Annotated in this window: 43 protein-coding genes and 1 tRNA gene (2 of these 44 only partly in view); 5 read left to right on the plus strand and 39 right to left on the minus strand. The window is 49.6% G+C overall.

Going from position 1 to position 57,671, the window contains the following annotated elements:
• A protein-coding gene (locus tag B3A20_RS14525; RefSeq protein WP_290766305.1) for a hypothetical protein crosses the window boundary here: on the plus strand, positions 1-142 show its 3' end. Its footprint begins 662 nt before the window's first position; 142 of the gene's 804 nt are visible here — the last part of the coding sequence; its start codon lies off the left edge, out of view; its stop codon occupies positions 140-142.
• A 143-nt stretch (positions 143-285) separates the two neighbouring features.
• Here the strand turns inward: B3A20_RS14525 and B3A20_RS14530 are convergent, their stop codons facing one another.
• The 28 genes from B3A20_RS14530 to B3A20_RS14665 all read right to left on the minus strand — a co-directional run bounded on the left by B3A20_RS14530 (position 286) and on the right by B3A20_RS14665 (position 34,979).
• Complete coding sequence (locus B3A20_RS14530) at positions 286-1,092, minus strand: hypothetical protein (RefSeq protein ID WP_290766308.1); 807 nt, start codon at positions 1,090-1,092, stop codon at positions 286-288.
• Between the two features lie 75 nt (positions 1,093-1,167).
• Complete coding sequence (gene pyrF, locus B3A20_RS14535; RefSeq protein WP_290766311.1) at positions 1,168-2,055, minus strand: orotidine-5'-phosphate decarboxylase; 888 nt, start codon at positions 2,053-2,055, stop codon at positions 1,168-1,170.
• Positions 2,055-3,299, minus strand: coding sequence for a TrmH family RNA methyltransferase (locus tag B3A20_RS14540; protein WP_085492045.1), 1,245 nt, complete (start codon positions 3,297-3,299; stop codon positions 2,055-2,057). Before B3A20_RS14540 ends, pyrF begins: the two co-directional genes overlap by 1 nt.
• Positions 3,296-5,164: a 1-deoxy-D-xylulose-5-phosphate synthase gene (dxs, locus tag B3A20_RS14545; protein WP_290766315.1), complete on the minus strand. Its 1,869-nt coding sequence runs from the start codon at positions 5,162-5,164 to the stop codon at positions 3,296-3,298. The genes B3A20_RS14540 and dxs overlap by 4 nt, the downstream gene beginning before the upstream one ends.
• On the minus strand, positions 5,165-6,052 hold the full coding sequence (locus B3A20_RS14550) for a polyprenyl synthetase family protein (protein ID WP_290766318.1): 888 nt from the start codon (positions 6,050-6,052) through the stop codon (positions 5,165-5,167).
• A gap of 46 nt (positions 6,053-6,098) precedes the next feature.
• A complete protein-coding gene (locus B3A20_RS14555) occupies positions 6,099-7,730 on the minus strand; it encodes a carboxypeptidase-like regulatory domain-containing protein (protein WP_290766321.1) in 1,632 nt (543 codons plus the stop codon).
• A complete protein-coding gene (locus B3A20_RS14560) occupies positions 7,727-8,563 on the minus strand; it encodes a TIGR02147 family protein (protein WP_073425402.1) in 837 nt (278 codons plus the stop codon). Before B3A20_RS14560 ends, B3A20_RS14555 begins: the two co-directional genes overlap by 4 nt.
• 98 nt (positions 8,564-8,661) lie before the next feature.
• Entirely contained in the window at positions 8,662-9,042 is a 381-nt protein-coding gene (locus B3A20_RS14565) for a hypothetical protein (RefSeq protein ID WP_290766324.1), read from the minus strand.
• Positions 9,043-9,051: 9 nt separating this feature from the next.
• Complete coding sequence (locus tag B3A20_RS14570; RefSeq protein WP_290766326.1) at positions 9,052-10,341, minus strand: GGDEF domain-containing protein; 1,290 nt, start codon at positions 10,339-10,341, stop codon at positions 9,052-9,054.
• Between the two features lie 110 nt (positions 10,342-10,451).
• Entirely contained in the window at positions 10,452-11,432 is a 981-nt protein-coding gene (locus B3A20_RS14575; protein WP_290766329.1) for an SGNH/GDSL hydrolase family protein, read from the minus strand.
• Between the two features lie 186 nt (positions 11,433-11,618).
• The gene (locus tag B3A20_RS14580; protein ID WP_290766331.1) at positions 11,619-12,434 is read right to left on the minus strand and encodes a PDZ domain-containing protein; all 816 of its coding nucleotides are present in this window, start codon (positions 12,432-12,434) and stop codon (positions 11,619-11,621) included.
• A gap of 66 nt (positions 12,435-12,500) precedes the next feature.
• Entirely contained in the window at positions 12,501-12,860 is a 360-nt protein-coding gene (locus tag B3A20_RS14585) for a hypothetical protein (protein ID WP_290766333.1), read from the minus strand.
• A gap of 13 nt (positions 12,861-12,873) precedes the next feature.
• Entirely contained in the window at positions 12,874-13,812 is a 939-nt protein-coding gene (locus tag B3A20_RS14590; RefSeq protein WP_290766336.1) for a hypothetical protein, read from the minus strand.
• Positions 13,813-13,834: 22 nt separating this feature from the next.
• Positions 13,835-14,752: a DUF6345 domain-containing protein gene (locus tag B3A20_RS14595; RefSeq protein ID WP_290766338.1), complete on the minus strand. Its 918-nt coding sequence runs from the start codon at positions 14,750-14,752 to the stop codon at positions 13,835-13,837.
• A gap of 199 nt (positions 14,753-14,951) precedes the next feature.
• The gene (locus B3A20_RS14600) at positions 14,952-16,847 is read right to left on the minus strand and encodes a hypothetical protein (RefSeq protein ID WP_290766341.1); all 1,896 of its coding nucleotides are present in this window, start codon (positions 16,845-16,847) and stop codon (positions 14,952-14,954) included.
• A 200-nt stretch (positions 16,848-17,047) separates the two neighbouring features.
• Positions 17,048-17,668 carry a hypothetical protein gene (locus tag B3A20_RS14605; protein WP_290766343.1) on the minus strand — a complete coding sequence of 207 codons (621 nt, stop codon included), beginning with the start codon at positions 17,666-17,668 and terminating at the stop codon, positions 17,048-17,050.
• Between the two features lie 179 nt (positions 17,669-17,847).
• Positions 17,848-20,565, minus strand: coding sequence for a helicase C-terminal domain-containing protein (locus B3A20_RS14610; protein ID WP_290766346.1), 2,718 nt, complete (start codon positions 20,563-20,565; stop codon positions 17,848-17,850).
• 13 nt (positions 20,566-20,578) lie between these two features.
• A complete protein-coding gene (locus B3A20_RS14615; protein ID WP_290766349.1) occupies positions 20,579-22,348 on the minus strand; it encodes an Ig-like domain-containing domain in 1,770 nt (589 codons plus the stop codon).
• Positions 22,349-23,698, minus strand: coding sequence for a signal peptidase I (lepB, locus tag B3A20_RS14620; protein WP_290766352.1), 1,350 nt, complete (start codon positions 23,696-23,698; stop codon positions 22,349-22,351).
• A gap of 12 nt (positions 23,699-23,710) precedes the next feature.
• A complete protein-coding gene (locus B3A20_RS14625; protein ID WP_290766355.1) occupies positions 23,711-24,475 on the minus strand; it encodes a LytR/AlgR family response regulator transcription factor in 765 nt (254 codons plus the stop codon).
• 12 nt (positions 24,476-24,487) lie between these two features.
• Positions 24,488-24,916, minus strand: coding sequence for a copper resistance protein NlpE N-terminal domain-containing protein (locus tag B3A20_RS14630; RefSeq protein ID WP_290766358.1), 429 nt, complete (start codon positions 24,914-24,916; stop codon positions 24,488-24,490).
• Positions 24,917-24,962: 46 nt separating this feature from the next.
• Positions 24,963-25,856 (minus strand): formylglycine-generating enzyme family protein, encoded by an 894-nt coding sequence (locus tag B3A20_RS14635; RefSeq protein ID WP_290766361.1) that lies wholly within the window; start codon positions 25,854-25,856, stop codon positions 24,963-24,965.
• Positions 25,857-25,889: 33 nt separating this feature from the next.
• Positions 25,890-29,321 carry a hypothetical protein gene (locus B3A20_RS14640; protein WP_290766364.1) on the minus strand — a complete coding sequence of 1,144 codons (3,432 nt, stop codon included), beginning with the start codon at positions 29,319-29,321 and terminating at the stop codon, positions 25,890-25,892.
• A 121-nt stretch (positions 29,322-29,442) separates the two neighbouring features.
• Positions 29,443-30,246 (minus strand): hypothetical protein, encoded by an 804-nt coding sequence (locus tag B3A20_RS14645; protein WP_290766367.1) that lies wholly within the window; start codon positions 30,244-30,246, stop codon positions 29,443-29,445.
• A gap of 6 nt (positions 30,247-30,252) precedes the next feature.
• On the minus strand, positions 30,253-32,166 hold the full coding sequence (locus tag B3A20_RS14650) for a hypothetical protein (RefSeq protein ID WP_290766370.1): 1,914 nt from the start codon (positions 32,164-32,166) through the stop codon (positions 30,253-30,255).
• 20 nt (positions 32,167-32,186) lie between these two features.
• Positions 32,187-32,948 (minus strand): PASTA domain-containing protein, encoded by a 762-nt coding sequence (locus B3A20_RS14655; RefSeq protein ID WP_290766373.1) that lies wholly within the window; start codon positions 32,946-32,948, stop codon positions 32,187-32,189.
• Positions 32,949-32,963: 15 nt separating this feature from the next.
• Complete coding sequence (locus tag B3A20_RS14660) at positions 32,964-33,674, minus strand: Crp/Fnr family transcriptional regulator (protein WP_290766376.1); 711 nt, start codon at positions 33,672-33,674, stop codon at positions 32,964-32,966.
• Between the two features lie 21 nt (positions 33,675-33,695).
• Positions 33,696-34,979, minus strand: coding sequence for an adenylosuccinate synthase (locus B3A20_RS14665; RefSeq protein ID WP_290766380.1), 1,284 nt, complete (start codon positions 34,977-34,979; stop codon positions 33,696-33,698).
• Positions 34,980-35,191: 212 nt separating this feature from the next.
• On the opposite strand from B3A20_RS14665, the gene B3A20_RS14670 reads away from it, so the two are divergent.
• On the plus strand, positions 35,192-35,626 hold the full coding sequence (locus B3A20_RS14670) for a hypothetical protein (RefSeq protein ID WP_290766382.1): 435 nt from the start codon (positions 35,192-35,194) through the stop codon (positions 35,624-35,626).
• A 143-nt stretch (positions 35,627-35,769) separates the two neighbouring features.
• Here the strand turns inward: B3A20_RS14670 and B3A20_RS14675 are convergent, their stop codons facing one another.
• From B3A20_RS14675 to aroA, 5 genes are all read right to left on the minus strand, one after another.
• A complete protein-coding gene (locus B3A20_RS14675) occupies positions 35,770-36,435 on the minus strand; it encodes a hypothetical protein (protein WP_290766385.1) in 666 nt (221 codons plus the stop codon).
• Positions 36,436-36,472: 37 nt separating this feature from the next.
• Positions 36,473-37,429 (minus strand): hypothetical protein, encoded by a 957-nt coding sequence (locus B3A20_RS14680; protein WP_290766388.1) that lies wholly within the window; start codon positions 37,427-37,429, stop codon positions 36,473-36,475.
• A 383-nt stretch (positions 37,430-37,812) separates the two neighbouring features.
• On the minus strand, positions 37,813-39,954 hold the full coding sequence (gene dacB / locus B3A20_RS14685; protein ID WP_290766390.1) for a D-alanyl-D-alanine carboxypeptidase/D-alanyl-D-alanine endopeptidase: 2,142 nt from the start codon (positions 39,952-39,954) through the stop codon (positions 37,813-37,815).
• Positions 39,955-39,963: 9 nt separating this feature from the next.
• The gene (locus tag B3A20_RS14690; protein WP_290766392.1) at positions 39,964-41,556 is read right to left on the minus strand and encodes an extracellular solute-binding protein; all 1,593 of its coding nucleotides are present in this window, start codon (positions 41,554-41,556) and stop codon (positions 39,964-39,966) included.
• Positions 41,553-42,881, minus strand: coding sequence for a 3-phosphoshikimate 1-carboxyvinyltransferase (gene aroA, locus B3A20_RS14695; protein ID WP_290766394.1), 1,329 nt, complete (start codon positions 42,879-42,881; stop codon positions 41,553-41,555). The genes B3A20_RS14690 and aroA overlap by 4 nt, the downstream gene beginning before the upstream one ends.
• An 89-nt stretch (positions 42,882-42,970) precedes the next feature.
• On the opposite strand from aroA, the gene B3A20_RS14700 reads away from it, so the two are divergent.
• Positions 42,971-43,717, plus strand: coding sequence for an acyl-[acyl-carrier-protein] thioesterase (locus B3A20_RS14700; RefSeq protein ID WP_290766396.1), 747 nt, complete (start codon positions 42,971-42,973; stop codon positions 43,715-43,717).
• 59 nt (positions 43,718-43,776) lie between these two features.
• On the opposite strand, the gene B3A20_RS14705 is transcribed toward B3A20_RS14700, so the two are convergent.
• Positions 43,777-45,618 (minus strand): hypothetical protein, encoded by a 1,842-nt coding sequence (locus B3A20_RS14705; RefSeq protein WP_290766399.1) that lies wholly within the window; start codon positions 45,616-45,618, stop codon positions 43,777-43,779.
• 195 nt (positions 45,619-45,813) lie between these two features.
• Positions 45,814-46,677, minus strand: a complete 864-nt coding sequence (locus tag B3A20_RS14710; protein WP_290766402.1) for a ComEC/Rec2 family competence protein — start codon at positions 46,675-46,677, stop codon at positions 45,814-45,816.
• Between the two features lie 147 nt (positions 46,678-46,824).
• On the opposite strand from B3A20_RS14710, the gene B3A20_RS14715 reads away from it, so the two are divergent.
• Both B3A20_RS14715 and B3A20_RS14720 read left to right on the plus strand, forming a co-directional pair.
• Entirely contained in the window at positions 46,825-47,181 is a 357-nt protein-coding gene (locus tag B3A20_RS14715; RefSeq protein ID WP_072829633.1) for a hypothetical protein, read from the plus strand.
• A 92-nt stretch (positions 47,182-47,273) separates the two neighbouring features.
• Positions 47,274-47,347 (plus strand) — tRNA-His (locus B3A20_RS14720).
• Positions 47,348-47,513: 166 nt separating this feature from the next.
• Here B3A20_RS14720 and B3A20_RS14725 read toward each other — a convergent pair.
• The 4 genes from B3A20_RS14725 to B3A20_RS14740 all read right to left on the minus strand — a co-directional run.
• Complete coding sequence (locus B3A20_RS14725) at positions 47,514-49,418, minus strand: SpoIIE family protein phosphatase (protein WP_290766407.1); 1,905 nt, start codon at positions 49,416-49,418, stop codon at positions 47,514-47,516.
• Positions 49,419-49,557: 139 nt separating this feature from the next.
• Positions 49,558-55,341 carry a hypothetical protein gene (locus B3A20_RS14730; protein WP_290766410.1) on the minus strand — a complete coding sequence of 1,928 codons (5,784 nt, stop codon included), beginning with the start codon at positions 55,339-55,341 and terminating at the stop codon, positions 49,558-49,560.
• Positions 55,342-55,359: 18 nt separating this feature from the next.
• Complete coding sequence (locus tag B3A20_RS14735; protein WP_290766413.1) at positions 55,360-56,844, minus strand: fibrobacter succinogenes major paralogous domain-containing protein; 1,485 nt, start codon at positions 56,842-56,844, stop codon at positions 55,360-55,362.
• Positions 56,828-57,671 carry the 3' portion of a TIGR02147 family protein gene (locus B3A20_RS14740; protein WP_290766416.1) on the minus strand. Its footprint extends 26 nt past the window's final position, so 844 of the gene's 870 nt are visible here — the last part of the coding sequence; its start codon lies beyond the right edge, outside the window; its stop codon occupies positions 56,828-56,830. Before B3A20_RS14740 ends, B3A20_RS14735 begins: the two co-directional genes overlap by 17 nt.

The following is a 57,671-nucleotide window of genomic DNA, read 5'->3' on the forward strand; positions in this document are numbered from 1 at the left end:
TTTTCATTGCTTGAAGCTATATAGAATTGATCCTGACAAAAGTGAAATTACATATAAAGTTTCAGAAAAAACAGCCGTAGATATTGAAAGAAGTTCACTTCAAGGTCCAAAGTCTGTATATCTAGATGGTTATAATTTTTAAAATGGCCTTAGCGCATTTTCAACCGCAGCATTAGAATCCGCAGCGTTTCTAACGCTGCGTTTTTCACATCAAGACTTAACTGGGCCCTTCGCCTTGCTCAGGGCGACGAAGTAGGAAGCGTCAGAATGACGAAGAAGCGTGCGTCAGTGTGACGCGGTTGCCGTTGTATCTACGGCAGGTTCTTCGACTTTTTTCATGGCAAGGAGGCGGTTGTAAGCAACAACCGGCGGGATGCGGCCTTCGGCCATGCCATCGACAAGATACTTGACTTTCTGGTAGTTTTCGTCCTTGTCGTAGTCGGCAATCAAGCCCTTGTAACCGAGGAGCTTGAGAATTTTCACATAAAAGCTTGCACGGAACTTCTTGAAACGCGGTTGCATCACGTCGTTCAAGATAGTTTCAAGCGCAGTCTCGGTCTGCATGGAGTCGAGTTCAAAGCTGCGGTAAATCGTGCGGATGTGATCGGGAATCGTTGTATCCGGGCTATCGAAATATTTGCGCATCACGTTGGCGGCTTCGGTCCTGTTGGGGTACGGGCCACGAGCGAGGCGGAGTGCAAAGTAAAGCGAAAGGCGCCAGTTTTCAGGATAGACGCGAGTCGCACGGCGCAATACAGAAAAATCGGAAGTATCGGGAGCATCGACGGGAGTCACGCCACCGACAAAGTAATACGGCGTGTAGAATAGCGAATCCAGGCTCGTCGAAAGTTCAGCGACATGGCCGAGATACGCATATTCCCTGCCGGTGAGGTAGCTTTCGCCAAGTTCGGTGAGGCCCTTGATCCAGAAGAGCCCTGCTACCGACGCGTCGTGCCCTGCAGCTACATAGCGAACAGACGAAGCCTTCGGCAAGAAGGATTCGTCAAAGTTCGTGCCAGGAAGCGGCTTTGCGTAATGGAACGCAAGCGCGATGATGGCAATAGCGGTTATAATAGCAGCAAGGAAACGCATTGTTAGTTGGCAGTTGGCAGAACTTAGAACTTAGAAAACTAAGTTCTAAGAGCGAAGCGAGCTAAGTTCTAAGTTCTAAATTAAACAAGCCTCCGCTAAGCGTTCGAGTGCATCGACGCAATCGTTCGCGTAGTTTGCCGGCGTATCGTTACGCTGCCAGGCGAAGTTCAGGCCACTGCTCGAGTTGAGCACGTGGAACTTGCGCTTGCCGCCACCGTTTGCAATAGCGTTGAGCACGGTCTTTGCATCGCCGCCCTGACCGCCCGGCACGCCCGGAATGGACACGCCCGGAATGAGGAACGGAATTTCGTGCTTGTGAGCAACAGTATAGGCCGTAATCTTCTCAAGTTCTTCCGGATGGGTTGCACCAACAACGGCACCAAGGTAGCCCTTGTCAGCATCCCATTCCATAATCTTGTCTGCTACGGAATAGAACGCTTCGGCAACGTCGCGCGGATCGTCACTGCGAGTAACAGGCAAATCCTGGAAGTCGTGAGCGCCCTTGTTGCTTGTGCGGAGGAGCACATAGGCACCGTTTTCGCTATCTTCGCGAATGAACGGACCGACGGAATCGGCACCCATCCACGGAGAGACGGTCACGGCGTCTGCACGGTAAACATCGTAAGCAGCATTGGCGTAGGCGGCACTGGACTTGCCAATGTCACCGCGCTTTGCATCCAAGATAACCGGGATGCCAGCACTTCTGTAATCGGCAATGAGCTGCTGCAAAACGAGCATCGACTGCACGCTCACGCATTCGTAATAAGCGCTGTTCGGCTTTACGACAGCCGGTTGCACGTTACGCTTGAGGCAGCATTCCAAAATGTCGGAATAGAAGCGCTTGATGCGGTCTTCGGGAGTGCCTTCGAGCGGAATGAGCTTGAGCACAGGGTCCATGCCCATGCACACCGGGTTACCGCACTTTGCAATACGCTGTTCAAGGCGATCGTAAAAGCACGTCATTACTTCAATTCCTCCTGAATCTGGGCGGCTTCGTAAGAGAGAATGCCGTGTGCGACAGCCACATTCAGAGATTCAAGTTCACTGCTCATCGGGATCTTCACCGTTTCGTCGGCAAGTTCGATGAAATACGGGTTCGTGCCGGCACCTTCGTTACCCACGAGGAATGCCATCTTGCGGAGCTTGTGAGCCGGGATTTCGCGGAGGGACTGCTTAGCATGCAAATCCGTAGCGATGATGGTATAGCCCTTGCTGCGAAGGAAGTTGATCTGGTCCACGAGATCCACATCGAATTCAAACGGAACGCGGAGGAACGTACCCGAGGAACCACGAACGACCTTCGGGTTGAACGGGCTCACGGTACCACGACCGAGAATCATGCCCGAAGAATTGAAACCGAGGCTCGTGCGGAAGAGCGTGCCGAGGTTACCCGGATCCTGCACGGCATCCACAAGTGTAAGCACGCTGCGGCTTGTTTCGTAGACCGGCTTCTTGCTTGCGATGTTGCAGTAAGCGATGATGCCCTGCGTCGTCATCGTCGAAGAGAGGCGCTTCATCTGGTCTTCGGTAAGAGTGTGGAGCGTAATTTCGGCTTCGTTAATAGCTTCGATGAGTTCTTCGTTTTCAAAACCTTCAACAACGTAAACAGAAATCACGAGTTCGCGGTGGTGCTTCACGAGTTCTTCGACAACGTGAACGCCTTCGCCAAGGAACTTGCCTTCGCGTTCGCGACCCTTTTCGGTCGTGCAAGCGATGAGGCGCTTGAACCACGGCGGTGTAGAGCCTGCATCTTCAACGGCTTCAATCTGGGCGGCGCGTGCTTCGAGTGCGGCTTCGTCCAAGTTCTCGTCAACGGCTTCCTTCTGTTCGGGGCGCTGGCGGTAAACCGGGGCGTTCATAGCGCCGCGCGGTCCGCGGTTAAACGGCTTGTCGCCAAAGCGGCGCGGACGACGGTCACGGTCAAAGCGGCCACCACCACGGCGTTCTTCACGGTTGAACGGACGGCCTTCGCGGTTTTCATCGCGGTTGTCGCGATCAAAACGGCGTTCACCACGATCAAAGCGGCGGTCACCGCGGTCGCGGTCAAAACGACGGTCGCCACGATCCCCACGGAACGAGGGCTTGTCGCCAAAGGAACCGCGGTCATCATCACGACGAGGGCGGCGTTCAGGAGCTTCGCTGACTCCAAATTTACGGTCAAGCGTGATTCTTACGGTACGCTTCGGTTTGTTTTCTTCTTCACTCATAGTTTTTCCATCAACTGTTTGGCGACGGATTCCCCGTCAATTTCTAAGATCTTGTAGAGAGCCTTGATTTCTCCCTGTTCAACGAACCTGTCCGGAAGACCAAACCGGTACAGTTTCTTGTCCGTATAGCCGAGATCGGACAAAAGTTCCGCAATGGCTGAACCATAGCCACCCACCTTCGTATTGTCTTCGAGCGTCACAATGACATTGTGGCTGTCAAACAGCGAACGGTAGCATTCCTGGTCGAGCGGCTTAATAAAACGGGCATCCACAAGCGTCGGGTTGTATCCGTTTTCACAAAGCACGGCGGCTGTTTTCTTGAGTTCATTTGTCATGAATCCGGCGCCCAGAAGGAGTATGCCGGAGCCCTTCTCAAGAATCTTGGGGCTTTTATAGTCGAACGGTCCTTCCGAGGGGACGAGTTCTGCAGCAAGTGCAGTGCCTCTCGGGTAGCGGATAGCCACGACACCTTCCATATCGATTGCGGCAGTCAACATGTCGCGTAGTTCATTTTCGTTGGAGGGTGCCAAAATGGTCATTCCGGGAACAGTCCGCAAGAACGACAAGTCAAAGGCGCCATGATGCGTCGGACCGTCTGCACCGACAAGGCCGGCACGGTCAAGCACAAGCACCACATGCAAGTTCTGGAGTGCAATGTCGTGGATAATCTGGTCGTAAGCGCGCTGCATGAACGACGAGTAAATCGCGACCACAGGCACAACGCCATCGCATGCCATGCCCGCCGCAAACGTCACGGCATGCTCTTCGGCAATGCCCACGTCAATCACGCGGTCCGGGAGTTCCTTTGCGACGATATCCATGCCGCAGCCCGTAGGCATTGCAGCCGTGATACCCATGATGCGCTTATCCTTGCGGGCAAGCTGCAAAAGCGTATTGCCAAACACGCTCGTGAGAGACGGGTTCGGATTACCCGGAGCAAGCGGGAGTCCGCTTTCAGGGTCAAACGCACCGCAACCGTGATACTTAGTCGGATTTTTTTCGGCAGCGTCAAAACCGCGGCCCTTCTCGGTCAGCACATGAACAAGGCACGGGCCCTGCTGCTGCTTGACGCGTTCAAGAATCATCACGAGTTCATCAATGTCGTGACCATCAATCGGACCAAAGTAGCGGATGCCGAGGTCTTCAAAGAAGCGACCAGGCTTCACGGCGTTCTTCGCCGCATTCTCGACCTGCAAGAAGAGGTCACGGAAACGAGAACCCAGAATGCCCGGCAAACGGTTCATCAGGCGATCCAGGTCGGTACGCATCTTGTTGTAAACCGGGTCCGAAATCACGCGGTTCAGGTACTTGCTAAAACCGCCGATGTTCGGTGCGATACTCATCTTGTTATCGTTCAAGATGATGGTCATGTTCTGCTTGGAGGCGCCAACGTTATTGATAGCCTCGTAAGCCATACCGCCCGTCATGGAGCCATCTCCAATGACAGCGACCACGTTGTTGTTGCGGTTGAAATGGTCACGCGCAACGGCAAAACCAAGAGCCGCAGAAATAGACGTCGTGGCGTGGCCCGCCCCGAAGCAGTCGTAAACGCTTTCGTTCCTCTTGAGGAAGCCGGAAATGCCTCCCTGCTGGCGCAAGGTATCGAACCGGTCATAGCGGCCGGTCAATAACTTATGCACGTACGCCTGGTGCCCCACGTCCCAAACGATCTTATCGTCGGGTGCGTTGAACACGTAGTGCAGCGCAAGAGTCAGTTCAACAACGCCAAGGCTCGACGCCAAATGACCACCGTGCTTAGCCACTTGACCAATGATGGTCTCGCGGATCTGCGCGGCGAGATGGTTCAGTTCCTCGACGGAACAGTGCTTCAAGTCCTGAGGCGACTTAACGTCTTTCAGTTCCATTTATTTCACTCGCGTGATGATGTATGCCGCTATAGAACGGAGGATGGAGGTATCGCATGTAAGGCCATCCAAAGCCTTGATGGATTCCTCGTAGAGTTCCCTAGCGCGTTCCCTAGACTTTTCCAGTCCAACGATGGACGGGTAAGTTGCCTTGCCCTTTTCGATGTCAGACCCGGCGTCCTTGCCAAGTTCTTCGGTCGTAGAGACAATGTCCAGAATGTCATCCACAATCTGGAAGGCAAGCCCGATGGAGCGGCCATAGTTGCGGATGATTTCCATATCCTTTTCGCTTGCATCGGCAAGCATTGCACCCACGAGGAGAGCAGCTTCGATGAGGGCTGCCGTCTTGTGGTAGTGAATGTAATCAACAATTTCGAGGTCGACAGTCTTGCCTTCGCATTCGATGTCGGTCATTTCGCCACCGATCATGCCGTACGTGCCGAGCAAGTGTGCAAGGACTTCGATAGCCTTTGCGTTACCGGTCTTGCCCATCATCTCGAAGGCGTGGATGCAGAGGGCGTCGCCTGCCATCACGGCAGTAGCTTCGCCAAACTTCTTGTGGCTTGTGAGCTTTCCACGGCGGTAGTCGTCGTTATCGACGCACGGAAGGTCATCGTGGATAAGGCTGAACGTGTGGAGCATTTCGAGAGCGCTCGTTGCAAGCCAAATCTTGTCTCCCTTGCCGCCAAACATGTCAAACGCGGCCTTGGCAAGTCCCGGGCGGAGTCGCTTGCCGCCTGCGAACATGGAATAGCGCATAGCCTCGTGCAAACGGCACGGACGGTCCTTTACTGGGGGGAGATGTTCATCAAACTTCGCCTCGGCATCTTTGGCGATGCGGGCGAGATATTCCTGAGCAATTTTTGCTTCTGATTCAATAGACTGCATGTGCACAAAGATACTTAATTCGAGGCGCACTTAAAAGGTCTAATTTTTAGAAAAGAGCGCCATAAAGCACTATATCGTCCAGATAGAATTCTGTTCCATTTCTTACGAAGAAATGCAGCTGGCGGACATCGTCCTTGAGCGTATTCCAGGCGATAAAGCAATTTTCATTATCCTGGGCGGTATAGCACAGGTCATCGTATTTCACGACGTAACGCGTCCATTTCTGCGAATTCAGGTCCTTCCATTCCGAGGCAGCCTTGAGCGAGAGCCCTGCGACTTCGGATTCACGGGTCCAGTTTTCAAGAGACACGCGAATCTGGCCCGAGCCCTTGGCATAGAACGAAATAGAATCGAGCGTGGAGAGGTTCCAGCCTTCGTCGCGGAGGAACATACCCGTCAGGACCCAAGCGTAAGTATTGTTCGTACCGATCAGATTATACTTGCCATGGAACACTTTAGACTTGCGTTCCTTATCATCTTCAAAGGCCTTGGAAACAACCTTGGAGCCGATGGAATCCACGCTAAAGTACCAGCTCGTCGTATCCTTTTCGATATCCTCGAAGTCCTGCATCACGACATACGGGTAATCGAAATCAGCAGAGCCCTTGGAAGGCGCAATGCGCTTTGTTACATACAAGCTATCTTTAGTAGTGACAACATAGATATCAAGCGAATCGTTCGTCGGGAGCATCGGGAGTGTAAACGTTCCTTCTTCGTTCGTCTTCGTCAAGACGTCAAGGCCATAGACACCCACCCAGGCATACTTTTCGCCGGCATGGAGCGTCACGCGGCTCATGTAGTTTGCCGTCTCCTGGAGCTTAATCGTATCAATCGCAGCAATCTCTTTTGCCGAAAGCACCTTGGAATAGGCGGCGCCCGACTGCATCACCGTGAGGCGGTAATCGCCAGACTTCAAGGAATCAATGACAAAGAGGCCATCCTTGTCGGCATAGGCGTCCGCCTCGGCAATGACGTTACTCACGTGCAGAGAATCGACGCGCGCGTCAGCCTTGCGGATTGCAAGCGATGCATACGGAACAACCTTGCCATCTGCCACCACCACAAACTTAACCTTCCCGGCGTACGGGTCCGGCTTTTCGGGCTGGAGGTCAATCATTTCCGTTTCGTTCGGCGAGAGCTTTACAGCCAAGTCATCATAGACCGTGTTGTCGTCACCGCGCAAGAAGTACACCTGCAACGAGTCGTTCGACGGCAACTGCGAGAGCATAAAGCGGCCGGTCGAATCGGAGCGCACGAGCACGTCCATGCCGCGCACGCCCACCCAGACAAAGTCGCAATCTTCAGGCATGTCGGCCAAGCCGCCAAGAGCGGCCGTCGGTTCAAGACTTACATCGCCCAAGGTCGTATCGCCCGAGTAAAGTCCAGTGTAGGCAGAACCGCCATACACGATCGTCAAGCGGTACTTGCCTTCCGGAGCCTCGAACGAGAAGTTACCGAGGGAATCCGCGTAGAAGTCCGCGTTCACAATTTCATTAGTAGCGCTATCGGCCGTCGAAGTGTGATCGACACTCCTGACCGCCACACGTGCATAAGACGCCACTGCGCCATTGCCCAAGTAGGCAATGCCGTTCGTCGTTTCGCTGCCGGGGCCTCCTGCGACCTTATCCGAGCAGCTCCAGAGCATAAGAGCTGAAAGTATGCAGGCTAGCCTTTTCATTTTGACTTCTCCTGCAATTTCTTAGTAAATGCAAGCGGGAACAGCTGAACGTTCAGCTGGAACACCGTATCGTCACCCGTGCCATCCTGAGAAAGACGCAGCAAGTCCGAGCGGAACTCCTTGATCTTTTCGCGAATGAGCTGGATATCGTTCATGTTGAACGTCATCGTCACCGTGCTGATATCGCGCAGAGGAGGCGCATGCCGTTCAAGCGATTCACCCGCAAGGCGAATCGTCTCCTTCTGGAATGTCCGAACCGCTTCGGATCTCCAGTTACCACCTGTACTCACAAATGTATCATTCACTTTCCAGTACCCGTCCTTACCCTCAGAAATCATGTTCAGGTCGTGCAGGAGCTTGATGGCATCCTTCGCCTGTTCCACCGTGATAGCCGGCGTGCAGCATTCGGCAAGACCTTCATAATCATCTTTAAAATTACAAATACCGATTACAGAACGGATAGCGTTGTAGTACCAATGGCGGTAAAATTCAAGTTCTTTTTTGGCAAGGCGCTTTAAAGGGATGCCCTTCAGTGCCTGCATCTTCTCATAATGGTTCAGTGCTTCCTGGTCGCTTTTCGCGCGACCGAAGTACACGAGTTCCGACCAGTAGGCAGTTTCCTTTTCGTCAAGCTCGAAGAACTCTGCCATCGGCTTGATGAAGTTTACCGCGAGGTGGATCTTGCCCTGCGAAATGCGGAGGAGGTTGCCGGGATCTGCGCCGAGCTTCATAGCCATGTATCGCCAGGATATGACGGTCTTACGCTTCTTGAAATCTTCAAAAGCATCCCTAATCCATTCGCGATAATCGGTATATTCAAAAATCGGTTTCACAGAAATTCCTCACGGCGAGCTGCCGACACTAGACAATGCGGGCGGTTTGAACCTCTATAAAGATATCTATATACAGCTCAATCGGTTAGGGCTAACCGCTATCGTTCGTTGTCGAATTTTACAACGGGCGCCGAACCACCAGAGCAAGTCGCCTGCCATGTACATTCCGGCAAATCGCTAAAGCGCGAGTCGCTACAGCGGCCAACAAAGGCAATAGCACCATTTTCCTCCAGGCTATAAACGACTTCGTAAGAGATTTCGACAAGCTTGGACTTGAGCACCATCGGGTCGCGCATCACAAGCGACGTGATTTCTATCACACATCTATCCTTGTGTTCCGATGATTCGGCAGCATCGTCCGCCGCATTCCAGTGCAGCTGGACCTGTTTGAAGTTGTCCACTTCGGGGTGCTTGGTACACGAAACGAGCAGCAAGGCAAACGCGACAACAGTGACAGCAAAGAGCCAACCGCGAACCATGGGGACCTCTTAATGGTTACGCCTGAACGTCGCGACCGTCACGCGGTTACGCCCATTCTCCTTCGAAGAGTAGAGCGCCTTGTCCGCACGGGCTATAAGAGACTTCGGGTCTTCGCCCGGCACCATTTCGGTCACACCGAAGGAGCATGTCACCTGCTGCTGCGTAATAAGCGTCGAGGATTCAACCGCCTTGCGCAACTTCTCGGCGAGGAACGCGGCATTCTGGATGCTCGTATCATCGCTCAAGATGACAAATTCTTCACCGCCCCAACGCACGAGCGAGTCCGTATTGCGGATCATGCCCTGCACAAGCTTTGCGAGATTCACGAGAACTTCGTCACCGACGAGATGTCCGTAAGTGTCGTTCACATTCTTGAAATGGTCAATGTCGAAAATCATGAACGAGACCGGCGAACCCGTGCGGTTCAGCTTTTCCTGTTCGCGGAGGAGCACGCCACTAAAGCCAGCACGGTTGAGGCAGCCCGTAAGCGGGTCTTCCTTGCTCGACTTTTCATATTCGCTCTTTTCTATTTCGAGAGCAATGAGGTTCTTCTTGAGTTCCTCTTGCTTTTTCCTGTTGAGAGCGCGTTCGCGGCTGTAGTCAAAGAACCTGATAATCAAGATGATAAGGAAGGTGACAAACCAGAGAGCGACAAGCGTCGTCACGAGGTCCACCTGCGAAATCTTCTTGCCCTTGAAGCGAAGCCCCTTGATTTCCCAGCCGCCATAGCCGAGCGGAGCGTTCGTACCGGTCTGGATTTCAATGAGCGGAATGTTCGAGAGGTCTACACGCGCCTTGTGGACGTTGATTTCGTTCTGGGAGACCCACCAGCCTGCCACGCGGAATTCCTGCGGGACAAACACGGCCGGGTACGGTTCCTTGGTCGGAATAAATTCGATTTCGTTGAACTTGAGGGATGTCTCGTCGTTCTTGCGGTAGAGAGCGCTATCGTAACCGCGCATGTAAAGACGGACGGAGCCCTCGTTACGCGGCTTGAGCCACACGAATATGCTATCGTAGTTGGAGAGGTCGCGGCCCATGGTCTTGCCATCGCCGAGGTAAACCTTGATGCCCACGTACGGGTAAGCATAGCCTTCGCGGAGTTCGTATTCGATAAGCACGGAGCTATCGGTACGCGTCATGGAAATGGCAGAGGTACCCCCATCAACCGAGTCGGCACTTGCGACCACGTAGGGGTATTCGCCAAGATTGATGTCCAGGACGTCATCTAAGAAATGCCTATACGCAAACATGGCTACGGCAGTAACCACAAGGAGCACAATAATCAGGAAATTCATCCTGAAAAGGGCATAAGCTTTTCGCATAACTTTTGAAGACATAATCACATATCCATTTTTGGCATCAGTGCTTTCTAAATATATAAAAAAGGTTTTTTCCCGTGCCTAAATTATCTTGAAAGCCACCGTCCAAGCCGTGCTATTATGGGTCTCAGCGTGTTCGCGAGCTCTTCCTGGGAATGGACATCGGGGTGACCATGCAGACCGACATTCGATGTAAACACGTGTTTGTATTCCAAGTCCTTGTGACCAGCAGCAACTTGTTCATCGTAAATCGACTTAATTGTCGGTCCAAGGTCATCGTTCGGCCAAACTTTCGTGGAAACGAGCAAGAATTTCACGCCGGGATGCGCCTTGCGAAGTCTATCGAGCAATTTGGCGTACGCTTTTTTGAATTTTCCTTTATCTGCATACGGCGGAGTCCCCTGAAAATCGTTAATTCCTTCAAAAATCACGACAACCTGCGGGTGGAACTTTTCCAAATCCCAGCGTTCCGGTTTCGGATACGAGGTCACGGAGCCCATGACCGTGTAATCATAGAGGCGTTCGTACGTCCATTCGGGCACCATGTTGTCGTAGTTGCGCACAAGGCCGCGTCCGCTGTAGGCATTGATCTGGTAGTCGGCGTTGAAACCGCTCGCAAGGAGGTAGGCATAGCTCTTGGAGGCGTTCGTCTTGTCGAATTCGGGAGCGTCTTCGGCGGAGGAGCCTTCGCAGCCATAGCCTGCGGTAAAGGAATCGCCGATGAACTCGATGCGGCGACTGGAGGGCTTGGGGGCTTCGCCAAATTCGCCATCGACGGAAATGCCGTAGAACTTGATTTCGGGAACGCCGCTTTCGCTAATCTTGATGAAGCGGTACTTATGGAAGGAGCCGTCGTCCTCAACCTTGATGGAACGTTCTTCCTTGGCATCGACTTCGAACTGGTCGATTTGCCTGCCGTCGCGGTCAAGGCGCCAGCGGGAATGGCCTTCGACCGTAAACGTAATCTTTGAGGCCTTGGCGTTGAACGTGATGGATACGGCGGGCGCACTCGCGCGGCTTACGCCGCCTGCATGGGACCAGCGGCCATTGAACAGAAGGTTTTCCATAGAAGAGGATGCTCCGAAAGAGTACGCGGCTAGCGCACCCAGCAAAAGGAATATGCGGACGAAATTCATTGGAGGAATGATAGTAATTTAGACGAAAAACGAAATACGACAAAGCCTCCAATTCATAAAAAAGGCCCCGACTTTAACAAATCGGAGCATTCACAATCTAAATAGATTGCAACTTAATTATTTCAGCATAACATTTTTTCCACTAACAGAGCCGTTGTGCTCGATAGTTACCATATAACGGCCACTGAGAACATTCTCCAAATTCCATTTCAGAGAATTATATCCAGATCGAGCGTTTTCATAAACAAACGTTGCAACCACAGAACCATCAGCATTCATAATGGTAATTACAGCATTACCGGCAGATTTCAGTTCAAAACCAACCGACGTTCGACTCAGTTCTTTCAATATCGCCGATACGTTTTTATTTAAATTGGGCCGTTTCACTTTGTGGGCAAACTCGTTCTTTTTTTCGACATAAACCCCATTTAGCCCTCTAGCAAAAACCGGCGATTTCGACTTTACCAACGTTCCGTTTTGCAACACAGCCACCAGTCGCTTGTCACCTTCAGTCGCACCAGCATAAGTTTCAATCTCCTGAGCATTTAACTCAAACTTATTGCCATACCAAGATTCAATTTGTTCACTATCCAAATCCTTTACCGTAATCTGAGTACGGCGAAGCGTTGTCGAAAGTGTATCACCATTGCTGACGAAAATGATTTCAAGTGGTCTATTTTCCTGTCCACGAAGTTTCGACTTCGACACTTCAATAGACATACCTTTAAGCGATTCTCCATCAACCGCAATGATAATATCTTTTGCTTGTAGCTTGGCCTCTGCAGCGGGTGTGCCGGGGATAACCTCCGCAACTTCAACACCATCTTTTGTTTGACAAATCGAAACACCAATACCACTGAAAGATTCAGAAGCAAAGAGGGATGTCACCGACATCAAGAAACACAAAGGAATTGAATAAAAACAATTTTTCATAAAACCTTCAAAAAAAATGTATAAACACCACTTTTAATGAAACTGTACCTTTTCTTAAGCAATAATCTACTCTCTAAAAATAACAGTCTTAACAAAAAAACGCTTTCTTTGTAGCACGAGATATTTTGCAAACAGCATATCGTTCGGAATATCCACTTCAACCTCTGCCATGCAACTGCATGACGTACTAACACCACCTTTCGTTTTCGCATCCACAAATAACGTATCACCATTCATATCAGAATAAAGTGAAAATTCAATATCTCCACAAGAAACCGGAATTTCAATATTCGCATATACCTGACCATTGGCCCTTTTCTCAAAATACACTGTATCATTCGTCGCGGTCTCTTGAATTTCACTATCACTTTTAGACAACGTTTGTACAGAACGATCCTTACAGCGATTCTTTATGCTAAAATTCAAATTGCCAACGTCTTCACTTGCGGAGCACGAACACAGAACCGCTAACGCCGCCATTAGCATAATGAATATGTTTCTTCTTACCATTTTTATAATTCCTCCATGATTTAAGTGAATGCGGAGCATCTATAATTGTAAATACAGATTCCCCATTATCAAGTTCCATAGTTGCAGTATAGGATATACACGGATGCAATTTTATTTTGCCACCATCTTCAACTTCACAATACGCCTCTGCAGCACTATTGGCAACTACAGATTTAACATTTCTTCTTTCATGAGTCTGTCTATTTTCCAAAGAATCAATGGTTGTAGAAACAACCTCACCTAACGCATTTTCATTTTCATCTACGCTTTCTTCTGTTTCAACGTATTCCAACGTTGTTTTCAAATCACTCATCATAATTTCAGCCCATTTGAGCTTACCATCTGAATCTAAAGCAATCGTAAGGTAATCATACGCACTACGAACAATTCTGTTATTATACACTCTTTGATAATTAAAAATGTAGCCTATTTCTTCAGCTTTATCAGAATAAAGATCAAACTGTTGTTCTACATCAAGAGATATAAAATCAAATTGTTTAGCAATAAAATCGGGTAATAGTTTTTTTAGAACTAACTCACTAAACTTCGATTCATTTTTTTTCATCTTATCCATAGCAATACGGAACTTATCATTTTTTATCCGTAACGAATTATCATCATTTTTCAAGACGCTACATTTTCCTTTTAAAGAAAGCATAATCAAAGACTGCATCTTCGACGTTGTATCCACATCTACCACAAACGACTTTCTAGAATTTTTTCGTACTGTTGTAGAAAAACTCATACGGTGACCAGATATCAAATGTCGTTCTTTCAAAAACTTTTTTGCTGATTGATCAAACCTCAAATTTGGTTTTGAATAGGATACGCAAAACATCAACAAAATAGTAACTAAAATTTTCATCATAAGAAATAACTTTCCTCTTACCTTAATTATATTTAGGATAACCAATAGAAACAGCCTTGAATCTTATCGAATACACACTAACGCTGCCATCACTTACAGGAGCATCATAAGAAAGCGCGTACGATTCTAAGGACATATCCAACGCATTTCCATTTGTCCCCTGTTTATAGAAATAAGCAATAGCAGGTTTATACCCCGTTATACCAGCACTATAACCTAACGCGCTATCATAGTTAAAGTTTTTATAAACTTTTTTCACAGCAGATACATAAGAGTCCCATATTCCATTTCCATCTTTAATAAAGTATTGTGCAAAATAATTAAAGCGATCTTCAGTTCGCCAACGAGCACTACTATACCAATGTTTTTTAATCGTTCCTTGCCACCCAACTGCATAATTACCCAAAATAGCATGAACCCCATTAAACATACTTCCAATTACAGCCATTTTATTATAATCAATATTTTCATTATCACTCAAGCTACCACTCAACCGATCACTCTTATTCACATTCAAAAACAAACACGCCTCAAGGAAAACCCAACGAGTTTTCCCACCAAATCTTTTTGTATTGATTCCAAAATCTTGTTGTTTATCATGGAAAAACAGCGTTTGAGGTTCCCCATGCCCAGAAAAGAAAACGATTTCTGAATCATCAGTATAATCCGTCAAAAAGCTATTCGCAGTCGCATTAGCATTTTCCCGATCACGTAAATGTCGAACCGTCGTATTAGGGTATTTCGCTTTTATCTGACTAGTCATTTGTTCAACAAATCTATTCTTATCAGCAATTGACCGCGACAAATCATTGCATCGTTCCACCCTTGAATAATCATTAATCGCATACGTAGACACATTCACCTCCGTAGGAGCTCGTAATAAAACACCAGCATATACAGAGTAAGCCGTAAAAAGCATCATTAAAGATAATTTCTTCATTTATTCATTCCTTCATTGTCATCCACAATATATACAAAATAAAAATTTAAAACAAGAAAAAAAAAACTTTACTCAAAATTTATTTATTCACAAACTAAAAAAAACAACTCACCTAGTCGATAGTATTCTTTTATATAAAAAGACCCCGCAACGGTGTGCGGGGTGACATTGCAAAAGAGCGGAACGGCAAAACAAGCGCTTACCCTTGCGGGGCGGTAGCCTTCTTGCTCAGGACCTTGATTTCTTGGATAAACGAAAGGTCGAGAGAGAACTTTTCTTCCTTGCCGCTTTCCTGGATTTCGACAATCGACGGGGATTTCGCGAGGTGGAGCGCATGCACGTAGAACATCTTTTCCTCGAGCTTTGCGTTTCGCTTGGTCTTGTCCATGATCTTTGCGGCGAGCGGGGTGCCCACGGTCTTTGCGTAACGGAGGACCTTCACGAGATCGAACGTGCTCAGTTTCTGATAAACGCTACCGTACTTGGTAGAATCCATCGTCGCCTGGGCAGAGGCTTCATCGGCTTCATCGCGCAGCTCGTAGTCAATCTTCTTTGCCTCGGGCCATGCAATCGAGAATTCGGCCTTCCATTCTTCTTGGGCGGCTGGCGTGCGGTTTTCGCTCGATTCGCCTGCACACGGGAAAAATCCGTAGTTTTCGAGAATCTCGAGTGCGCGCGGTTCCTTCTCGGAATTCAGAATAAAGCCGTAGCCCGGAATATATTCTTCGGTGCATTCCATGAACTGCGGGAAGCGTGAAAGTTCGCTAAGCACTTCGGCGCTTTCAACCTTCAAAAGGCGGGCCGTGCGCACTTTGGCGCCGTAGAAAGAGGCATTCCATTCGGCAAGCGTCGAAGACACGTTCTCAGGAGGCTTAAGCCAGTTGCGGAGATTTTCGACTTCGGATTCTGGGAAGCCCGACTTGAGGCCTGCAACATACGTTTCTTTTTCGAGCGTAAAGCAGAGGAACGTTTCGTCGTTCTTGACTTTTGCAAGGCATGCGAGGGAGTAGAGCACACGCGGAGCCATGCCAGTCGAGACGACCAAGTCAAAGTTCGGGAGCGCGGTGAGATTCGCTTCGGGAATCGAGGCGATGGAAGTTTCGAGCCAGTCCTTGCCGGACTTGCTTACGACAACCGCAGTCACCTTGCCTTGAGCCATGCGGAAATCGACAAGGCCCAAAATCCAGAGTTCACAAAGCGGACGCGGCAGGAATTCCCACGGCAAGACCCTGTTCTTTTCTTGCAGGCGGTAAGACGGGTCCATCACCCAGAAGAGCTGTGCGGCGTCAGCAGCGGAGAGGCCTTCGCCAATGCTGTTAAGCAGACGGGCGCAAAGGTCGCGGTCGCCGTGGAAGCGTTCCTTGATCCACCAGGAAATCACGTCCTGATGGAGGCGGAAACCGTTCTTGTGAATAAAGTCAATAGCAGATGCGGACGGGAGCAAGAATGTATTCTCGCGTTCGAGCCAGCCGTTCTGCACAAGGAAGCTGAAGATGAGCGAGATTTCCTGTTCGCAAGCCTTTTCAGAAACGTGGCGGGATGCGGTAAACACTTCGGCACAGATCTGGCGGCCACGGCGGTGAAGCGTTCCGTTCGCGTTGATGCGGAGCTGCTTCTTTTTGGCATTTGCGAGCACGACGCAAATATGCCAATCCAAGAGGTTCTGGAAAGAAATCAGCGGAGATACCGTGTCGATTTCGCCTTCGGGCTTTATGTCAAAGCAGCCGACAAAATCGCTAAAGCCCATGTAAATCGGCGTGCCACCCACAAAGGAACGGTAAATCAAGTACTCGCGGCACATCGAAAGGAGGAACGTCTGGAGTTCGCGGTTCTTGCTCACAGGAACGGTGAGGCGAAGTTCATTAAACGCAAGGCCCCTGGAGCCACTATTGTAAATCAAGTTCAGGCAGCGGCGCTGCCACATTTCCATCTTGGAAAAAAGTCCCGCAACGCGTTCCTTATCGGAATAGTAAGAAAGCGTTTCGGACTGGATGAGAGCATTGTTTAAAAGGCCCTTTTTGCCGAACGCCTTCGCGTGGGCGTTACGAAGCAAGGGCTTGGACATTCCATCAAAAAAAGCACTTAAATCAAACATTATGCACCTGAGAACGGGAAGCCAAATATAGTAAAAAATAGGCCGTTAGTTAAGGGGCTACACACGTGAACAGGTGCCGAGCAGTAGGAAGTAGACAGTAGGCGGTAGGAAGGAAATGCTAGGTATGAGGTCGGGCTTCGCCCTTTCGGGTCGCTACGCTTTGGGGTATGGAGAAATGTAATCCAGAAAGAAACACAGAATCATCGACGTTCTTCATAGTAGCTTGATTCGCCACTACCGCTGGCTCTAATATCTATATACCCCTTTACAGGAGGCTTTTGTGGTTCAGATTGAGCTTTAGGAACAAAAATACTATTCTGATTCGGCTTATCATGAATTCTTTTAAGATTATCGCCTAATTCAAAAATAAACTTACCATTTTCCTTCCTAAAAGACAATCCCGTCCTTGGATTCCAAACAGACGAAGAAAACATCTGAGAATCTCGCCAACGGCTCCATTCGCCCCCAATAGGTCTCGTGCGATATGAATTTCCTTCAATCCAAGCTAAACCTTTCAATTCAATTCCATTTAATCTATCTGCCTGACTATAAATATTTATCTGAGTATAATTCAACATACAATGGTCTATTTCATATTCAACATCATTAGCTCTATATTCAGGTTGGAAAAAATAGCATCTCCCCTTTTTCGCATCAACACGAATTTTTCCATAATAAACACGGCTCAAAGCTTCAGCCATTGTTTGACCATTAGAATCTTTTATCTGCAAGAAAAATGGTTTGAATTGAAATTCATAAGCCATAGTTTCTGCAACTAGACACAAAATCAAAATTGTAATAAATTTTAAAAGCCTATTCATAAACATCTCCATTCCCATAATACTTTAATATATCATTTTTATTTAGAAAAGGAGATGCCGCAACAAGTGCGGCATGACAAAGCAACAGGAATATGTAAGACAAAGCCAGCGCGGTGGCGGGCATGACAAGTCACTGGATCCTTCGACTTCGCTCAGGATGACACATTGCAAAGCAAGATTTACTTCACGAAGCGTTCGATGTCGGAGACGGAGCCTGCGATGCGCTGCTTGAAGTTCCAGATGCGGGAGAAGGTCTTGCCGTAGCGTTCGAGGACAACGCGGTTGTCCAGGATGAGGACCTTGCCAGAATCGGAATCGGAGCGTAAGAGGCGACCCATGCCCTGACGGAGTTCGATGTAGGCTTCCGGGATAAAGTAATCCTTGAAGAAGTTCTTGTTAGCAGCCTTCATCTCGTTCGTGAGGCCTGCGACAAGCGGATCGCTCGGGTTCGGGAACGGGAGCTTCGTGATGACGAGCAACTTGAGCGCATCACCCGGGAAGTCCACGCCTTCCCAGAGGCTTTGGCAACCGAGCAGGCAAGCGCCACGTTCCTTGCGGAACATTGCCACAAGGCCATCGAGCGAGCCATCGACATGCTGGCAAAGCAAAAGTTTGTTGCGTTCGGCAAATGCCGGGGCAAGCACGGCCTGCGCCTTCATCATCGTTGCGACACTCGTAAAGAGCACCATCGTATTTTCTTCGACATTCGGGAGCACATTCAAGAGCGTCTCGTTCAAGGCATCGCCAAATTCTGGAGTCGAAGGCTTCGGGAGGAACTTTGCAACCATCACGGAACGGCGTTCGTTCACATCGGACTGTTCCGTATAAACGCGCACGAACGGCTGTTTGCCAAGACGCAAGTTGTCCATGCCCATCTTCTGCAAGAAGTACGTGAGGTCGGCCTGCACAGAAAGCGTTGCGGACGTAAACGTTGCGGACTTGATCCACGGATAGAATTTTTCTCTCCAAACGTTACCGGAATGGAGCGGGAGCGCATGCAGCTTGATGGTATGCGGGTTGAACGGTTCTTCCATGTAGAATACCCAGTCATTGCGACCCGCCTTTGTGACAAATTCAAAGTCTGACATGAAATGGCCGATTTCTGTCATGCGGCTATCGAGATCGCTCACGACTCCCTTGAGGCTATCCATGTTCGCTGTTGCCGCAATGAGTTTTTCGGCAAAGCCACGTGCATTATTGTACTGTTCAAGGAACGTTGCCGGGTCTGCTTCGTATTCAGCGAGGATGCTGTTCGTGTAAGTAAAGCCGCTGCGGCCATTTTTCTGCTTGGCAAGCTTCTTGCCGATTTTCATGAAGAAGCGGTGCAGAGCCTTTTCGGCTTCGCCCAAAGCTTCGGAAAGCTTGTCGCAGAGTTCATGAAGTTCCGGCTGTTCTGCCGGGATACGACTTGCAATTTCTGCAATGAGACCATCGCCACCCGCCTTGGAAGGCTCAAGCGTCTTCGCGATGTTTCTGAATCCGAAAAACGAGATGGAGCGGCCAAATACCTGGTTGCTGATTTCGGGCAGGCGGTGCGCTTCGTCAAAGACGATGTGTTCGTAAGATGGGAGCAAAGCAAAGTCAAGCTGCAAGTCCGAAAGGAAGAGTGAATGGTTCACAAGCACCATGTTTGCATTCATGGCCTTGCGCTTTGCAATGAGCGCCGGGCAGTTTTCGTGATGCGAGTGGTTTTCGCCGTTGCAGCAAGAGGCGCTGCACGAGAGCTTGGACCAAAGCACACGATTGCGGCTCTGGCTAAAGGAATTGCATTCGTTGATGTCGCCCGTTTCGGTCGTCAAAACCCACGGGATAAGCGCCATGAAGGAATCGCGTTCTTCGGCGGAGAGGAGCGTCTGCGGGTGCATCAGCAGCTCTTCGAACTTGCGAAGGCAAAGGTAGTTGTCGCGGCCTTTCAAAATTGCCGGGCGGAGTTCGCCATTGTAAATCTTTGCAATCTGCGGGATAGCTTCGGTCCAGAGCTGCTCCTGCAAGGTGCGCGTTGCGGTACTGATGAGCACGCGTTCACCCGTGATAGCCTTGTTTGCGGCGGTAATGAGGTAAGACAGAGTCTTTCCGGAACCGGTCGGAGCTTCGAGCACGCAGAGGCCGCCCTTGTACATGTTGCGTTCCATGACCGAGGCAAAATCCTGCTGATTGTGGCGTGGCTTATAATCATCGACAACAAACGAGATGAATCCACCTTCCTTGAAAAACTCGCTCACGCGCGGAGCCTTGGACTTGGGCAAAGCTTCCACAGCAGGGGCGGCAGGCAACTTGTACTTCGGAGGAGAAAGTTTTTCGACGTTCGAAGTAAAGAGCGTCTCGTAGCCGGAACCCTTAGCCACTTGAGAAAGGGCATCGTAAATCCACGGGTCCATCGTAGAAATTTTTTCAAGAGCCTTCACGAACAAGCGTCCGCAAGCATCGGCGTCGGGCAAGGCGCGGTGGGCACGGCTACGTTCAATGCCCAGTTCCTGCACGAGCGTATCAAGGCGATGGTTCGGCACATCCTGGAACGCAATGCGCGAAAGCGTGAGCGAATCCCAGAACACATGGGAATCGTAAGAAATACCGACCTTCGTAAACGTCTGCTTCAAGAACTTGGAATCGAAAACGGCGTTGTGCGCCACAATCGGGAGGTCACCGACAAAGGAGCAAATCTGGCCTGCAATCGTTGCAAAGTCCGATGCACTTTCCAAGTCGGTCTTGTTAATTCCAGTAAGCGTTTCGATAAACGGGCGAAGCTCTGCGGAAGTGGGCTTCACCAGGAAATCGAGATTTTCCTTCGGTTCGCCATTTTCAAAGCGAACAAGCGCGACCTCGATTATTTCGTCTTTTTCGAAATCGAGACCTGTCGTTTCCAAGTCAAGCGCTACAAATGCTGGAATCTTTACCATCTTAATCCATCCTTTAAGGCAATGCCGGAAGGTTCGGCATCAGTTGTTCTAAATCGTTTGCTCCACTCTTAATCTTTAGCGTATCAAGCGGCGCGCGCCATGCAGAACCGTATTTGAAAGGTTGCAAGGATCCGCCATTGGGCAAATCCGAACCTTCCGCTGCATAATAATAATCAATAATGTAACCGCCCTCAACGAGGTCGTTAAAAGCGAAAGCCCCATAACGGGAACACTTTGCATATTCAAATTTTCCAGTTTCGACAGACTTGAGGCGTACAATGGCACCGCTTTTGGCGCCAGGGATTCGCCCCACCATCGAAGCCAGTTTCAACTTAGAGATTGTCTCGAAAGTTAGCTTACCTTGATATTTTGTCTCAATTACTGTATCGCGGACGCCATTACTGTCAGCCTTTGCCAAAGTCGTATCCTGGTATCCACGCAATAGGGAGAACTTACTATCGGTCGGCCAGGGCTCGCCACGTTTGACAACAAAACGGATAGGGTCGAGCTTACGGACGGAAACCTGAGTTGTATCTTTATTCTCGACGATAAAGAACATGTCCTTCAGGGAATCAAGCACTGGCTTGTTATAAATCACGACAAGGGAATCATCCGGGAACGCACTTTTCGCCTTTCCCATGACCTTGACCGTCTGGATAGAAGGTTCAAGCGTATCGGCTTCCATCTCTTTCCATTCGATTTCGGCATAGTTGCGGACCGTATCCAAAGCGCGGTTCAGAGAATCGTGGCCAGCCATGCATGTAAATTTGTACAAAACTTCGTCTTTCGGTTTCGGGTCAAAGTAGAACCGCGGAGCGCTCGACGTACCGAGATACACAAGTCGCGGATAAAGCGTATCGCCCGTGGACGAAGAAAGAAAGCAGTTGGATGTATCGGCAAAGGCAGAATCGAAATAAACACGTCGCGTAAAGTTCGCTTCGAGAATATTTGCAAACGGCTGATTTACGTTGTCCATTTCCAGAAGCGAAGTATCCTGGTCGGCAAGGGCTATCCAAAGCGTATCTTGCGTTGATTCATCCAGATGCAAATCCGAGATCCAGACGCCCGCAAGTTCCGACGAAGGCTCAATCTTGTGGTTGCCATTGCCATCGACAAAAGCGACAACACGGTAGCGCCCCGCCTTGAGGCCCGTAAACGCGAAGCTACCGATGCTATCCGCTGCCGTGAGGTAAAGCGGCTCTTCCTTCGTGAGCATCGGAAGCGAATCAAGCACCTTCGTGGTCGTATCGCGGTACTTCTCGAGATAGCGTTTGGACTCACGTTCAGGCCCCATCAGATAAAGACCTACGCTCGGATAAGCTTTTTTGCGAACAAGAGAATCCGGAACCATCACGCGGCCGCTAAGCGAAAGCGAGTCAATCGTTGCACCCGTCGAGAACACCACCTGAAAAGGCTTTGCAAGAGCGTTTCCGCGCAAGTCCTTGATGCCACCCGCGAATGTCACAGTGTAAGTTGTACCGGTATCGAGTTCCGCACGCGAATAGACTTCGAGCGTCTTGCCGTGAACTTCGTAACGCAACTTCTTTTCAATCGGAGGCGAAATGGTTATGGCCCCACGCGGAATCGAAGCGTTAATCCATTCATCAAATTCCAGTTTCACATAAAGTTCATTCGGGTGGTTCGCCGTCTTTGGCGCAGGCAAGACTCCAGCCACACGCGGCGGGAGCTTATCTTCGGGACCGCCTGTCGGCGCCACTTGCGTTGCACAAGCGGCAATCATCAGGCACGACGCCAAGAAGTATGCCACACTCGAAAACTTCATTTACTTAATCAGGTCGATAATCTTGCCAATGCGGGTGAAACGAATGCGGAACGGAATGCGCCACCAGGTGAACGGGTTCCCGAGAGCAAACTTTCCATCATCATTTTCAAACGAGAAGTAGATGACAAAAGCTTTTGCACGGATGTTGCGGAGCGAGACCACTCCCCAGTAGCGGCTATCGGCAGAGTTGTCGCGGTTATCGCCCATCATGAAGAACTGCGGATACTTCACGACATAGCGGTCTATCTTTTCGGAACCCAGATAAAGGCTGCGCTGGATTTCAAAATGATTCTTTTCGACAACTTCAGCGGTGTCCGTAGAATCCAGGGCAGGCGTTGCCACATTCAAACGTTTCACGTTGCCTTCGAGATCCTGGAGAATGGAACCTTCAAACGATACATAGCTCACCGGGCGCGTAAACCCGCTATTCAGTTGCGGATCGTGCGGATCGATCAAAGGCAAAAAGCCAATCTTCGCGATTTCCCTAAAATAGTTGAACGGCATGGCGCCAGATAAAGTGTCGCCCTGCATAAAGCGTTGCTGACGAACAGTCCTATTCCGGTCGTACATCGACTGCAGCAGGAGACCGCGGTCATTTTCAACCGGGAACCTGAAATCCGTAAACACGTAATTGTTGTTTTCGCGGCCATTACGCAAAAGCGAAAGTTCCAGGCGCACGGAGGAATCCGGATTTTCCTGGGCCACGAGCGAACGTAGCCACCAGAGCTTCACCATCGAAAGCGAATCGACAAACAGCGTATCGCCAACGGACGGCACCACAAATTCTTCGACTTCATCTCGCGGCGAGAGCGTGCGCACACTGGCAGTCCACTTACCAAATGCTGGGAGAGAATCCTGGCGTTTGCCATTCAAGAAGAGCTTGCCTCCATGCACAGCAACAGTATCGCCACTCACGGCGACGCAGCGCTTGATGTAATCCTTCGGGCCATCACCGTAATGCACAATATGCGGCTGGCCATTTTCAGGAGAGTGGTCCCAGTAGTAATTCCCAAGCATGAGCGCATTGAACAAGTGCGTGTAGCGTTTGGGATTGTTATCAGGATATTCCGGTTCACCCGGATAACGGAAGATAACCACGTCGCCATGTTTCGGTTCGGTATAGCCAGGGAACTTCTGGTTCGAGAACGGAATCGGGGAACCGTAAGTGAACTTGAGGCCAAGCAAGAAGTCTCCCGTCTTGAGGGAATCTTCCATGGAACCGCTCGGAATCTGGAACGCCTGGATGACGTACTGGATGACGATTAGCGCAAGGACGACAGGGACAATAATTTCACGCGTAAAAGTTTTCAAAAATTTCTTGGCTGATTTTTTTTCAGGTGTCTGTTCCATCAGGACTCCAAATTACAGGCTCTTAACGGTCTTAACAAAATTGCGGCTCACCGTAATCTGCGTGCGATTTTTGTCACGGAGCACCACGCACAGGCGCCCACTATCGTTCTTGCGGATTTCGGCGATGTAGTCAATGGCAACTAGGTGCGCTCGGTGTACGCGCACAAACTGTCGCGGGTCCAAGCGCTTTTCCAGTTCAATAAGCGTCTGGTCAATCACGTACTGCGCAGTAGTCGTGTAAGCGGTCGTGTACTTTTCCTCGCTCTGGAAACGGATGACCTCGTCCATGTTCACAAGCAGAATACGGTCGGACTGCTTGACCTGCAAACGCTGCATGTAAAGCCCGCTTATGCTCATCATCTCCTTGAACTTTTCCCACGAGAAATCAGCAGGCACACCTTGGCCGCTTTCGTGCGGCATGCGCTTGCGGAGTTTGCTCATCGTCGCCTGCAAGCGCTCGGGGTCAATCGGTTTCAGGAGGTAATCGACAACGTTCTCTTCGTAAGCGCGGAGAGCGAAATTATCATACGCCGTCGTGAACACGATAAGCGGGATATCGTCTTCGTTGAGCGACTTCAGGACCTCGAACGCATCCATGTCAGGCATCTGGATATCGAGGAAAACGACATCCGGGTCGAGGTCGTGAATTTTTTCAATGGTCTGTGTTCCCGAAGACGCTTCACCCAAAATTTCGATTTCACTCGAATAAGCTTCGAGCAGGGAGCGCATTCGTACACGAGCTAGAGGTTCATCATCGGCTATTAACGCAGTAAACATATTCTCCCGCTCTTACTTTTTAAACTTTTTATAATAACGGACCATGACCGCTTTTAAGCCATCGGCATCGCGGTACACGTTTCCAAACTTCAACAGGGCCAGGTTCCCGACTTTGTCGCGTTTGAACGCCCAGTGGGCATTACTCTGCGAAATGTCCAGTTTTACAACGCTATCAGCGTACACAAACGTTCCGTGAAGCGTATCGACATGCAGGGAATCCTTCAAGACCGTTTCGATGACCAGGGCAGATCCATCTTTTTGCAAGTCCATTTCTAGGACTCGCTCATTGCAGTCATCGCAAGGCATTTTGCCCGAATAGTAGCCAAAGACATCCGCAGGGATTTCTACAGGAGGCAAATCAGGAAGCGGTTCCTTCTTTTCTTCGGAACAACCCACAAAAAATCCGCAAAGGAGAGCGGTTACAGCAATGGCATATTTCATGCGCAATAATCTAAAAAATTTCAAACAAGGCAAAAGGAGAACGACTTTAAAAACCGGTAGAATAGACCAGTCTAAAGCCAAGAGTAGCCTTGGACTGAGCCGGGCTCAGCTTTTCGCGTTCTTTCGGGGCTAGCGCGGTTACCTTGTCCGACCAGCCGCCCCCGCGAACAATGCGGTATTCGCCGGACTTGGGGCCGACATAGTTATCGCTTTTATTTTTTGGATAAGCGTCATACCAGTCGTTCATCCATTCGGCAACGTTACCGGCCATGTCATAAAGACCATATTCATTCGGCAATTTTTGAGCCACCACATCCGGACCAGCAGTTTGTCCATAATAGGCATACTTAGACGCCTCATCGGTATCCCAGTAATATGTCGTCGTGGCGCCGCCACGAGCCGCAATTTCCCATTCATTTTCTGTCGGGAGCCTTACTGCCGCTACCGAATAGTTAATCGTCAAGCCAACCAAGACAGATTCCCTAGAAATGTACTCGTAAACGTAAGCCGTATCGAGCCCGGCTAACTTTGAAAACGCATTGCAGAACAGAACCGCATGGTACCAGTCCACGTTTGAGACGGCCCTACTTTCGCCTTCCTTAGACTGTTTCGGCAAGTCATTCATGACAAACTCATAGACCTTCTGGGTCACTTCGGTCGATGCGATGGCAAAGGAGTTTACTCCAAAGGAATTCACGCCACGAGTAATTGAAGTCTTGGGAATCTGCACCCAGTCGAACAAGTTAAAAATCGAGGGATCTATTTTTGACGGGTCGTTACTCGAAGAGGATTTGGGACCGGAGGAAGACTTGTCACCATTGTCTATCGGGAAAGCGGCCTCGCTTTCGACAGCATCGCCACTTGCCGTGCACGCAGCAAATAGAACTGGCGCGCACAACGCAAGCACAAGGCCTCTCAACAGATAAAGTCTACAATTCATGGTTTCGCCCCCTTTTCGCCCCAAATATATCCGCTAGCGGACTACGCCCACGCGGTAAAGTTTCTGCTTGGTCTTGCCACTTTCGAACTTCACCTTCAGGCGTGCCGTATAAACGTCACTGCCGAGATTACGCAAGTCGAAATTGGCTTGATTCTTGCCAGCCACGCCATCTGCGATGTCCGTCTTGAAAACGCAGAGTCCCGTGATATCGTAGAGTTCCAGCTTGATGGACCGCGGCTTTGCACCAAGTTCCATACGCACCTTCGCATCGCCACCGCGCACCGGGTTCGGATAAATAAAGAATTCCGTAATCTCGTCCTTCGACTTTACGGCGTTGACATCGCCAAGCTTAGACGCATCGAAGAATCCTGTACGTTCATTGCCTCCCGCCGGGAGCGCCCATGCACCAGCAAACCTTTCAGCACCGTTAGCCGCCTTGTCCAAGCGGAATGCGGTCACAGAATTTCTGTGGAATGCGTAAAGTTCCGGTCCCTTGGAATCCTTGACCGCATCGGTCACGTAAATGCTCATCGGAACAATTTGCGAAAGCGAATCGTTCATTTCGTAACTGCCCGCGGCAATCGGGAAGCGTTCAGAAACGCGCTTGCCCTTGCCCGTGTAAGCATACACAAGGCCATCGCTTGAAGGCACGAGAATTTCAGGAATCTTGTCGCCCGTGACATCCACAAGAATCGGGTCACTATGGAATCCGACGATAGGCGTACCGCGATTAATCATTACAGGGAAGCCTTCTACCGGCACACCGAAGCGGTCGAGCGCGTAAACGAGGTTATCGCCAAGGAACACGATTTCAGGGTATCCGTCGCCATTGATATCGCCAAGAGCAAAACCAGACATTTCGTCCTTGAGACCGCTCGTGCCACGAGAACCGCGCTTGTATTCCTGGTTCCATTCCGACAAGAGCTTACCCCCTTCACCAAGCTTAAAACTTGCAATTGTTCCGCGAGAACCAAGCATCACCGCCTCAACGGTTCCGTCACGGTCTAAATCTGTACAAGCCACGCGGAACTTTTCGCCACTGGCGGCAGACACCTGCGAATAGCCAGCCCTTTGCTTGCTAAAGCTCGGGCGTTCATCGGCCTTGTCTTCGAGCGTAAACTTGCGCATGAAGATTTTTCCTTCATCGCCCACAACAACGCCAAAGTAATCTTTCTTGTCCGTCTTGCAAAGGGCCATGTCCTGCGGGCGAACGCCTTCCGTCGAAGTAAACGTACGAGTCATTTCGTCGGTCAAGTTCACCGTCCAGAATCCCGAATCAGAGGCAAAGAACAAGTGCGAGTTCGCAACAATCGGGCCGACCAGAGCCGACTTGATTGTAGGTGCTCCCGAGACAGATTTCTGCAAGTCCATTACATCTTGCATCGGGACGCCGGCATTAAACGATGTACGCACTAGATACTTTTTATGCAACGAATAGACACGTTCTCCATCGCCTGCAATCCCGACAAGTGCACCGTAATTCGGACCCACGCGATACAACGGCTGATCCACCTTAGCCTTGTTTTTCGAGACCTGCCCAATCACGACAGACGTATCCGAAGCAAAAAGGGAATCGCCAAGAGCGTTCATCGCCTGGAGCGTTCCGTCTTCGGAGGCAAACACAATCGCCTTGCCCGTCTCGTCATCTTCGTAATTGACGAACACCGCACCGCGCACCGCATTTGCAAGCCCAACATTCTTCGGGAACTTCGAATTCTCGATGCTGCCGTCATCGACGCTAATCGTCACGCGAATCACCGGAGCGGCAAAGTTATACACGCTATCGCCTCTGAACGAGTTTGCGTTCCTTTCGATACGGGCATCCTTCGGGATCTCAACAGAAATCTTGATTCCCGTATGACCGCCCTGCGTCGTAGCCGTATTGGCATAGCCCGTCGGGAGAATAGCCATGACAGTATCCCTGGGCTTCTTGTCCTTTGAATAGCGAGCATGCGGGAGCAGGTCGGCACCGCTTCCGAAATCATAGGCGTCTTCTCCAATGGCATTCTTGAAGGTTTTGCCAATGCTCAGCACGCCATCAGATTCCACAAGCGAAAGCCCGAACTGGTGGTCGCGATAATCATTACCGCCCCAAAGGTTTGCAGCCCCGTACTGTACGGTTTCGCGCAAGTACCAGTCGTTGACTTTCCACACGGCAATGCCGCTTGCCGGGAGAGCGGCATCAAAGCTGCTCACGCCCAGAACGAGACCCTTTGCCATGTTCGTATTACGCTTGCACTTGCCATCCGTGCAAAGGCTGTCTTCAAAAACTGTATTCAGGCTATCCGCAATGACCGAGCGTTTTTCGACATCGTTATTTTGCTTAGCCTCGCCAAGATAAACCGTCACCATGCCGTCTTTGTCCCAAGAACGCTGACGATTCTCGATCAAGATGTACTCGTTTGCGCTTAAGGCGACCTTCACGATTTCGGTGCCAAGGCCACTACCCGCCGCCGCAATATCAACCGTCACCGGATGCCCTGCCGTCGGGTGCACTTCCTTGACATTCGACCAGCCCATGTAGGCACGTTCCCATGCAGCCGGCAAAACCGGGAAGAATCCGTTACCCGTATTGTAGCCTGCAAAATCCATCACATCGAAATAGCCCAGGCGAGAAATTCCTTGGACACGGTCGTAGGTATCGGGCATGCCAAGTTCACGGCCAATCTGGTTCACCACAATACCGTTAATGCCCCAGTTCAGGCCATCCTGCGACGCCGTTTCGCTCACCACCATGATGCTCTTGAGCGTATCAATAGCAGAACCCTTCAGCACAAGGCCATTGTACAGGGAATCATCAGAAACAACAAGCTCCGGAAGCGAATCACTCTGCAGGTAAATCCAGTCCGGCCTTCCAATGTAAATATCCAGGAAATCCCCCGGAGTATTTGCGCCCTTAGTCCCCATGCTGCCGCCATCGAGCAAGCGGTTAGCACCCGCATGCGCAATCATGAACGAACGTCTGGTATTCGGATTTTCGGAAAGCGGAATCTTGAACGGAGATCCATCTTCGGACTTGTGCGCGGCCATCACCGCGTCATAGACAAAACGCAAGTAGTCATGGCTACGGGCTTCGTCATACGCAGCCGTCTTTTCGCCCTTCAGTTTCTGGGTTCGGTTATAGTCGATTATCGGCTTGTTGATTTCGTAAGCCGTCCCATTTTCAGGGAATATCGTCGCCTTGATGACGAGTTTGCCACCGCTCGCCGCCTGGTAATAGGAATTCGCAAACTGCAAATGCTTTTCCCAGTAATACTTGTTCCCGCGACTTTCGGAGGGGTCCAGGTTATACGTTGCCGTATCGGAGCCAAATCGCCCGGTACCTGTAGTGAGCGAGTTATCCGGAGACTCCTTTTTAAACTGCACACGCAACACAAAAACTTCGAGCGTGTCCGCCGCATGCGTGAAAGACGCAAAAGAGAGGACACCCAAAAACAATGCGAAAATCTTGGCATTTAACTTCATGTTTATAATTTACTAAAATAGAACTTAGAACTTAGAACCTAGAACTTAGTTTTTTAGGTTTTATAGTCAACTTAGTAATAGGAAGTAGGACAACTGCGTAAGGCGAGCAAAATCTACGAAATTACCCACCGATACGCTGATAGCTCCGCGGGATGTTGAGGCGCCAAGTGCCCAAGCCAAATTTCTTTCCATGATCAATTTTACGCACGCGAATTTCAAGGAAAACCATATCATCACGAACAAATGATATTCTTGAAGGCGTTTTCACACCGGAGAATTCCTTATATTCCTCAATTACAAGCGTTTCGTCTTTGCCATCGCGGCCAAGCATCTTGAGCCAAAGCACCTCGCCATTTTTTTCGGCATAAGTAAAGTGGCGGGTCAGCGCATCGCGAGCTTCGTGAATCTTGACTATGCATCCGCCTGTGGCAACAGCGCCGGAATCGCTGACGCAGGCGGAATCCCGCACCGAGACTTCTTCAAGATTTTCGGGCACGACACGCCCCTCGAACAGCCCAGCAACTTGATGGATGTGCACCAGCGGAAGCGAAGGATCGTTCAAAAGCCCGACCATATAGCCCGCCCCCTGCATATAAAGCTTTTCAGTCGGGAAAACCATCTGCCAGCCTTCAGGGAGCCACAAGAGCGAGGCCACACCAATGCCTAGCGAGCCAGTCAGCTCCATGCGGTAGCGCTTGCCGGGCACAGAGAAAAGCACCGCATCCAGTTCCTGCGATTTTCCGTCCACCGAATGTATGGTGAGTAAAAACTTTGCACGCAGGCTATCTGCAGGGGCTTCGGCTGGTTCCGCAGCGTTTGACGCCGCCTGATGTCCGCCAGTACAGCCCATCAAGAAAAGCGAAAGCAGGAGGAGCGCACAAAATCCCCGCAAAAAGGCGCCGTTTTTCGCTACCGCCATAGCCATAAGCCCCTACTTCTTTTTGCCAAAGAACTTCAGTACGGCAGGGTGCTTGGGATTGAGCTTCTTCAACTTGTTGTAAGACTTACGAGCTTCTTTCTTAAGGCCGAGAGCTTCCTGAATGGCGCCCATGTGTTCCCAGAACACATCGTCGCGGCTCATCTTCTTGCTATCGATCAGCTGCATGGCCTCATAAGCTTCATCAAAACGGCCCAAGCGGTACAAGCCCCATGCCTTGGAATCCAAATAAGCGTCCTTGCCATCGCCATCCTTTTCGAGAGCAAGCGCTTCGAGCACGAGCTTGTAGCCCTTCTCGACTTCGGCAGGCGTGCGGTTCAATTCGATGAGCGAATAGCCGTAATAGTTCAAAGTCGAGGCTCTTTCACGCGGCGAGAATTCCGAAAGTTTCAAGAGGTATTCAAAATGCCGGAACGATTCGTCATAGCGCTTGAGGCGTTCCAGGTTCATCGCCATCGAGAGGCGCACGCGATTGTACGAGGAATCCTTCGCAAAGAACTTTTCGAGCATGGCCTCGGCACGTGTGCGATTGTTAACAGCATGAGCCTTCTTGAGCGAATCAGCACGTGTATCCTTTTCCAATTCCAGAGCTTCACCGATGAGCGCTCTCGAATAAATGTCCAAGACCTGCAAGTACCTAACTTGCGCCTCGTTTTTCAGCTGCACCATATTTGCAGAATCCACAACGCCCGGGAGCGGTTTCCACGTTTCCCAGAACTGCATAAGCGAATCCAGCAACGGGAACGCCTTGTCAAACTTGTCTGCAAGTGCATAGACCGAAGCCAACAACATTCTCGTATCGCCGTTCGATACAGAATCGGACTTTTCGGCATACTTAATTGCTTCGGCGTAATTTTGTTCGCTCGCAAAGATATTCACGAGACCAAGGTATGCACGGTTCGCATATTTCGGCTGGCCTTGCAATTTATCGATGGAAGCAAGCAAGTGGACCTTCGCGCTATCGCGCATGCCGATATCATATTCATACTGACCGATAAAGCAAAGCACCGCAGGCGTCCTGACGCCGTCATCGTAATATTTCTTTCGAGCAAATGCATAAGCGCTATCCCCCGGCATCGAAGAAAGCACCAAAATCGTCATTTCTTCGTCTTCAGGTTTTGCACTCGTAAGCGTATCCGCAATAGCGGCAGCTTCCCTGAAGCGCTTCATCGCCATGAGGCCGCGCACCTTCTGCAAAAGCATCTGCTTGTCGCCCGTGGCATCGTGAGCTTTACCGAACAGTTCAACTACAGCAGAATCACGCCCCATATCCAAAAGGAGCGAAAGCTGACGCTGGAACAAGGTCGAGATATAGTTGACCTTCGGCAAAAGCAAATCGTAAATACGGACAAGTTCTTTCTCGTCACGGAGAGCTTCAAGGAACAGGCTGTAGTCATAAAGCAAGCCCAAGTCCTGATAACGCGAGGAATCCAGGCCAAGCACAAAATACTTGCGGCTAGAATCGGCTTCGCCCGCCTTCACGTAGAGTCGCGCAAGCAAAGCATACTGGGCCGCAGTGCGCTTGCCTTTAAGGCGGGAGGCCTTTTGCGCCTCGACAAGAGCAAGAGAATCTTCACCCGCAGCAACCAGGCGTTCTGCCACACCGAAACCTAAATAACGGCTCGTCGGGTCTGCCTTGTAGGCCTGTTTCCAAAAGAAATCCGCCTCACGCTGGTCGCCACGCATTTCCATGTTTTTAGCAAGGAAGAAAAATTCGTGGGCCGCCTCGAGGTCAACCTCGACCTTTGGCTTTTCCACCTTGGATTCCACGACCTTCTGGATTACAGCGGAGTCGACCGAAGTCAAAGTCTTGGCTGCGACATCAGTCTTTTTGGCAGGTGCAGAACTACAGGCGCACAAAGCGGCCATACCCAAAGAAAGCACCCATGGAAAAAAGACATGACGCATTAAAAACTCCCTAAAAAGTTCTAGTCAGCAATGATAAAGTTTACGCGGGAACCCGGCTTGAGATAGTCACCGTACTTCGGAGAAGTCTCAATCACGGAACCGGGACGGGCGCCATCTTCACTTTTCTGGCGCTTGATGTAACCCACCTTGAAACCAAGCCTATCCATCTGCGGATAAACTTCGTCCATCAGGATGCCTTCAAAATTGGGGAGCAATGTTCTACCAGTCGTAGCGCCAGCCGAAATCACAACCTTCACCGTATCGCCCACGCGGACGGTATCGCCTGCAAGCGGAAGCGTACGAATCACGGCACCGCGAGGAATGCTCTGGTGAGCGCCCTGAATTGTACCGCCGTTGACAAGGCCTGCACGGACAAGCGAGATATCGGCCTGCTTCTGGCTCTTGCCGCGCAAATCCGGGATAACCACCTTGCGAAGCCCAAGGCTCTTCGTGAGTTTCACGGTACGGCCAATTTTTGCGATACGGCCAGCTTTTGGCATCTGCACAAGCACCATTCCCGCCGGAATCTGTGAACTGTAGCGGCCTTCCTTAATCCATTCAAACTTGAAACCCGCTTCCGTCAATGCCGTTTCTGCAGCCTTTTCGGACATGCCTTCGAGATTTGGCACCGCGCCCGTGCTTGCGAAAGCGCCCGCAAACGCAGGCATCAAGAGCTTATCGACCATAATCACAAGCGCGATTACAACAACAATCCAAATGACGAAAGCCTTGAAAATGGCGGTTTGTCTAACCTTGTTCCAAAGCGACTTTATTTTATTCATAACAAATTCTTGGGCTTAGCCCTTAGTAGCTTTTTCCTGGAGAGCGTCTTCGTCAAAAATGACGATATCCTTGCCGGTCATTGCAATGGCGTTAGCCCTTACAAGCAAGGAACAAATGCGGCTCACCGTTTCACGAGTCGTCCCGGACATGTCGGCAAGCTGCTGCTGCGTCGGACGATTGTGGATAACGGTCACCATGTTTCCGTTGTCCGTATGGATGCGGACACCGCGTTCCTGCATCAGGTTGAGGAGCGTACCCGCCACGCGACCAGATACAGACATGGTCGAAAGAGAGCCAATCTGCTTGTTCGCCTTGCGGAGTCTCTTGCAAAGTTCGCTCATGAGGGCCATGGCGATTTCGGGAGACTTGCGAAGCAAGCTAAGGAAAGATTCACGGTGGATGACGAGAAGTTTGGCGTCAGTCACCGTACGGACGGAGGCAGACCGGGGTTCGCCGTCAATCAGCGACATTTCCCCGAAAAAGTCCCCGCGTTCAAGGAAGGACAAAATGGTTTCACGTCCGTCGATGCCTGTCATGTAGACTTGCACGGAACCAGTGGCAATCAAGTACAGAGCCTGCACAGAATCGTCACCTTCCAAGACCACAGTCTCATCACGATTGTAGTTCTTGACGATTACCAGATTGGCAATCATCCCCAACTGTTCTTCGTTCAACTCCGAAAAGAGCTCGACGCCCTTCAGCAAATCAACTGTGGATGTATCCATTTTTCCTTCCCTTTTTTTTGTTTAGTCTAAATCAACAATGATACTCTGGTCGCGCTTTGCACCGATAGAAATCATGCCAATCTTCACGCCGACAAGTTCCGCCATGCGGTCGAGATACTTGCGAGCGTTAGCCGGCAATTCTTCGAGCTTGCGGCACTTGGTGGTATCACACTTCCAGCCCGGCATTTCCTCGTAAACCGGCACACAACGTCCGACCTTGGAAAGCTGGTTCGGGAAGTTTTCGATCTTTTCGCCGTCGCATTCATAGTGAGTGCAAATCTTGATGGTATCGAACGTGTCGAGCACGTCGAGCTTCGTGATGGCGAGGTGCGTAAGGCCATTCACCACGGCGGCCTTGCGGACAACCGGAGCGTCAAACCAACCGCAGCGGCGGTTACGGCCAGTCGTTGCACCGTATTCGTTACCGATCTTGCGGAGCGTGTCGCCCGTTTCGTCCAAGAGTTCCGTCGGGAACGGACCATTACCCACGCGAGTCGTGTAAGCCTTCACGACACCGACAACCTGGTCGATAGCCGTGGGGCCAATGCCAGCGCCGCAACTTGCGTAACCGGCAACAGTGTTGCTGGAGGTCACGAACGGGTAAGTACCCTGGTCAACGTCGAGGATAGTGCCCTGAGCGCCTTCGAACACGAGACGCTTACCTTCCTTGACGGCCTTGTAGAGCATTTCGCTCACGTCACGCACGAACGGCTTGATCTTCTGGCCGAGTTCGAGGTAGTCCTTGATGACCACTTCCGGATCGATTTCCGGAACGTCGTACATCACCTTAAATTCTTCGTTGTGGACCTTAGCCATAGCTTCGACACGCGGACGGAGTTCACGTTCGTCCATGAGGTCGCCCACGCGGACACCGATGCGGTTCACCTTGTCGCTATAGCACGGACCGATACCGCGACCCGTGGTACCGATAGCAGCCTTGCCGGCCTTCTTTTCCTTGGCGCGGTCCAAGGTGGAGTGGTACGGGAGCACGACATGTGCGTTATCAGCGATGAACAGACGGCCTTCCGGGTTGATTCCCTTCGTGTGGAGGTCTGCAATTTCGTTCAATGTCTGAATCGGGTCGAGCACGACGCCGTTACCGATGACGCAAATCTTGTCCGGGTGCATAATGCCCGAGGGAATAAGGTGGAAGACGAACTTCTTGTCGCCTACTTCCACAGTGTGACCGGCGTTAGCACCGCCCTGGAAACGCACGATATAGTCTGCATCGAGCGTTAAGAAATCTACAACCTTGGCTTTTCCTTCGTCGCCCCACTGGGAGCCGATAACAACACGATTTGCCATAAATCCTTCGTTTTATTTCTTTGACAACCGAAACGGTTTCCCCAAGGTACTTCCCTGGAGCCCTTTTTCGCCATAAAGATATAAAAAGTGGTTAGTCCACAGCGGCTAGGGGTTAGAGCTTATGCCTTAAAAAAGCCTCAAAAAAGGAGGCTATTCCTAGAAGCTCCAATCCTGACCGCCTTCGTAAAATACAAATTTCTTATCTTTAGAGCATGGCTGAAGAAATTAAATCGCTTATCAAAAAACTATCGCCGCTCCTCGAAGAAGATTCGGAAGTTTTTCGCGAACTCGTAACTTTTTTTAGCGGCACGGCCAAGATCAGCATGCACCGCGACGACTTGTGCAAATTTCTCCAGGACAACAGAACGTTCGAAGTCGTGCGCGTGAGCGGCAAGAGCTACAAGGACTGCGTTTACGAGCTCGTAGACAACTATCCCGAGATGATGGACGCGATTGGCATGTTGCGCTACTACAAGGCGCCAACCGGGAATATCAAGTGGGAAGAAGTCGAAGCCGCCGAAATTGCGATGGGCAACGAACTCACGATGAACGCCTACGGGTGGGCTCCTGATGCCTGGACAATTTTTGAATCGGGCGAGAGCGAGCACAGCCTTGTCGCCATCGTCGCGCTAGATTCTCTGCTTTAAAAGAAAGAAGTAAAGGAACCGCAGTCAATTCCATAGTCGTAAAAGCAGTAGCAAGTGTACTTGCCATTTAATCATATATCAAGTCACCTCTAGCCTCATTTTTGATTTGCATATTCAACGCACCAGTGCCTTCGTGTGGCGAATCAAGCCGTAATTATCTTGTCAACATCACCATTATAAAAGTTACCTTGCACATATTCGCGAGAAGCAACACCGCCCATGGAATGAGAAACCAGAATATATCTCGAAGGAATCTTGCGATAAGAATCAACATCATCTTTTCTTAACGTGTCAAGTTTGTTCTGCCCCTTTGCGTGAACCTCCTGTATTTCTTCAAAAAGCGAACGACGTGCAGAACATTTATTACTTCCCTTCCATGTTCTCTTACCGATTTCGTTACCGTTATTGGAAGGTGAGTTTGCTGGATTTGTAAAAGGACGCTGGAGATATACAAGCCACTCATAATCCCCTTCAAACACGGTGTCCTGAATCCATGGTTTAAGTTCCGCAATCATCCCTGTAGCCGAAGATGTTGAATCATCCGAAATCAAGCCCTCGGAGAACTTTCCGCCAATTCTCGTATTCGGACCACTAGATCCATGCCAATAATACTCATATGCGTCTTGATATTTATCACTACTAAAGCCCATTTTTTCGTGCCTGATATCCCCGTTTTCACAATCTAATCCGCCCCAATGCGAGCCAGCACCATGGATGAGCACCAAATTGTATTCGTTCAGCGATTCCATCGGAATGGCAATAGCAACTATTTTTAACGAAATCAACAAAAAGAGAACTTTCTTCAACATATTATTCCTTCATCCCCTGTAAACAAAGGGTTAATTCCTATTTAATATTTTCTTCGGAATAGTAAACGGTATCTCCGGAACTCGGGTATAGCACAGTTCGATCTCTTGCAGGTAATTCAAAATCAATTTCAAACAAGGGCTTATCACCAATTTTACCATCATCATACATCTTGTAAATATGGTGACCGACACCGATATAATTACCGTAAAAACGAAGACTATAATTTGCACTCACATCTAACTGATAGGAACCTTTAGCCAAGGAATCCAATACATTTTTATTCTCATCGAAAAGGAAAATATCTCCTTTAGCCATCAGACATCTAAATTGTTTTTCCGTCCACCGGATATCGTTGCATTCAGCCATCCACGCAGATTCCCCTGTCGGCTCCCACCTCGCTATAGAATTCGGCACAATATTCCAAACATAAAAGAAACGACTTCTATATTCAAATCCCAACTTCATATCATGAAGAGACAAAATTTTTTTCCCTTTAAAGTTTTCATTGCGAAAGTCTACAAGATAATCCGTACTATCAATATCGCCAGACACTACATTCAACTTGACCACATTTCCACTTTGTGCGAATCTCCACTCCGAGGCCTTACTTAAATCTCCAGTTGCATAGTCGTCTTTGTTGAAGAAAAAAATCAAGCCATCCTCCACCTGATCCAAACTTTCCGATTTTTTATTTTCTGGGAAATCTATCTTCTTATATACTGTATCCCTATTAACATTCACTAGGTACGCCAAATATTCCGTCACACGGGTTTCTTCGTCTTGTCCGTGAATATACGATGAATAGAATTCAACCGTTTCCCAATTGAAAAAATCCAACATTATAGTGCTATCATCGACCACGTAAAAATGATTGCCTATCGAAGTTCCACTATCAATGACTTTTTCATCGCTACAGCCCATGCACCCCCACATGCCTACGCATACGAGAGCAGTCATCGCAACACCAATCAGTCTAAAAAATTCACCCTTCATAAAATCCCTCCCTTGCCGTTTTAAAACAGACAGGAAACAAATTCATCCAATGTAAATATAAATAATAATCCGAACAAAATTAAATAAGAGATTTTGCCGACAGCCCATCCCAACCAAATGCAAGTTCATCTATGTTTAAAATTTTCCAATGTAAATTTACATATAAAAGTGTTATAGACTTCACTGGATCCTTCCGCCTACGGCGTCAGGATGACGGCAAAAAAGGAGATGCCCGATCAAGTCGGGCATGACAGAGCAATAAACAAAATTCAACCGGATCCTTCACCCTTTGGGTTCAGGATGACGTCAAAAAGGCGATGCCCGTTCGGAGGCGGGCATGACAAAGTGCAACCGGCTATCAACTAGTAACCAATGACTAACAGCTAGTGCTGAATGAATTTAAAGAACGTGACGCCGGGGACTTTGCGGGTCTGCAAGTATTCGGCGAGCGGGACTTCCACGACTTGCTTCTTTTGCGATGACGCATGGCGCAGTACCGGCTTTTGTCCCGGATTGAAAATCACAAATCCCGTATGCGTGAGGTCAATTTTGTCTGACGTCCCGACAATTCCAACGCCAAGAACCTTCATTGCGCCCTTGTACGTCTTCTTTGCCATTTCAATAGCCTTGTCCAGCGGCATATAGCGAACTTTGACCGGCTTTTCCTTGCCCGTATATTTCAACTTGTGGTTTGCAAAGAACTCTTTCTTGGGCATCGTGCGTTCTACAGAAACTTCGTTTTCCATCGGAATGACCTTGGCATACTTGCCCTCGCCAATCCAGTCGTCGAGCAGGTAGTGTTTGCGATTGAGGTAACTCACCTTGCCGCCTTTGTAGCGGAGGCGTTGCAGTTGCCTGTACAGAGACTTTTCGCTTTTCGCCATTGCAAGGGCTACGACATGCTCCAAGTACGTCACGCAATCGACAGAGTCCAGATAAACTAGCGGCTTATCTTCAACCGTATCCAGATGGCCTTCGCCCATCGGGCCTAGCTTGTAAGGAGTCCCAATCAGGCGCTTCGAGAAATAATCCAGGCGTTTGTTGAGCCCGCTTATGCCCTGGGCATCGAGCCAAAGCGTTTTCATTTGCAAAAGCGACTTGTAATTATTGTTGGTGTAGCTGATAAGGCGCATCCAAAGCGTATCGAGAACGTCCTTGCTCTTGTAATCTGGATTGGTATTGGTGCCGTTCAGGTACATGGCCGCCGTAAGCGTATCGCCATCCACCGTATAAATGTAACCGACCAAGCCGTGAACTTCTGCAATGTAGCCAGTCTTGAACCGCGTAAGCCACGGAGCTTCAAAATCAACCATGCGCTTTGCACCGGAACCCACGCCCGGGCTTGCAAAACTGTTGATATAGTAGGCGCCCTTCGGATGGCGAGCCATCTTTGCAAGTAATCTCGTGACCGTCGACGGTTTCACCTTGTTTTCAGGAGAAAGCCCGCTGCCGTCCCACACGTCAAAATCAGTCGGATTGAGTCCAATATCCAAAAGGAACTTGCGTTCCGCCTTGCGGCCACCCTCGACGCTACCTTCGCCTGCAATCTGCGCCCCGAGATTTCTCAACAGCGTCTCGGCATGGAAATTCTGGCTGCGCTGATTGATTTCATCGAGAATGCTCAAGAGTGGCGCAGCCGAATACGAAAAACGTTTCAGCTCGCTATCGGAAGCAATCGTCGCATCTTCTTTAAAGACGATGCCACGGTCCTTGAGCGCATACATGAACGCCGCCCTGAAATATCCAATCGGATTACGGATCGGGAGCACCATGCTCGCAGAATCAACATCTTCGCCAATCGTCCCGCCAAGCGTAATGATGGACTTGTCGGGGTCAATGGAATACACCCACTTTTTCTTGAGACCCTTGACGGTCTTTAAGTTGTTTACAACCTTGACGTAGCCCACATCGGGCTGTAACGACACGACCGCCGTATCGCCACGGAAATACCCCGGCCAGAAGCGGACCGTCACGCAGTTGTCATTGAACCCGAGCGGGCCAATTTCGGCACCGTACCAGGAATCGTAATAATTGCGGCGCCAATTCTCCGCCTTCCACGGACCCGTATAGTAACTCGTATCCAGGTCAATTCGTCCAACGATGGTATCGATATTCATTGCACGCAAAGAATCGGCCATGTTGTTCAAAATGTAGAACGGGTCGTCGTAATACCTCGCCGAAATGTTCGGGTCGCCTTCGCCACGAATCTTAAGCGACCCCGTAAGCGTGCGCTTTTTAATTTCGCCAAGCACCGTCATTTCGGTTTTCGGCTCGTAATCAAGCGGCAAAAAATGGATTGCGGCAGCAGTCGTCAAGGTTTTAAGCGTACTTGCCGGCGTAAACATTTCATTTCCGTTTACGTTGCCAATTTCCTTGCCCGTCTTCACAGAGCGCAAAGACATCCCAAAAGTCGTCCCCGGCAAAAGCGAATCGACATAGTTTTTGTAAGAGGCCACGTTGACATGTGCAAAAAGCGGTGCCACCAAAAACGGCAACAATGAGGCGACTTTAAACAACTTATTCATGAGCGAAAACTACTTTTTTCTTCTTCTAAAGCAAGTGACGAGAACGCAAATCACCAAAATTCCTGCACCAACCGAAATGAGCAAATACTTAGATGCATCAAGCCAATCCTTGAATTCATCTGCCGAAGGGTGTTCGTTACGGCCAATGATATTCGCTACATTTTTCGGATAAATTTCTTTATAATCATAAAGGAAGAACTGCTGAGCCCAATGCATCCGTTCCGAGCCTTCTAAAGTATCGGGGAAATTCAAAATCTCATTGATTTTTGCATTAGCTTCGTAGACCATCTGGGCAAGGGCGGCACTGCGTTTTTTCTTGTGCTTCGTATTCACAAACAATGCGCCCATGCTGTTCGAAAGGTCAATCAGGACTTTTTCGACCTCGCCCCATTCCGGGATATTCGGGAAGCTGCGGCTATGCTCGAGTTCAGCAACAATCTTGGAATAACGAGAATCGCGATTCCAGATGTGGAGAATGCTGCGGTCTGCAGGCAAGAACCCGACCTGGCGCGAGAAAGCATCGATATTGTCGGCACGGAGCATGTAGGCAAGCAGCTGTTCGGCAAGCGCATACTTGGAGGTATCCTTCTTGTTGCCAAGCGCCAAATGGCTCCCGCCCATGAAAGAGAACCTTCCGAAAGGCCCGGCGGGCAAAACCATCACCTTGATTCCATCTTTTGCAATCGAGGAATTTGCAAGGCCGCCCGCCTGTTCCGGGAATTCCAGTTGCTTTATCAATTCAGACGTGCCGTAATGGAATACGCGTTCCGAGCGCACGAAGCCGTCGGCATTGTCCGATGAATTTTCATACAAGCTATGAGGCGCCATCTGCGCGTCACCCATAATTTTTGCATAAAGAGCAAGACCGACAAGTGTATTCGAATCCAGAAGCGCACTGCGGTAACCCTTGCCTGATGGCACCACGAAATCGCCACCATAACTCCAGACAAACGGAGCCATGCACTGCTGGCCCGCCCAGTCGTCTTTACCGGGGAGTGTAAACGGAGTCACCTTGACTCCACTTTCCGTCTTCATGTCCGAATTTGCAATTGTCTTCAGCACGCCAAGGAACTGCGGGTACGACTCGAGATCGGATTCTTCAAACCCGAGTTCGCGCCAAATGCGTTCGTTCACAAAAAAGCCGCGAACATCAATAAACCACGGCACCGCATACGTCTCGGGCTTTCCAGAAATATGCGTACTGCGAAGCCCCTCGCCCAAGAACCGAGCCGAATCAATCTGCGGCATCAAGTAATCAATCGGGCGGATATGGCCAGCCGACGCAAAATGCGGAACCCATGTGGAACCGAGCTGAATCACGTCAGGAGCGACATCGTTCGAATCAGTAAACGCGCGCGTAATCCTGTTGAACGCCTCGCCCCAGCTAAGCGAGGTTAACTTGACCGGGATTCCCGTCTCGCGATAGAACTTTTTCACAAGCCGGTGCATGGCGTTTTTCGAACCGAGGCCATTGTCCATGATCCAAATCGAAAGCGTATCCGTCGCCGTAGCGGGGGCAGCAAGAGCGCCAAACACGAGGCCAGCGCAGACTACTAGCCGAGCAAAACTCGTGGAAACTATCTTCGAGACGAGGCTTATCATTGAGCGAGTCTTCCGAAATCTTCAAAGAATTGGGGATAAGTCTTGTTCACACACGCAGGGTCGAGAATCTTGATGGGCACGCCACCGAGAGAGACAAGGCTAAAGCACATCGCCATGCGGTGGTCATTGTAAGTTTCAATCGTCGCCGGTTGCAATTGCGCGGGCGGTTCAATCGTAATTGAATCCATGTCAGAAGAAACCGTTGCACCAACTTTGCGGAGTTCTGCAACCATGGCTGCAATGCGGTCGGTCTCTTTCACGCGCCAGCTGCCAATGCCGCGAATCGTCGTCGGAGCGTCCGCAAACAGGGCAAGCACGGCAAGCGTCATGGCGGCATCAGGAATTTCAACAGCACTAAAATCACCTAAGCTCTGTAAGCGTCGATTTTTAGGACCCTTGCAGATAATGCACTTTTCGCCACTGGGTTCCACACTCGGGGTAACTTCGGCACCCATGCGCTTTAGAACATCGATAAAGGCGATATCGCCCTGGATACTGCCTTCGCCGATTCCCAAGACTTTAACTTCACCGCCAGAAATTGCGGCAGCGGCAAGGGGGTACGTCGCAGAGCTTGCATCGCCTTCGACATAATAGTCACCAGGGCTCTGGTAAACACCCTGCGGCACGTAGAAGTCCGTCAGGTCATCGTGGCGCACGTTCACGCCAAAGCACTTCATCACGTCGAGCGTGAGTTCAATGTACGGTGCAGAAATCAGCTCGCCTTCCACATGGATGTGGAGCGGGGTCTTACAGTACGGAGCGCAAATCAAAAGGGCCGTGAGGTACTGGCTCGAAATGTTACCGCGAACGCTCACATCGCCACCCTTGAGGCCATCGGCCTTGATGCGGACCGGCGGGTAGCCTTCGGATTCCAGATACTTGATGTCGGCACCAAGCGTACTGAGCGCATCGACCAAGTCGCGAATCGGGCGTTCGCCCATGCGTTCTTCGCCACGCAAAATGAACTTGCCCCAACCAAGCGAAAGCGCGGCCGTCAAGGAGCGCATCGCCGTGCCGGCATTCCCAAGATAAAGCTCCACCGGGAAATTGCCCGCGTCAAACGGCTTGCCATGCCCTTCAATAACGGCGTCCGTAAAATCGTCCGAAAATTCGACCTTCACGCCAAGACGTTTTAAAGCCTCGCCCATATAGCGAGTATCGTCGCTACGCAGCAGGTTGTGCAAGCGAGTTGTCCCGTTAGCAATGGCCGAAATCAAAAGCACTCGATTAGTAATGCTTTTGGACCCCGGAACACGGATAGAGCCATTAAAAGAATGATAAGCGTCAAGCTGTTTAAAACTAGGGCGAAATTGAGAGTCGTTCATACAAGAAAAATTATACATTATTATCATACCGTGTTTTTTCGCAGGCGTCCAAAGCGAGTCGAAAATCACACAACCACGTGAGGAATATCATGGAACCGGAAGTCACCACCAAAAATTTTGAAGTACGTTTCTCGGACTGCGACCACCACAGCCGACTCAAACTTTCAAATCTCTTCTTGTTCATGGAAGAAACCGCCATCGCCGATGCCGAACAGAACGGCTTTGGGATATGGAAGATGATGAAGGCTGGCTACACCACGGTCATCACGCGACTGAAGATCCGCCTGTTGCACCACCCGGTCTGGGGCGAAAAGCTCTCCATTTCCACATGGGCTAAAGACATCATCAAGGACAAAGTTTGTCTTAAGGATTATTCCATTCTCGATGCGCAGGGGCATTCCATCGCGCAGGCAACCTCTTCGTGGCTCTTGGTAAACATGAAAACTGGCAAGGCCGAAAATCCAGCCAACTCGCCATACCCCATTCCGCTGATTCCGGGCAAGAACGCACTCCCCGAAATGATGGACATTCTTGATCCGCAAGTGGAGCCAAAGGTTATCGCCCAGGAAACGGCAAAATACAGCGACCTGGACATGAACAAGCATGTGAACCACTGCCGCTATGTAGAATGGGTGATGGACTCACTCGATCCGGATGAACTCAGAACAAGAAGAATCCGTTCGATACAGATAAACTACATTACACAAATTCCGCTCGGTGGGAAAGTGAATGTCGTGAGGTTCAAGAACACGAACCACCACGCCTACTTTTTCGGGATGAACGCCGACGACATGACTCAATGCCATTTCCAGGCAAGAATCGGATTTGCGGACTAAATCAGACGAAAGAACGTCGCTTCGCGACTACAGACGAAAGACGAGAGAAAGCAATTTCCTTACAATAGCACATTCTTCAGCAAGCGTTCTTCGATTTCGAAGGCACATGGTTTGTCTTTGGGCGTAAGGCAAGGGCCTGTGCCGTAGAGGTGACGCATCATTTCGAACAGCGTGTATTCACGGTCGAAGTAGCCAATATCCGGATTTGGGCAAATGGTGACCGGTTCGCGAGTGCGAGCGGGCTGCGAGCCACGAGCGACGGCGACACATTCCGGCTGGTAATGAAGCGATGGACTTTTCTCGCGGATTTCTTCGCGGCCGGCATTCCCGAGGAATCGGCAGATGCATTCACGCGAAAGCGTGACGCGGCGGAGCGCATTGTACTTTTCGTGAATTGTATGGATTCTATCGGTCGCGACGCTCCCTCCAGAATGACAATCATTTTGATCGTCAATTCCGCACGTCATCCTGGAGCCCACTTTTCTTGAGTCTGTCATCCTGGAGCCGGAGGCGATAGGATCCAACGACGAACGACAAAATGCCGCGAGTTCTTCCTTTTCCTGCTCATCAATTTCCGCGAGGCGCCACACAACATACTCGCGGGAAGCTCTGCACACGGGATGGTCAAAACCCGGAATTTTTTGGCAAAGGTAATGTTGGCGACACGGGAATCCGGGTTTCAATTCTGGGTTCCCGGACTTTTCAGATTCTGGTGCGAAATATTCCTGAATTTTCCGCTCACAAATTTTCGCCGCCGTCGATGTTTGCAAATTCACAAACGGGATTCCGAGCGGGGAGGCATGGCTGATGCAAACATCTTCGGACTTTGCGTTCGCGAGCAATCGGCGAGTTTCTTTATCGACGCTTGTCGCTTGGGGTACAAGCAAGAACGGAGTTCCGACACCAACGCCATCAATCCCAAGCGACATGATTTTTTCAATGTCCTCGGGAGCGCAAAGCCCACCCTGCGCGGTAATCCGCGCAGGCGACGGCGGCGGGAGAATTCCTTGAACAGACACATTCGAACCTGCAGACCGCGCAGCAGTTCCACCCGCAGAAAAAATCGCATTTTCAGCAGACTGCGCAAACTTCGCAATCATCGCGCGTGTTGTTTCAAAAAGCTCCTTGCGCTTTTCGACAAATTCTTGAACAACGTCAAGCAACAACTTCTTGGATTCAAAAAACGCATGACCGCCGCAGTTCACGCCCGATTCAATGCGGTATTCGTAAACTTCCAAGCCCTTCTTCGCCAAATAGCGCCCTTGCACTAGTGCCGAGCGATAATCCGAAACTTTCAGAATAATCTTCTTCGTTGGTGCCTTGTCACGAGTTCTATAAAAATCCTTATACTTTGCAATTTCTTCAAAGACGGACAAGTTCACACCAGCACTCAACACAAGCGCGCCCGCCACTTTCGAAGCGGCAAAACCGCGAACCGCATCAAAAGCCGCCTCATCGTGATTGAGGCCAACCATGATGTTCGCCTGGATTTCGCCCGGTTCCATTTTTTCGGTAAGTGCTGCCTCGGCCGCAATGCGGGCAAGCCCCGTCTTTGCAAAGATGCCATCATACTCCACGCGGAGCCGAGAATCTAACGGCAACATCAAAAAATAAAGGTCCTTGTCGCTACCGCCATCAAAACGTTCCGCACAAAGTCTCGTAAACTTGCGTTCTACTTCGTCCGCCACAAAATCTAGATACGAGCGAATGCGCCCAATGCGGGTTGTCTGCGGAGATCCCAAATCAAGGCCCAGGCGTTCCGCATAAGCCATGCGGTATTCTTCGAGGAGGCCATCATCCACAAGCGAAATCACAGACGTAATGCCCAAATGCGCCACGCGAATCGGCGTGTCCGCCGTATAGCAAATGCCCATCACCGGGATGTGAATCTTGTGAACCATAACCCTCAAAAATCTCGCGAATACCCCAAATGCGGTGAAACAATATAAAAAAATAGTCAGAAGGACATTCGTCAAAAAGGAGATTCCCGCTCGGTGGCGGGAATGACAAGCTAATCAACAACTTGCGAATACAGAGGCGAGAGATTCCGCATCGGTGTGCGGAATGACAGCGCTCTGTGGGAATGACACATCCCCCTACGGCACTACCACGCCCATGCTAGGCGAGAGTTCAAAGCGGATGGAGCCCAGCAAATCGGTGCGGGAAAGCTTCAAAGAATCCCCAAGCACCAAGTTCAGTTTACGTACAACAGATGGAGCGGGATGCCCGTAACGATTACCAGCCCCCACACTTACAAATGCGTACTTCGGCGAAACCTGCGACAAGAAACTTAACGTATTGCTCCCCGCCGAACCGTGATGCGCCACCTGCAAAAGGTCAGCCGAAAGCGTCGGATTCATCTCAAGCACATGGCGCTCGCCCACCGAATCCAGGTCGCCCGTCAAAAGCATCTTGCTTGCGCCAAGCTTTCCGAGCAATACCAAGCTCGCACGATTCTCGCCTACGCGCCAATAGCTCGCTGGCCACAGCACTTCAAAATGCGGACATTCTCCGCCAGCAGAGCCATTAGCCCCGCCCCCAAAACTTACATTCTCGCCACGCAATAGCGTATCCACTGGCGTTCCAAGCGCTCTCGCCACCCGCAAAACACTATCGCGAAAGAAACCGCCCGCCGTATCCGGTCCCACGTACAGCCGTCGCACAAAAACGCCCCGCCCAGGGAGTTCCATGAACCCGCCAATGTGGTCCCGATGGTTGTGGCTCAGCACCACCCAATCAAGCGTATCGACCCCGCGCGCCAAAAGCGAATCCACCACACCCACCGAATCAGGCCCGAAATCGTACATCGCATAGCGCCCGCCATATTCGAGGAGCACCGCGAGCCCCTGCCCCACGTCAATCGCCGTAACGCGCATTGATGTTTCGCCCTCCGCCGACCCGCTCACGTACATGCAGCCACCAAGCGCAGCCGCCATAACAATAATCCACAAAAATTTCATAGCCGATCCTTTTTTCGAGGTTTCTCAGCACCCCCTACTTATATAACACGCTTTTTTCGCGATTTTGGCCCGTTCCGCCCTTCAGAAAATTCATTTTTTTTACAAAAACGACGTTTTTTATTATCTTTACTACTAATTGAGGTCTCTATGCAATTACCTAAGTACAAAAAGAAGAAACGCATCAAGCTCAAAGTCTGCCAGGAACCCGGTTGCGGCCGTGAATTCTGGGGTCACCCGATCGCGAAGTACTGCGAACTGCACCGCGACATCAAGCAGCGCCAAAAGCAAAAGAAGGACATCGAGAACATCGAATCCAAGAACATCATCTTCCGCCACAACTACACGGAAGCCATGGACCTGGAATTCAAGTGCTGCCTCGACGGTTGCGACAACACCTTCACCATCCGCATTTTCCCGAAGCAGTACGTGTATCCGCGCTTCTGCATGGAGCACAGGAACGACTTCAAGCGCGCCAATTTCCTCCGAATCATGCAGAAAAAGTAGTCTCCACGCGCTAAAAACAAATTTTTTGGAAAAAAGTTGTTGCCATCCCTTGAAATTTGGGATGGCTTTTTTATATTTGGTCTCGCTACATGGTGGATGTAGCTCAATTGGTTAGAGTCCCAGATTGTGATTCTGGATGTTGCCGGTTCGAGTCCGGTCATCCACCCGAAAAAGGCCTTGCGAAAGCAAGGTCTTTTTTCATTTACCGACATGCGCGCATTCCGTGCCAAAGATGTCATGCCCGCCAGAGCCTGTGCTGCCTGCACTGAGTTTAATCGAAGTGAGCGCAGTCGAAGTAAGCGGGCACCTCCTTTTCTGCACAAATTCTCGAATTAAGTCTTACCCACGAACTTGAGTGCAAGCATCGTGATATCGTCGAACTGCGGGGCGTCGCCCACGAACGCGTCTATTTTCGATTTCACGAACGGGCAAATTTCGGCAGGTTCCATGCCGCAAGCTTCGCGGAGCGTCTGCAAAAGGCGGTCGTCGCCAAAAAGTTCCTCGTTCGCATTGGTCGCTTCGGTCACGCCGTCCGTATAAAGGAATATCGTATCGCCAGGCTCAAGCTTGAGCGTCTGGCGTTTGTACCGAGTCCCCTCCATTGCGGCAAGCACAAGCCCGGGCCTGCTCTTTGCAAATTCGACCGTTCCGTCATCATGGCAAATCACCGGCGGATTATGCCCCGCGCAAGCGAATTCCACTTCACCCGTCCGCAAGTCGAGAATGCCCATCCAGACCGTAACAAACATGTTCAAGTAGTTGCGGAACGCGAGGCGGTCATTCACCACGTTGAACGTATCTTCCACGGAACTCCCAGCAAGCACCACGCTCTTGAGCATCGAGCGCGAAGACATCATCAAAAGAGCCGCCGGAATCCCCTTGCCCGAGACATCGGCAATCAGGAACGCGAGGCGGTTTTCATCCACCTTCACAAAGTCGTAAAAGTCGCCACCCACTTCTTTCGCAGGCAAGATGAACGGATAAAGCTTATGGCGATTGTCCTTCACGCCGTCGTCGTCATCGTTTTTCGCCAGCAAGCCGAGCTGGATTTTACGCGCCATTTCCAGTTCGTTCTGTACACGCTCCACACCTTTTTGCTTTTCGATATTCTCTTTGAGCGAATCGCGCATGTGCCCAAACGCTTCGGCGAACTCCGCAATTTCGTCCTTGCCCTTGACTTGCGGAATTTCGACTTCAAAATCGCCTTGGCCCAATCGCTTCGCCACGCTTGCCAGTTCCTTGAGCGGACGGGAAACGCGGCTCGAAATCACGAGCACAAGCCCGAACATCAAAGCGTACCCCAACAAGCTGAGCATGCCCAAAATCGAAGTCATCTTGCGGCGTTTTTCAAAAAATTCATCAGCGGGCCAAACAATGCCGAACACCCAGCCATCCACCTTCATGTGCGAAAAGTAAATGCAAGCGCTCTCGCCTTTAAATGTTTTTCCAAGCAAAATACCGCTATGGAGTTCACGGACGGCCTTTTCGAAATCAGACAAATTCGCGTCACGACCTTTCGCGAGCGAATAGAGCGTTTCCTTGAAAATCCAGTCGTCACGCGGATGCGCCACAATTTTATTTTCAGCAGACAAAATAAACGCATAACCAGAATTTTCAATCTGGATTGATGCCACTGCATCTCGCAAAAAAGAAAGCAAAATGTCAAGGCAGACAACGCCCTTGAATTTTTTACTGCCATCGGGGAGAGTTTCGTAGAAAGGCATGGCATAAACCGCAACAGGCTTATCGACGTAATTGCTGATAAACGGTTCGCACCAAATTCCCTTGCCTTTCGCCTTGGCTTCGACATACCAGGACATCGACTGGTACCCCGACCCGTTGAGAACTTTTCCATTCAGCCCGTCGCCTGTAATCCGTATAAACTCCTTTCCATTTTCGGGTTCGTAAGCCACGACCAACGCAGATGTTATCGCCACTTTGTCATGAGCGTTCCGGTACGCGGCAGGCAAGAAATCGCCCATGTCCGCTTGAGAAATTTCGCCCTGTTCAATTTTATCCACGATGCCCTTTACAATGGAAGCACTACCGTCAAAAATATTGTCAATAAGGGAAACATGCTTTTCGCTGATTTCCTGACCGCGGGCCATAATCAGTTCGGACATGCGTGTATTGACGAGCCGCTGGAGCGTAAGCAGCAGTGTACCAAAGATCACCGTGATACCGAGCAGTATCAAAAGAGTCTGCTTAAACGCAAGGCTGTGAACATTGAACTTCATTTGGAACCCCTCGAATCTACACCACCGAAAAATCTTCTTGTAAACATATATAATTTTTGGGGAAAGTCAACTAGACGCAGTTGAAAAAAGCAAGAAGACCCGCAGCAAAATTGCGGGTCTTTTTCGAGGTGTAAGAATCTTATCGTTTCAACAGCATCACTTTTTCGGTTGCCTTGTCGCCCACTTGCAGCACGCCAACATAGCGGCCTCGAGGCATATTTTCGACGGAACGAGTTTCAAAATGCACACCGGCTACACGATGTCCCAGGTTAAACGTGCGGACGACACGGCCCTGCATATCCACAAGCGAGAACTTCACCGCAGCAGCCGCAGGGATTTCAAAACGCACTGCGATGTCACCGCCTTGGAATACAGCACCGAAGGAAGCATTACGAACAACCGCCATTTCGCTAAAACGAACGTCCGTCCTTCCGCTCAATTTAATCTTTGCTTGTGTAAGAGAGCTCCAGATGGTATCCTGACCAAATAACATCCCGACACGGTAACTTACGACAAACTCACCCACAGCTTTCTCTCCAACCTTTTCGAGAGAATCGAGCAGTTTTTCACTAAGAGACACAAATTTTACCACCGTTGCATAAGATGTATCCATCACGAAAGCATGGTCAAGCAAACTCTCGCGGACATCCTTCACTTGCAATGTTTCACCGAAAGTCATTTCATCGTACACAGCAACAGGAATATTCGGCAATTCACGCAGTAGCGGATAAGTCAAGCCATCCTTGATGTACCAGACAGAATCGAAATCGAACTTGGTAAAGGATTTCTGCTGACGCATTTCCGCAAGTGTAAGCTTGTTCCCTATCACCGTAGAATCGATGCAGTTGTCAGAAGCGTAATAAAATTCATCTGAGGGAGCCGAACCCAGCTTAGGCAAGGCGTTACAAATGCGTGTATTGCCATCAACGATTATCGCGCCTGTCGCATAGCCCCTTACCGTATTGTCATAAGAATTTGTTCCGATAAAACCAACTTGATACGTCCTGCTTTCTGTAAGGATAACATCCCCTGTAGAATAGCAGTCCTCAATCTTGGACTGGTTTACATAAGCAAAGCCAAACCCTCCGAAGACATCGCCCGTAGTGTACGAGCGGCGCAGCACCCCGGCATTGCGCCCAACAAAGCCACCACCGTCAGTCACGTTTCCGGTAGAGAAGCTCATATCTACAGTTCCCGTATTTTCACCAACAAAGCCCCCGATATAAGCATACAGTTTTCCCTTGACACTGCCTGTCGCATAGGAATCTGTTATCTTGACCTTGTTTTCGCCTACAAAACCGCCAACATTGTTCGCCCCAACGACATCAACCGAGGCATGCAAGCCCTTTAAATCAGAGCCATGAGCCATGCCAATCAAGCCACCGACATTAAAGCCCGTACCCGCATCAAGGACGCCCATCGCCGTAGAATTCGTGACCGTCCCGCTATCAATTGCGACAAGGCCTCCCACGCCTTCGACACGAAAATATTCATAATCGTAATTGCCTTTATCATGACTAAACTGATAATAATACGTTTCTGTAGGAGTAATCTCTTTAACATCGACAAACGCGGAATCATCAACAATGCGACCACCGACACTATTCAATGCGACAATGCCACCTAACGGGCCATATCCATTATTCACCTTTATCGCAGCAGACACGCCCTTAATAATCCCCTTATTGACCAAGGAGACTCCACCGATAAATGAAGAACTGTCTTTCCATTCTGCATCCACCTTCACATTAACGATTTCGCCATCATTCATCGCGGCCACGCCTGCAAGGGTCCCTCCCTTAAAAGTCCCCTTGACAGAGCTATTCTCAATGACACCCTTGTTGTCATAGACCAAGCCCGCACCCTCATAAATGTTGTCCAAAACAACTTCCATATTGACATGCTTGACAACACCTTCATTCACACCGACAAGTCCACCAACACGACGAATTCCATTATCCCCGCCTGAGATTTCGTACTTCTTGAAGGACAAACTATCGATAACGGCAGCATTTGTCATGGAATCAATAAATCCAATAGATTCATTGCCCGGATACAAGTAAGCAACAAAGAGGTTATTGATGCTATGACCACCTCCATGGAATTTTCCAGTGAACAACTTCGAAGAATCTTGTTCTATATAACCGCCTAGCGAAACCACTTCGCAGTTGCACGGATTAATAGCATTGATGAAATGCTCAACTTTACCGATAGGCTTGAATCCTGTTCCCTGGCCATTGGTGTGAACATCCTTTCTTGAAGCAGATGCATCAATATCATTGACCAACCGATAAATCGACGACAACCGGTATTTTCCATAACCGATAGACTTCAAGTCCCCATAGGTCTTGATAAGGAAGGGATCGCTCTCGGTGCCGGAACCGGCCATTTTAAGCATTGTCGAATCAACATTCATATTGGGATAGAATTTCTTCATATTTCTCTTCAAGTAAGAATTCTCGCCCATCCACTTCAAATAAGGATATGTGGAATCCGCAATGATATTCCAAGTTTTTTCGAAATCCCAGCCTTTGTAGTTTTCTTTCGAGACCATCTGTTTCGTGTTGCGGAATTCGCCTGCCGCCGTCGTCGCGAAAAGCCAAAGAGTACTGTCAAAATAGACTGACGTATAAGCAGACTTGCTGTCTTCGCCCGCGATGCCGCCCCATTTTGAGATACCATTGACACGACCCGCAGCAAAAGAATTTTTCACCGTCGCGTTATTGGAATAACCAGTCAAGCCTCCGACATTATTTTCACCTAGAACCGTAGCGACAGAATAGCAATCCGATACAGCAGCGCTGTTCAAGCTACCAGCAATACCTCCCACAAAATCTTCACCCGTAACATCTTTCCAGGACGCCCCCTGCGTTATCGAGCCCGAGGTCTTACTACCGACAATACCGCCTACATATTTTTTACCGGATACTTTTGAATTTGCAACAACATTTTCAATAATCGCACCATTATCGACACCGGCGAGAGTTCCTACAAAATTTTTTCCACGAACATCAATTTCGGCATACCCATAACCGAGCGTATAACTTTCGCCAAAATAGGAAGTCGAATCAAAGACAAGGCCCGAAACTTTAGCACCTTTCGCCAACGCACGGAACAGGCCCACAGAATCTTCATCAGGGCGATTGATAATCAGATTAGAAATTATTTTGTCATTACCGATAAGCACACCGCTAAATTCACCAATCGGTTCAAAACCCTTGCAGACGGTGCTATCCGCATTGCAATTTTCTTTTATCGATGGAGCCGCATTTATATTGCCCATAAGTATGTAGTACATGTCAAGCCCATATTCGTATTTGCCAATGTACTTAAGCTCACCGTAATTATAAATTTTATAGGGGTTCGTTGCAGTCCCCGCTCCGGCAAGCACATTGACCGTCCCGTCATCCTTGAGCGTTCCCGGAAGCAGAGGTTCCATCCCCTTGAAATACGGATAAGAAACGCCTTCCTGGATAGTCCATACATTTACAAAGTCATAGCCCTGGAACGTTCCCTGTTTCAGCATCTCCGCGGTTGTCTTGCCATTTCTATCGTAATCAGCAAGAGTGCTATCGAAGAAGCAAGTGTTTGAATCCAAGGAACTGGAAAGCGAAAAGCCGGCAAATCCCCGTCCATCCGAAGCCTTGATCATACTCGCAGAATAGACACGATAGATGCTTGGCGAATAGGAATCGACAAAACCGACAACGCCACCGACACGTTCATATCCCTTAATGACATTGATAGAAAAACCGTTTTCCAACCTAGTAGAAGCATCGCCTATCAAGCCGCCAACATACGTTGTTCCCTTAATGTTTCCAGTAGTGCCAACGACATTAATGCTATCACCTACAGCCACCCCAATCAAGCCGCCAACAGACGACTCACCTTTGACATCGCCATTGAACGACACGACATTATGGATTAAAGACAAGCGTGCTTCGCCAGCCAGGGCGCCCACACACCAAGAGCCGACCACCTTCGTATTTTGCAGAGTCAAGTTTCGGACAGTCGCACCTTCCATATAACCAAACATTCCCGTAAAGTCGCGATTCGGCTCATCAATCGTCAGATTCTTAATAACATGATTTTTACCGTCAAACGAGCCCGTAAAAGCACGTACGCTGTCGCCAATCGGTTCAAATTTCAAACCCGAAGCATCGATATCCTTTGTCAATTCGTAATTAGCTATTAGCGGATAGGCAATGTCATTTCCGATTTTCTGGAGTTCAGCAAAAGTCGAGATTTCAATCTTGTTGGGAACTGCCATATAACTTGAAGTCCCCCAAACCGTATCGCCCTTGTTTACGACACCAATTCGGTAACCGAAATAGAGCGAATCTCTCCTAAGCGTCTTGCTATTCTCAGTAGAATCTATATTATCGCTCCATCTCGCCCAGCCAAGCCATTTACCGACAAGTTCGCCCTCCACATCGAAAAGCGAAGCAATCTTCGGAGTCTCTTGCCATTTCGGGGCTGATGTCGGAACCGCAACCGGAATCGGAGATTTTTTCATAAAAGGATTATTCACCAAGTAGGGGAACGATTTACCTTCATCAATGTTCCAATAGCGAATAAATTTCCCTGTAGGGCTATAGCAATAACCTAAATGCACATAGTAGTCGCAAGTGTCAGTACCGTCAATGACATATTCATCATAACCTAAAGTATCCCAGCCCGCAAACGACGCAAACTTCATCATTTTTGCGGTCGTTAAGCCTGTGCCACCCGCACTCGTATCAAGTCCCGAAATCTCGGTATTCCAGTATGAACCCACAACCGCATCGGATGCACTTCCGACAAGTCCACCAACGTGGCTATTTCCCTGAACGACATTTGCCGCATATGAATATTGAGCCGTTCCGTTACCCACAAGGCCACCCACATATTCATCGCCACGAACCGCACCCATCGCAAAAGAGTTTGCCACCCCGCTACTTCCGCCAATACCGCCAACATAACGTTCGCCTTCGACGGATCCAAGTGCATAAGAAGCGTTTACAAAGCCGCCATTGCCGACAATTCCACCTACTTTATCACCAAAGTAATAAAAACCATAATGCATCAAGTCCATTGTCGAAACACATTCATTGATATCGCCTTTGGAATATCCGACAATACCGCCGACATCATCTACGTCATCCTCCCAAGGAACAATCGTACCACTAGAACGCGACTGATAAACATTACCGGTCAAATATCCGACAATACCACCCACATCCTGATCCAAAATAATGATATTCACATCGGCTTCTGCATGGGCAACATCCATATCTGTTTCACCGACAATGCCGCCAACTCTTTGCGAGCCCTTGATGTCACCTTGGAACGAGACATCTTCGAGAACAGCTTTATCATTGTAGCGTTTCGTACCCTGACCGACAATACCACCCACATAATTTTGCCCTTGGACAAAGCCGTTCGTCACATGCACATTCTTGATAGAGCCCATCTGCTTTGCCGCAACACCCGCCACAAAGTTCGATTCCGACACCCGGCCCGTCACATGGATATGGTCAAAATTCAAATTGGTAACGGAACCTCCCAAGTAAGAGATAAAAGCCACGTCTTTCTCACACGGGAGCCAAATGGTCAAGTTGTTAATGGTATGGTTCTTTCCGTCGATATTACCCCAGAATATAATGCTATCGGCGGCATCCTTGTTTTTTCCGATGGGAATGAATCCATTGCAGCCGTCTTCGTTGCACATCTCGTTTTTCGAAGCCGAAGCATCGATATCCTTCGTCAAGACGTAATCCGAAGAATAGAGATAAGCGCCCTTGCCTATCGCCTTGAGGTCTTCGTAATCCTCAATCTGGAACGGGCTTGCCGCAGAACCGTTGCCTTTCATGGTGCCGTTCGCTGCAAATGACGAAATCGCCAACAGCGATAAAACGATGGTGAATATGTATTGGAATTTCATATGAATCCTCACTCGTCTTTAAAATGTATCCTTGAGGCAACGCACCGAAGCCCCATTGTCTTTAAAAATCTTCTTGAAAGAAACCGTAGCGTTTTCAACAAAATAAGCTGCATAGGCGGAATTTTCAGATTCTTCAGGCAGAGCTGTCGCCGTCCAAATGAATGCTTTCGTTCCTTCGGAATCAAACGAACCGCTGTGATACCTTTCGCCGACGGCAACCGCCGAGAATCCGTAATCATTCGTACCGTTCACACTATCCCAACCTAATATAGAACGGAGAACAGTCCCCGCCTTGGCCGCTCCGCCAGCCACAGCAATCAAGGTATTCCACGATGTCGTATCCGGCAAGCGGTAGCCATCAGGACAAAGCGAATCTTTTGCCACATTCCAAGTGTAAAGACGGCCCATCAGGCTGCACTTTTCGGGATTGTTGTCATAGCACCACATATTCCCTTTCAATTCCGGCATTTTTACGTCGTCAGCATAGTTCAAGTTCTGGGCCATCCAAACTTGTTCGCCGATTTTTACGGTTTTATAAACTTGTCCATCGCGGTTATCGACAATGGAATCGTACTGCACTTGCGGATTTAAAAATGATTCCCGTGTCAAGCTTTCGCCAAAGCTTTCCACATACGTTTCGAACGCAGGAATCTCGCTTGCATAATTCAAGCCTTCGAGGTTTTGGCGAATTTTTTCAATTTGACCGTTTTCTTTTGCGGTGGCTACCCATTCCGCGACTTCCGACTTCGTTTCGTCATCGTCCCACAAACCGTTTTTCGCAATGGCGGAGCTGACTTCGTTTGTACGTTCTTCAAGCTTTGCCACATCGGCATCGGCTTGCATCAGCACGCTCACCGCAAGGAGTGCCGCGTTTCCGTCGCCTTTTTCGAAGATGTTCAAGTCTTCAAATTCATCAACGTTATTCGCAATATCAAACGACGTGAGCACTTCGCGTTCCGCTTGAGCTTTCGCCACCGCAAAGTCCATTTTCTCAACCGTCACAAGGTGCTTTAGGCGTTCGTACTCCAAGTGCGTGAGCAAGTTGACATTCACATTTTTTCTAACGCTAAGGTCGGTCAGAGCCTTGAGCGAGAGCTTATCCGAAGACTCTTTTCCGGTCACTTCGTTGAGGTAATAACCCGTCACTTCGAACAACGCACACGAAGATTTGAGATTGACGCCATCTATAGCAAAGTCGCCCTTGTCGCTTTTTACGTTGCCTGTAAATTTTTCGTCAGTCAGCTCTAACGTCTTGCAATCCACGCCCTGCACGCTCACAACAGAACCCGTCACAAACGGTCCCTTCTGCGAAACGCCCGCCACATCCAAATCCTTGACGGCGTAAATGCCGGCATCGTCCGAAGAACCGCCCGCGACTTCGGAATCCGCACATCCCACAAAAATACTCGAAATCATAGCAAACAAAAGAATCATCAACTTTCGAAAACCGTTGATTTGAACCTTTCCAGTACAACCCGCCAAACCATTAACGTCGCATTTCATTTTCACCAACTCCACTTACTTTATTTTCTTCACATTTGTCAAGCCGTTCACTTATCGGGAACAGTTGCAAATTCAAGCGATAAACCCTCTGCGTTTTGTCGCTTTCCGTAGCAATCGCAATAACACGGCGACGACATTCCAAAAGTTCCTTCTTAATCCGTTCATAAGAATCCTGCGTCAGCCCCACGACAACTCCCGACATGGAGCGTTCCGCAAGCGGCAAGTCCAAAGCCTTTACGGCAAGCTCACCCATCTGGCGCTGTAAATCTTTCGCGGCAAGCGGCACTGCATCCACGGAACCCATAGAAATAGACTTGTCCGTCTGCACGTAATTCCCTTCTCTGTCTTTTTTCAAGAGATTCGCATCTTCCAAAAAATCAAGCGTTTCGGAGACTTCTGCCGCAGAAATTTTCGGTTTGCACGCACGAGCCATTTCGGCAGGTCTTGCGCCAGGCATATTCGGGGCAAGTTCACGGAGCAACGGATTTTTCCAGGACTTGTAGTAATCGAATTCTTCGCCACCGAGAACACGAACCTTATGCGCCCTCGCCAATGCACAGCGTTTTTCAAAAGCATCCATTTTCGCCTCGTCCCCTTTTGCATGGGCATACGTAACCATCAGAACAAAATACGTCTTCTCGAAACCGGCAAGCCCCATGGCATTTGCGACCGACCCTGCGGCGCTGATGCTCAGATTCTTTTTCCCTTCACAAACATACTTCAAAAAAACTGCCGACGAAAAACCGGCATTTCGTGCAAACTCACGCCAAGTAAAAGCGGAGTCGCGTTTACGTTCATCATAGTAATCCTGAATGAACTTGCGATAA

This window comes from Fibrobacter sp. UBA4297 (assembly GCF_002394865.1).
Classification (GTDB): Bacteria; Fibrobacterota; Fibrobacteria; order Fibrobacterales; family Fibrobacteraceae; genus Fibrobacter.

What these genes read in the sequence shown, in the direction of transcription:
- B3A20_RS14530 (WP_290766308.1), bottom strand. Translation starts at nt 1,092, where the DNA reads ATGCGTTTCCTTGCTGCTATTATAACCGCTATTGCCATCATCGCGCTT.
- pyrF (WP_290766311.1), bottom strand. Translation starts at nt 2,055, where the DNA reads ATGACGTGCTTTTACGATCGCCTTGAACAGCGTATTGCAAAGTGCGGT.
- B3A20_RS14540 (WP_085492045.1), bottom strand. Translation starts at nt 3,299, where the DNA reads ATGAGTGAAGAAGAAAACAAACCGAAGCGTACCGTAAGAATCACGCTT.
- dxs (WP_290766315.1), bottom strand. Translation starts at nt 5,164, where the DNA reads ATGGAACTGAAAGACGTTAAGTCGCCTCAGGACTTGAAGCACTGTTCC.
- B3A20_RS14550 (WP_290766318.1), bottom strand. Translation starts at nt 6,052, where the DNA reads ATGCAGTCTATTGAATCAGAAGCAAAAATTGCTCAGGAATATCTCGCC.
- B3A20_RS14555 (WP_290766321.1), bottom strand. Translation starts at nt 7,730, where the DNA reads ATGAAAAGGCTAGCCTGCATACTTTCAGCTCTTATGCTCTGGAGCTGC.
- B3A20_RS14565 (WP_290766324.1), bottom strand. Translation starts at nt 9,042, where the DNA reads ATGGTTCGCGGTTGGCTCTTTGCTGTCACTGTTGTCGCGTTTGCCTTG.
- B3A20_RS14570 (WP_290766326.1), bottom strand. Translation starts at nt 10,341, where the DNA reads ATGAATTTCCTGATTATTGTGCTCCTTGTGGTTACTGCCGTAGCCATG.
- B3A20_RS14575 (WP_290766329.1), bottom strand. Translation starts at nt 11,432, where the DNA reads ATGGAAAACCTTCTGTTCAATGGCCGCTGGTCCCATGCAGGCGGCGTA.
- B3A20_RS14580 (WP_290766331.1), bottom strand. Translation starts at nt 12,434, where the DNA reads ATGAAAAATTGTTTTTATTCAATTCCTTTGTGTTTCTTGATGTCGGTG.
- B3A20_RS14590 (WP_290766336.1), bottom strand. Translation starts at nt 13,812, where the DNA reads ATGATGAAAATTTTAGTTACTATTTTGTTGATGTTTTGCGTATCCTAT.
- B3A20_RS14595 (WP_290766338.1), bottom strand. Translation starts at nt 14,752, where the DNA reads ATGAAGAAATTATCTTTAATGATGCTTTTTACGGCTTACTCTGTATAT.
- B3A20_RS14600 (WP_290766341.1), bottom strand. Translation starts at nt 16,847, where the DNA reads ATGTTTGATTTAAGTGCTTTTTTTGATGGAATGTCCAAGCCCTTGCTT.
- B3A20_RS14605 (WP_290766343.1), bottom strand. Translation starts at nt 17,668, where the DNA reads ATGAATAGGCTTTTAAAATTTATTACAATTTTGATTTTGTGTCTAGTT.
- B3A20_RS14610 (WP_290766346.1), bottom strand. Translation starts at nt 20,565, where the DNA reads ATGGTAAAGATTCCAGCATTTGTAGCGCTTGACTTGGAAACGACAGGT.
- B3A20_RS14615 (WP_290766349.1), bottom strand. Translation starts at nt 22,348, where the DNA reads ATGAAGTTTTCGAGTGTGGCATACTTCTTGGCGTCGTGCCTGATGATT.
- lepB (WP_290766352.1), bottom strand. Translation starts at nt 23,698, where the DNA reads ATGGAACAGACACCTGAAAAAAAATCAGCCAAGAAATTTTTGAAAACT.
- B3A20_RS14625 (WP_290766355.1), bottom strand. Translation starts at nt 24,475, where the DNA reads ATGTTTACTGCGTTAATAGCCGATGATGAACCTCTAGCTCGTGTACGA.
- B3A20_RS14630 (WP_290766358.1), bottom strand. Translation starts at nt 24,916, where the DNA reads ATGAAATATGCCATTGCTGTAACCGCTCTCCTTTGCGGATTTTTTGTG.
- B3A20_RS14635 (WP_290766361.1), bottom strand. Translation starts at nt 25,856, where the DNA reads ATGAATTGTAGACTTTATCTGTTGAGAGGCCTTGTGCTTGCGTTGTGC.
- B3A20_RS14640 (WP_290766364.1), bottom strand. Translation starts at nt 29,321, where the DNA reads ATGAAGTTAAATGCCAAGATTTTCGCATTGTTTTTGGGTGTCCTCTCT.
- B3A20_RS14645 (WP_290766367.1), bottom strand. Translation starts at nt 30,246, where the DNA reads ATGGCTATGGCGGTAGCGAAAAACGGCGCCTTTTTGCGGGGATTTTGT.
- B3A20_RS14650 (WP_290766370.1), bottom strand. Translation starts at nt 32,166, where the DNA reads ATGCGTCATGTCTTTTTTCCATGGGTGCTTTCTTTGGGTATGGCCGCT.
- B3A20_RS14655 (WP_290766373.1), bottom strand. Translation starts at nt 32,948, where the DNA reads ATGAATAAAATAAAGTCGCTTTGGAACAAGGTTAGACAAACCGCCATT.
- B3A20_RS14660 (WP_290766376.1), bottom strand. Translation starts at nt 33,674, where the DNA reads ATGGATACATCCACAGTTGATTTGCTGAAGGGCGTCGAGCTCTTTTCG.
- B3A20_RS14665 (WP_290766380.1), bottom strand. Translation starts at nt 34,979, where the DNA reads ATGGCAAATCGTGTTGTTATCGGCTCCCAGTGGGGCGACGAAGGAAAA.
- B3A20_RS14670 (WP_290766382.1), top strand. Translation starts at nt 35,192, where the DNA reads ATGGCTGAAGAAATTAAATCGCTTATCAAAAAACTATCGCCGCTCCTC.
- B3A20_RS14675 (WP_290766385.1), bottom strand. Translation starts at nt 36,435, where the DNA reads ATGTTGAAGAAAGTTCTCTTTTTGTTGATTTCGTTAAAAATAGTTGCT.
- B3A20_RS14680 (WP_290766388.1), bottom strand. Translation starts at nt 37,429, where the DNA reads ATGAAGGGTGAATTTTTTAGACTGATTGGTGTTGCGATGACTGCTCTC.
- dacB (WP_290766390.1), bottom strand. Translation starts at nt 39,954, where the DNA reads ATGAATAAGTTGTTTAAAGTCGCCTCATTGTTGCCGTTTTTGGTGGCA.
- B3A20_RS14690 (WP_290766392.1), bottom strand. Translation starts at nt 41,556, where the DNA reads ATGATAAGCCTCGTCTCGAAGATAGTTTCCACGAGTTTTGCTCGGCTA.
- aroA (WP_290766394.1), bottom strand. Translation starts at nt 42,881, where the DNA reads ATGAACGACTCTCAATTTCGCCCTAGTTTTAAACAGCTTGACGCTTAT.
- B3A20_RS14700 (WP_290766396.1), top strand. Translation starts at nt 42,971, where the DNA reads ATGGAACCGGAAGTCACCACCAAAAATTTTGAAGTACGTTTCTCGGAC.
- B3A20_RS14705 (WP_290766399.1), bottom strand. Translation starts at nt 45,618, where the DNA reads ATGGTTCACAAGATTCACATCCCGGTGATGGGCATTTGCTATACGGCG.
- B3A20_RS14710 (WP_290766402.1), bottom strand. Translation starts at nt 46,677, where the DNA reads ATGAAATTTTTGTGGATTATTGTTATGGCGGCTGCGCTTGGTGGCTGC.
- B3A20_RS14715 (WP_072829633.1), top strand. Translation starts at nt 46,825, where the DNA reads ATGCAATTACCTAAGTACAAAAAGAAGAAACGCATCAAGCTCAAAGTC.
- B3A20_RS14725 (WP_290766407.1), bottom strand. Translation starts at nt 49,418, where the DNA reads ATGAAGTTCAATGTTCACAGCCTTGCGTTTAAGCAGACTCTTTTGATA.
- B3A20_RS14730 (WP_290766410.1), bottom strand. Translation starts at nt 55,341, where the DNA reads ATGAAATTCCAATACATATTCACCATCGTTTTATCGCTGTTGGCGATT.
- B3A20_RS14735 (WP_290766413.1), bottom strand. Translation starts at nt 56,844, where the DNA reads ATGAAATGCGACGTTAATGGTTTGGCGGGTTGTACTGGAAAGGTTCAA.